General features: G+C 59.4%; 37 protein-coding genes and 1 pseudogene. 11 read left to right on the top strand and 27 right to left on the bottom strand.

The window, feature by feature from the left end; genetic code table 11:
* Positions 1–305 precede the first annotated feature (305 nt).
* The 24 genes from PMI26_RS05020 to PMI26_RS04905 all read right to left on the bottom strand — a co-directional run bounded on the left by PMI26_RS05020 (position 306) and on the right by PMI26_RS04905 (position 29,254).
* Positions 306–869, bottom strand: coding sequence for an NUDIX hydrolase (locus PMI26_RS05020; protein WP_007978693.1), 564 nt, complete (start codon positions 867–869; stop codon positions 306–308).
* Position 870: 1 nt separating this feature from the next.
* Complete coding sequence (locus PMI26_RS05015; protein WP_007978695.1) at positions 871–1,623, bottom strand: GntR family transcriptional regulator; 753 nt, start codon at positions 1,621–1,623, stop codon at positions 871–873.
* Between the two features lie 88 nt (positions 1,624–1,711).
* Positions 1,712–2,101, bottom strand: a complete 390-nt coding sequence (locus PMI26_RS05010; protein WP_007978697.1) for a carboxymuconolactone decarboxylase family protein — start codon at positions 2,099–2,101, stop codon at positions 1,712–1,714.
* Between the two features lie 19 nt (positions 2,102–2,120).
* A complete protein-coding gene (locus PMI26_RS05005) occupies positions 2,121–3,572 on the bottom strand; it encodes an NAD-dependent succinate-semialdehyde dehydrogenase (RefSeq protein ID WP_007978699.1) in 1,452 nt (483 codons plus the stop codon).
* Positions 3,573–3,735: 163 nt separating this feature from the next.
* Positions 3,736–4,221, bottom strand: coding sequence for a flavin reductase family protein (locus PMI26_RS05000; RefSeq protein WP_007978701.1), 486 nt, complete (start codon positions 4,219–4,221; stop codon positions 3,736–3,738).
* Positions 4,222–4,233: 12 nt separating this feature from the next.
* Complete coding sequence (locus PMI26_RS04995) at positions 4,234–5,715, bottom strand: aldehyde dehydrogenase (RefSeq protein WP_007978703.1); 1,482 nt, start codon at positions 5,713–5,715, stop codon at positions 4,234–4,236.
* Entirely contained in the window at positions 5,712–6,545 is an 834-nt protein-coding gene (locus PMI26_RS04990; protein WP_007978706.1) for an alpha/beta fold hydrolase, read from the bottom strand. Before PMI26_RS04990 ends, PMI26_RS04995 begins: the two co-directional genes overlap by 4 nt.
* A gap of 44 nt (positions 6,546–6,589) precedes the next feature.
* A complete protein-coding gene (locus PMI26_RS04985) occupies positions 6,590–7,180 on the bottom strand; it encodes an amino acid synthesis family protein (protein ID WP_007978708.1) in 591 nt (196 codons plus the stop codon).
* Positions 7,181–7,537: 357 nt separating this feature from the next.
* Entirely contained in the window at positions 7,538–8,635 is a 1,098-nt protein-coding gene (tssA, locus tag PMI26_RS04980; RefSeq protein ID WP_007978711.1) for a type VI secretion system protein TssA, read from the bottom strand.
* 94 nt (positions 8,636–8,729) lie between these two features.
* On the bottom strand, positions 8,730–9,248 hold the full coding sequence (locus PMI26_RS04975; RefSeq protein ID WP_007978712.1) for an Hcp family type VI secretion system effector: 519 nt from the start codon (positions 9,246–9,248) through the stop codon (positions 8,730–8,732).
* A gap of 163 nt (positions 9,249–9,411) precedes the next feature.
* Positions 9,412–11,886: a type VI secretion system membrane subunit TssM gene (gene tssM / locus PMI26_RS04970; RefSeq protein ID WP_007978714.1), complete on the bottom strand. Its 2,475-nt coding sequence runs from the start codon at positions 11,884–11,886 to the stop codon at positions 9,412–9,414.
* Positions 11,883–12,809, bottom strand: coding sequence for a type VI secretion system-associated protein TagF (gene tagF / locus PMI26_RS04965; protein ID WP_007978716.1), 927 nt, complete (start codon positions 12,807–12,809; stop codon positions 11,883–11,885). The genes tssM and tagF overlap by 4 nt, the downstream gene beginning before the upstream one ends.
* Before the next feature lie 31 nt (positions 12,810–12,840).
* The gene (locus PMI26_RS04960; protein ID WP_007978718.1) at positions 12,841–16,728 is read right to left on the bottom strand and encodes a type VI secretion protein IcmF/TssM N-terminal domain-containing protein; all 3,888 of its coding nucleotides are present in this window, start codon (positions 16,726–16,728) and stop codon (positions 12,841–12,843) included.
* A gap of 30 nt (positions 16,729–16,758) precedes the next feature.
* Positions 16,759–17,472 carry a type IVB secretion system protein IcmH/DotU gene (gene icmH, locus PMI26_RS04955; protein WP_007978720.1) on the bottom strand — a complete coding sequence of 238 codons (714 nt, stop codon included), beginning with the start codon at positions 17,470–17,472 and terminating at the stop codon, positions 16,759–16,761.
* Positions 17,469–18,812, bottom strand: a complete 1,344-nt coding sequence (gene tssK, locus PMI26_RS04950) for a type VI secretion system baseplate subunit TssK (RefSeq protein WP_007978722.1) — start codon at positions 18,810–18,812, stop codon at positions 17,469–17,471. The genes icmH and tssK overlap by 4 nt, the downstream gene beginning before the upstream one ends.
* Positions 18,809–19,555, bottom strand: coding sequence for a type VI secretion system lipoprotein TssJ (gene tssJ, locus PMI26_RS04945; protein WP_007978724.1), 747 nt, complete (start codon positions 19,553–19,555; stop codon positions 18,809–18,811). The genes tssK and tssJ overlap by 4 nt, the downstream gene beginning before the upstream one ends.
* 23 nt (positions 19,556–19,578) lie before the next feature.
* On the bottom strand, positions 19,579–22,182 hold the full coding sequence (gene tssH, locus PMI26_RS04940; RefSeq protein WP_007978726.1) for a type VI secretion system ATPase TssH: 2,604 nt from the start codon (positions 22,180–22,182) through the stop codon (positions 19,579–19,581).
* Positions 22,179–23,249: a type VI secretion system baseplate subunit TssG gene (tssG, locus tag PMI26_RS04935; protein WP_007978729.1), complete on the bottom strand. Its 1,071-nt coding sequence runs from the start codon at positions 23,247–23,249 to the stop codon at positions 22,179–22,181. Before tssG ends, tssH begins: the two co-directional genes overlap by 4 nt.
* Positions 23,213–25,045: a type VI secretion system baseplate subunit TssF gene (gene tssF / locus PMI26_RS04930; protein ID WP_007978731.1), complete on the bottom strand. Its 1,833-nt coding sequence runs from the start codon at positions 25,043–25,045 to the stop codon at positions 23,213–23,215. The genes tssG and tssF overlap by 37 nt, the downstream gene beginning before the upstream one ends.
* Positions 25,045–25,527, bottom strand: a complete 483-nt coding sequence (gene tssE, locus PMI26_RS04925) for a type VI secretion system baseplate subunit TssE (protein WP_007978733.1) — start codon at positions 25,525–25,527, stop codon at positions 25,045–25,047. The genes tssF and tssE overlap by 1 nt, the downstream gene beginning before the upstream one ends.
* A gap of 25 nt (positions 25,528–25,552) precedes the next feature.
* Positions 25,553–27,055: a type VI secretion system contractile sheath large subunit gene (gene tssC / locus PMI26_RS04920; RefSeq protein WP_007978737.1), complete on the bottom strand. Its 1,503-nt coding sequence runs from the start codon at positions 27,053–27,055 to the stop codon at positions 25,553–25,555.
* Positions 27,056–27,065: 10 nt separating this feature from the next.
* On the bottom strand, positions 27,066–27,599 hold the full coding sequence (gene tssB, locus PMI26_RS04915) for a type VI secretion system contractile sheath small subunit (protein ID WP_007978739.1): 534 nt from the start codon (positions 27,597–27,599) through the stop codon (positions 27,066–27,068).
* Positions 27,600–27,667: 68 nt separating this feature from the next.
* Positions 27,668–28,420, bottom strand: coding sequence for a hypothetical protein (locus PMI26_RS04910; protein ID WP_007978741.1), 753 nt, complete (start codon positions 28,418–28,420; stop codon positions 27,668–27,670).
* A 516-nt stretch (positions 28,421–28,936) separates the two neighbouring features.
* Entirely contained in the window at positions 28,937–29,254 is a 318-nt protein-coding gene (locus PMI26_RS04905; protein WP_007978743.1) for a hypothetical protein, read from the bottom strand.
* Positions 29,255–29,805: 551 nt separating this feature from the next.
* Between PMI26_RS04905 and PMI26_RS04900 the strand changes: the two genes are divergently transcribed.
* The 11 genes from PMI26_RS04900 (at position 29,806) to PMI26_RS30925 (ending at position 42,011) form a co-directional block, all read left to right on the top strand.
* Entirely contained in the window at positions 29,806–30,816 is a 1,011-nt protein-coding gene (locus tag PMI26_RS04900; RefSeq protein WP_007978745.1) for a hypothetical protein, read from the top strand.
* 9 nt (positions 30,817–30,825) lie between these two features.
* A complete protein-coding gene (locus tag PMI26_RS04895) occupies positions 30,826–31,548 on the top strand; it encodes a hypothetical protein (RefSeq protein WP_007978747.1) in 723 nt (240 codons plus the stop codon).
* A 30-nt stretch (positions 31,549–31,578) separates the two neighbouring features.
* The gene (locus PMI26_RS04890; RefSeq protein WP_007978749.1) at positions 31,579–32,304 is read left to right on the top strand and encodes a hypothetical protein; all 726 of its coding nucleotides are present in this window, start codon (positions 31,579–31,581) and stop codon (positions 32,302–32,304) included.
* A 53-nt stretch (positions 32,305–32,357) separates the two neighbouring features.
* Positions 32,358–34,208 (top strand): type VI secretion system Vgr family protein, encoded by a 1,851-nt coding sequence (gene tssI / locus PMI26_RS04885; protein WP_007978750.1) that lies wholly within the window; start codon positions 32,358–32,360, stop codon positions 34,206–34,208.
* An 11-nt stretch (positions 34,209–34,219) separates the two neighbouring features.
* Positions 34,220–34,804: a hypothetical protein gene (locus PMI26_RS04880; RefSeq protein ID WP_007978753.1), complete on the top strand. Its 585-nt coding sequence runs from the start codon at positions 34,220–34,222 to the stop codon at positions 34,802–34,804.
* A 39-nt stretch (positions 34,805–34,843) separates the two neighbouring features.
* Entirely contained in the window at positions 34,844–35,311 is a 468-nt protein-coding gene (locus PMI26_RS04875; protein WP_007978755.1) for a DcrB-related protein, read from the top strand.
* Between the two features lie 3 nt (positions 35,312–35,314).
* Entirely contained in the window at positions 35,315–38,950 is a 3,636-nt protein-coding gene (locus PMI26_RS31725) for a DUF6531 domain-containing protein (protein ID WP_007978757.1), read from the top strand.
* On the top strand, positions 38,926–39,540 hold the full coding sequence (locus PMI26_RS32415) for an RHS repeat-associated core domain-containing protein (RefSeq protein ID WP_033048254.1): 615 nt from the start codon (positions 38,926–38,928) through the stop codon (positions 39,538–39,540). Before PMI26_RS31725 ends, PMI26_RS32415 begins: the two co-directional genes overlap by 25 nt.
* A 13-nt stretch (positions 39,541–39,553) precedes the next feature.
* A complete protein-coding gene (locus PMI26_RS04865; RefSeq protein WP_007978759.1) occupies positions 39,554–40,045 on the top strand; it encodes an SMI1/KNR4 family protein in 492 nt (163 codons plus the stop codon).
* A 150-nt stretch (positions 40,046–40,195) separates the two neighbouring features.
* Positions 40,196–41,083, top strand: a complete 888-nt coding sequence (locus PMI26_RS04860) for a hypothetical protein (protein WP_007978761.1) — start codon at positions 40,196–40,198, stop codon at positions 41,081–41,083.
* A gap of 418 nt (positions 41,084–41,501) precedes the next feature.
* Positions 41,502–42,011: a hypothetical protein gene (locus tag PMI26_RS30925; RefSeq protein WP_081501014.1), complete on the top strand. Its 510-nt coding sequence runs from the start codon at positions 41,502–41,504 to the stop codon at positions 42,009–42,011.
* Positions 42,012–42,120: 109 nt separating this feature from the next.
* Here the strand turns inward: PMI26_RS30925 and PMI26_RS04850 are convergent, their stop codons facing one another.
* The 3 genes and pseudogenes from PMI26_RS04850 to PMI26_RS32025 all read right to left on the bottom strand — a co-directional run.
* Entirely contained in the window at positions 42,121–42,711 is a 591-nt protein-coding gene (locus tag PMI26_RS04850) for a helix-turn-helix domain-containing protein (protein WP_162130295.1), read from the bottom strand.
* A 53-nt stretch (positions 42,712–42,764) separates the two neighbouring features.
* The gene (locus PMI26_RS31670; RefSeq protein ID WP_162831822.1) at positions 42,765–42,926 is read right to left on the bottom strand and encodes a hypothetical protein; all 162 of its coding nucleotides are present in this window, start codon (positions 42,924–42,926) and stop codon (positions 42,765–42,767) included.
* Positions 42,927–42,998: 72 nt separating this feature from the next.
* A pseudogene (locus PMI26_RS32025) lies at positions 42,999–43,206 on the bottom strand (hypothetical protein); the annotation flags it as partial.

Genomic DNA, 43,206 nt, shown 5'->3' on the forward strand with positions numbered 1-43,206 from the left:
CCCCGGATGAACACCTCCACTCGGCCTGCCGAGGGGGCGGGTGGATCAAGATCAAAAGCGGCAGGCGAGCTAACGCTCGGCCTGTTGAGTGGTGGGGTTGTACGCCGACCCACTGTGGGGGCGAACCTGCTCTTCGGCTAAACACATGCCCCCTGTAGGAGCGAGCCTGCTCGCGAAAAACCTGAGAGCACCGCGGGGTGTCAGGCTCCCCGCATCATCGTTGACCTCCATCGCGAGCAAGCTCGCTCCTACAGGCCGGGCGGCGTTCCGTTTTTCCAGGTACACAGTCAAAAGCCAAAGACGGATCAGCGAATAAAGTGAATCTTCCCGCTGTCATCATTGCCCATGTAAATGCCATACACCCCGGCCTGCCGCTCCTCGATATAACGCTCGAGAATCTGCCGGATCGCCGGATAGTAGATGCTGTCCCAGGGAATCTCCTCAGGCGCGAAGAACTTGTAGTCGAGGGTTTCCGGCCCGTATTGCCCGGTAATCTCCAGCGCGATAGCGCGGAAGATGATGTACACCTCGCTGATCTGCGGCACGCTGAAAATCGAGTAGGGCGAGACGATTTCCGCACGCACGCCACTTTCTTCCCAGACCTCGCGCAAGGCCGCCTGTTCGGTGGTCTCGCCGCTTTCCATGAATCCCGCGGGCAGGGTCCAGGTGCCGGGGCGCGGCGGGATGGCGCGCTGGCACAGGAGGTACTTGCCGTCCTGCTCGATGATGCAGCCGGCGATGATTTTCGGATTAATGTAGTGGATGTAGCCGCAACCGCGGCACATCAGGCGCTCGTGCGTATCGCCCGGCGGCACCTGCTGACCGAGATCAGCGCTGCCGCACTTGGGGCAAAAGCTCGGGCTGAACATCTCAGCGACCTATGCGCGGTTCTTTCAGCGCGATGGGCAGGGTGATCGCCGGCACGTCGCCGGTTTCTTCCTGCTTGCGCTTGAGGTAGTCCAGGGCCACGGCCGCAGCCGCGCGCACGTGGTCGACGCAAGCCTGGTGGGCGGCCAGCGGATCGCCGCCCTTGATCGCCTCGACCATGCGTTCCATTTCCTGGTTGCTGGCGCCGCGACGGTTTTCCTGGGACACCGAGGTCGCGCGCAGGTAGCTGATGCGTGCCTGCAACTGGCGTAACTGAGTGGCCGCGACATGGTTGCCCGAGCCTTCGAGCAGCACGTCGTAGAAACCCTGCACCGAATCGATGACCTGTTGCAGTTCGCCGTCCTTGAGCGCCTTGCGGTTTTCCTCGAGGGCTTTTTCCAGGGCCTTGATGTCCTTGGCCTTGGCGCGCAGGGTGAACAGTTGCACGATCAGCCCTTCGAGCACACAGCGCAGCTCGTAGATGTCCACGGCGTCGGCCAGGGTAATGATCGCGACACGCGGGCCCTTGGCATCGGCGAATTCCACCAGGCCTTCGGATTCCAGGTGACGCAAGGCTTCGCGCACGGAAGTACGGCTGACGCCCAGGCGATCGCACAGATCGCGTTCGACCAGACGGTCTCCCGGCAGGAGCTGGAAGTTCATGATGGCGCTTCGCAGTTTATCCAGCACGATTTCGCGCAGGGTGACGGGGTTGCGATTGACCTTGAAGCTGTCGTCGAGTGGCAGGCGTTTCATGGGGTCCGCTCTGATTGTGGCTGTCCATGCAAAAAGAGCACTTCGATTACGGGAATCCCGGTGCTCGGTCGGATCAAACAGCCAAGGGTTAACTGGAGGCCTCGGCATCGGCTTCGGCGAAGGCTTCACGGGCGAGCCGGAAACTGTCTACGGCAGCGGGGACACCGCAATAAATGCCGACCTGAAGCAATATTTCGCGTATTTGCTCACGACTCAGGCCGTTACGCAAGGCGCCGCGCACATGCAGCTTGAGTTCATGGGGCCGGTTGAGGGCCGAGATCATCGCCAGGTTGATCATGCTGCGCTCCTTCAGCGACAAACCCTCACGACCCCAGACATGACCCCAACAATACTCGGTGACCATCTCCTGCAACGGTCGGGTGAAGTCGTCGGCGTTCTCGATGGAGCGCTTGACGTAGGCTTCGCCCAATACCTGGGTGCGGATCTTCAGGCCTTTCTCGTATTTTTCGTTGCTCATTTGCGTAGCTCCCGTGGGCTCAAAGGCCGCCCATCAAGGTGTATTTGAGTTCCAGATAATCCTCGATGCCGTACTTCGAGCCTTCACGACCCAGCCCCGAGGACTTGATGCCGCCGAAGGGTGCGACTTCGGTGGAAATCAGCCCTTCGTTGATCCCGACCATGCCGTACTCCAGCGCCTCGCTCATGCGCCAGGCGCGGCCCAGGTCGCGGGTGTAGCAGTAGGCGGCGAGGCCGAATTCGGTGTCGTTGGCCATCTCGATGGCCTGGGCCTCGGTGTCGAAACGGAACACCGCGGCCAGCGGACCGAAGGTTTCATCGCGGGCGACTTTCATCTGTGGGGTGACGCCTGTGACCACGGTCGGCTGGAAGAAACCATTGCCCAGCGCATGGCGTTCGCCGCCGCACAGCAGTCGTGCACCCTGGGCCAGGGCGTCTTGCACGTGCTCTTCAACCTTGGCCACGGCACGCTCGTTGATCAGCGGGCCCTGGGTCACACCTTCTTCGAAACCGCTGCCGACCTTGAGCTGCGAAACCCGTTCGGCAAGGCGTGCGACAAAGGCGTCGTGGATGCCGGCCTGCACCAGGAAGCGATTGACGCAGACGCAGGTCTGCCCGGCGTTGCGGAATTTGGCGATCAGCGCACCGTCGACGGCGCGTTCCAGATCGGCGTCGTCGAAGACAATGAACGGCGCGTTGCCGCCCAGTTCCAGCGAGACTTTTTTCAGCGTCGGCGCGCACTGGGCCATCAGCAGTTTGCCGATGGCAGTGGAACCGGTGAACGACAGTTTGCGCACCAGAGGGCTGCTGGTCAGCTCGCCACCGATGGCGATGGCGTCGCCGGTGATCACGTTGAAAATACCCGCTGGAATGCCGGCCTGTTCCGCCAGCGCAGCCATGGCCAGTGCCGAGAACGGTGTTTCCGGAGCCGGTTTGACGATGCACGGACAGCCGGCGGCCAACGCCGGGCCGGCCTTGCGGGTGATCATCGCTGCCGGGAAATTCCACGGCGTGATGGCCGCGACCACACCAATCGGCTCCTTGCTGACCACGATGCGCGCATCGCCCTTGTGGCTGGGAATGGTGTCGCCGTAGATGCGCTTGGCTTCCTCGGCGAACCACTCGATGAAGCTCGCGGCGTAGAGGATTTCGCCCTTGGCTTCGGCCAGGGGCTTGCCTTGTTCGAGGGTGAGAATTTGTGCCAGGGCGTCGGCATTTTCCAGCATCAGGGCATGCCAGCGCTTGAGCGTATTGCTGCGCTCTTTGGCGGTCAGCGCGCGCCAGGCCGGCCAGGCCTTGTTGGCGGCGTCGATGGCCTGGCGTGCATGCTCGGCGCCGAGGTTCGGCACCTGGCCGATCAACTCGCCGGTGGCCGGGTTGAAGATGTCCTGTTGCGCACCATCGGGCGCATCCAGCCATTGGCCATTGATGTAGGCCTGCTGGCGGAACAGTAACGAGGCTGCTGGGCTCATGCCGGCTCCTGAATAAATAAAGAAAGTGGCTGCTCTGCTTTACCTGTAGGAGCGAGCCTGCTCGCGAAAAACCCGAAAACGCCAAGGGCTGTCAGGCAGCACGCGTTATCGTTCACGACCATCGCGAGCAGGCTCGCTCCTACAGGGGGATTGTGGTGAATCATCAAGCCAGGGCGGGCAGCGGGCCCAGCTTGCCTTTGTGGTAGATCATCGGCGTCACCGGTTGCTCGGGCAGGATCAGGTTCTTCACCGCGCCGACGATGATCGCGTGGTCACCGCCGTCGTATTCGCGCCACAGTTCGCACTCGATGATCGCCGTCGCCTTGGCCAGGATCGGGTTGCCCCGTTCGCTCAGGTGCCACTCGATGCCTTTGGCCTTGTCCTTGCCTTTACCGGCGAAGGCATAGGCTTCGGCGGTCTGCTCGGCGGACAGCAAATGAATCGCGAACTGCTTGCTGTCGCGCAGCACCGGGTAGGTGTCGGAGCCGTAGTTGGGGCAGAACAGCACCAGTGCCGGGTCGATCGACAGCGCACTGAAGGCGCTGGCAGTGATGCCGACGATGCCGCCGTCCGGGTCCAGGGTGGTGACCACCGTGACCCCGGAGGGGAACGAGCTCATCACGTCTTTGTAAATGCCGGGTTCGATCATTTTCCAGGACTCCTAGCGCATCACGAAGGGATCAGGCATCGGTGCCTGGGACAGGTTGATCCACACCGTTTTCAGCTCGGTGTAGGCCAGCACCGAATCGATGCCGCTTTCGCGTCCATAGCCGCTGTTCTTGAAACCGCCGATCGGCGCCATGGCCGAGACCGCGCGGTAGGTGTTGACCCAGATGATCCCCGAACGCACGTCCCGGGCCAGGCGGTGGGCACGGCCCAGGTCGCGGGTCCAGATGCCGGCGGCGAGGCCGAACTGCGAGTCGTTGGCGATCGCCAGGGCTTCGGCTTCGTCCTTGAAACGGATGACCGAAGCCACCGGACCAAAGACTTCTTCCTGCATGATCTTCATCGAGTTGCGGTCGCACTCGAACAGCGTCGGTTCGTAGAACCAGCCGTCGCCCAGATTCTGCGGACGCTTGCCACCCAGGCGCAGACGCGCACCTTCGGCAATGGCATCGGCCACCAGGCCTTCGACCACGGCCAGTTGCTGCGCGGTGGCCATCGGGCCCATTTCGCTGCTGTCTTCCTGGGGGTTGCCGATGCGAATGCGCTGGGCGCGTTCCACCAGACGACCGACGAACTCGTCGTAGATTTCGTCCTGCACCAGCAGGCGCGAACCGGAGACGCAGCTCTGCCCGGAGGCGGCGTAGATCCCGGCGATGGCACCGTTGATCGCGCTGTCGAGGTCGGCGTCGGCGAAGATGATGTTCGGCGATTTGCCGCCCAGTTCCAGCGACAACTTGGCGAAGTTCTCCGCGCTGCTGCGCACCACATGCCGCGCCGTGGCCGCGCCGCCGGTGAAGGCGATCTTGCGGATCAGCGGATGGCGGGTGAGGGCGGCGCCGGTGCTTGGGCCATAACCGGTGACGACGTTGACCACCCCCGGCGGAATCCCGGCTTCCAGGGCCAGGCGCGCCAGTTCGAGGATAGTCGCCGAGGCGTGCTCCGACGGCTTGATCACGATGGTGTTGCCTGCGGCGAGGGCCGGAGCGAGTTTGATCGCGGTCAGGTACAGCGGGCTGTTCCACGGGATGATCGCGGCAACCACGCCCATGGCTTCGTGCACGGTGTAGGCAAACAGGTCCGGCTTGTCCAGCGGCAGGGTGCCGCCTTCGAGCTTGTCCGCCAGGCCTGCGGTGTAGTGGAAGAACTCCGGCAGATAACCGACCTGGCCACGGGTTTCGCGGATCAGCTTGCCGTTGTCGCGGCTTTCCAGCTGCGCCAGTTGTTCCTTGTTTTCGGCGATCAGGTCGCCCAGGCGTCGCAGCAATTTGCCGCGCGCGGTGGCGGTCAAGCCGCGCCAGGCCAGGCTGTCGAAAGCGGTTTGCGCGGCTTGTACGGCGCGCTCGACATCGGCTTCGTCGGCATCGGGCAATTCAGCCCAAGGTTCGGCCAGCGCCGGGTTGAGGCTTTCGAAGGTCTTGCCGGACAGGGCATCGACCCATTCACCGCCGATGCACATCTGGAAGCGTGCGAGTGTCATGCAACGATCCCCTTGATCTGGTTTTGTTGGGAGTGCGCGGCCTGCAGAAACTCCAGCAACAGCTGGTTGACCAGGCGCGGCGATTCTACGGGCATCATATGCCGTTGCTCGGCGAGCACGGCAACGGTCGCGCCGGGAATGCGTTCGGCCAGTTGCCGGGCCATTTCCGGGGTCGAGCCGGGGTCCAGTTCGCCGGTGGCGATCAGCGTCGGCACCCGGATGCTGCCCAGGTCGTCGGCGCGGTACATGTCCTGGGTGGCGAACAGTTCATAAGTAGTCAGGTAACCCTGCGGGTCATTGCCGGCCAGGGTCTGGCGAATCGCGGCGATCTGCGCCGGGTTCGCGGCCTGGTATTCGCGGCTGAACCAGCGCGACAGCGCCGCTTCGGCATTGGCGTCCGGCCCGTGTTCGGCAGCCTGGCTGGTACGGGCGATGACCCCCGCGCGCTGTTCGGCGCTGCGGTTGAACACACTGTTGAGCACCACCAGGCCTTCCAGGCGTTGCGCGTAGTGCAGGGCAAACGCCCGCGCCACCAGCCCGCCCATGGAAAAACCGATCACCGTTGCCTTGGGCAATTGCAGGTGGTCGAGCAGCTCCAGCAACTGGTCGGCATAGCCGAGCAGCGGCGTGCCGCTCTCCGGGCGCGGACTGGCGCCATGGCCGAGCATGTCGTAGGCGATGACGCGGTACTTCGTGGCCAGGCCAACGATCTGGCCGCCCCACATTTCTTTGTTCAGGCCCACGCCGTGGATCAAGACCACGGGCTGGCCTTGGCCGGTCGCCAGGTAACTGGTGCCAGCCGGGGTGAGTTCAGCGGTGAGCCGAATCATGGAGCGCTCCTGCAATGCCTTCTTGTTGTCGTTCTACCGGCCGGTTACTGGGCTTTTTCGGCGGCCAGTTCTTCCAGGTCGATATAGCGGTTGCCGATGCGCGGGTGCAGGCGGCCGCCGTCGGCGCAACCCAGGACCACGACGATTTCATCGGCACGCGGGGCGTCTTCGATCTGCATTTCCAGGGTGATGTAGTGCGAACGCAGGCCTTCGTCGTCCTTGTGCATCATCGGGATCTGGATCGAAGTGCCCGGGCCGCCGCGCTTGTTGGTGAAGCTCAGGTAGCTCTTGGCCTTGACCGCTTCGCGGTAGTGGTTGCCGAAGCGCAGGGTGTGGATCACCGCCGAAGCGTGCTCGATTTCGCCATCGGCACCGACCACCGCAGCCTTGCCGTAAGCCTCGATCTTCTCGGCGCCGCCGATGATGCCCACCAGGCGCTCGACCATCAGTGCGCCGAGGTCGGAGCAGTTGGCGCGGATCTGTGGTTTCAGGTCTTCGACGAAACCGTTGCCCAGCCAGGGGTTTTTCATCACCACGGCCAGACCGACCATGGTCACGGGCTTATCGGTGGCTTTGCCGCCTTCAATAAAGGTTTCTTCGACATAGCTGACGATCTTGCGGATTTCGAAACTCATGAGCTGCTCCGTAGAGGTTTTGGGTGTCTGTGCGTCTGATGGTATACCATAATACCGATAGCACAAGTCCCCGAGCGGAGTTTCTGGCTGGATGGCGTGCAAAAGTGTGTGCCACTGGTCGCAGCGGACAAACGGCAGGCACGGGTTTACGTCGGGTGGGGGGAATGTTGTTCAGGAAGGGATGAACACTTTATCTGTGGCGAGGGAGCTTGCTCCCGCGGGGCGCTCCAGTGCGAAGCTGCCAAAAAAAAGGACTGCTGCGCAGTCCGACGGGAGCAAGCTCCCTCGCCACAGGTTATCTATTGATCTTTAAAGGGGGAGCTGGAAGGAGGAGGGGATGGCGTTCCCTGATGGTCGTCAGGACTTCGCTTCCTTGGTCCCCAGCACATCACGGATGTTGTCCACCACATTGCTGTCCTTGATCACATCATTCAGCCAGCCCTCGAGCGGCATGTTGCCCCATTTGATCGCGCGTTCAATCAGGTAGGGGACAGGGCTCTGGGGTTCGGTCTGCTTGAAGAATTGCGCGATACCCGCCAGCAGGGTGAACGCCTCGTCGCGGCTCTGTGGCGTGGTGCGCAGCGGCGTGACTGGAAGGTCTTGCTGGGTCTGGGTCATTGCAGCACCTGTGGGTTGCGCGCCAGCGCTTTCGGAGACGGCCGGGGTGGGGGCGGCAGGGGCCGGGTTCAGTTCGATGCCGCGATCCTTGAGCAGTTTCTCGGCCAGTTGGCCGGCGCGGGACAACACGTCGTGGAGCCCGGCAAAACTCGGCGCGTCATGGCCGAACAGCCTGTCGGCGGTGTTCTGCAGCCGTTGGCATGCGTTGAGGCTGGCGGCTATTTCGCCGGCCTTGAGGCGCAGGTGATCGGAGTCGGTCAGCACCACCGAACGCTGGAACACCTCGGCGTTGATCTTGCCTTCGTCGAGGGCGGCACGCATGGCCTGGGGGTTCTGCAACCCAAGGTTTTCCACGTGCCTGGATTCGTCATAGCGCAGCAGGCCGTACTGTTGGCCCTGGGTGATGGGCAGTCCGCCCACCACCTCCGTCAGCGACGTTTTCATCCACGCCAGGCGGGCAGCGCGTTCATCGACCCCATCCTCGAGGGACGGGAAGAGGTCGGTCCAGAAATTGTCCAGTATGCGTTCGGCCAGGGTCAGGCCGAAGGTGATACCGGTGAAATGGTGCTTGTGCGCCAGGGCTTCGCTGAGCCAGGCGACGAGCATCAGGTCCTTGCTCTGGCGAGCCAGGCCTTGGGCAGCCAGGGTGAGGGTCAGGTCCCAGTCGGATGACTTCAGGTCAGTTTGCCAGTCACCCTGGGTCAGGTAGTCGGGGTCTGCTCGCCGTGCTTCTTTCACCTGATCGAACAAGGTGGAAAAGCTCAGGTCTTCGCCGCTCCCCTCGTTGATGGGCGCTGTCAGTTCGGCCAGCGAAAGGTCGTTGAGAAATTCAGACATGGGAAACTCTGATCAGGCTAAAAGAACACCGTGCCCGCCGGGCAGGCACGGTGCTGAAAACGAGCCGCTTGCGCGGCCCGTCGTTACCACGGTGTTATGCGAAAACCTTGTTCGCGGTGCGGTCCCAGCCACCGGTGACGTTACCGCCGCCCTGGCCATCTGCACGGCTCTGCTGGGTGTAGGTGGTCTTGATGCGAGCGAAGTTGAAGCTGATTTCTTCGATCGGCAGATCGCCAACGGCTTTGTCTTCACCGTTCTGGCTGCCGCCGGCGACCGCTTTCACGGAAGACACCACGACTTCTTCCAGGTTGATGGTCAGGTAGGTCACCTTGTCGCCACCGGCGCGGTTCACGTTCAGCTGGATCTTGGCGATGTGAGTGCCTTTGCAGCAGGCTTCGAACAGCTTGGCAGAAGCCTTGTCCACGGCTTTGCGGATGCTGAAGTCGCTCAACGCAACACGCTCCGACGAAGCACCGCCCGACGAGCTGGCCGTCGCGGAAGTCGCTTGGGTGGCGCCGTACTCGTAGCCCAGCACTTCGATCCAATCCTTGTGTTTGTCGTCCAGAACTTCACCTGGAATGCCGTCGATCTGGATGTATGCGTCAAATGCCATTTCTATTTTCTCCTTACCTTCATTTAAAGGGAGGCGACTTGCGAGCAAGTCACAGCCCTTCGCTTTAACCTCTTTGAAACGATCAAGAGAGGTGTCTTATGCCAGCCCGGGCCTCTCGTCGAGATGACCCGGATGCCGGTATTTCTTCACAAGGCGCGCCTGCTCAGTTGAGTGCCCGCACTTCGATTTCTACTCGCCGGTTAGGCTCCAGGCAGCGGATCAGCTGGGCCCTGGGTTGCTGCATGTCGCACTTGACCAGGGGCTTGGTGCTGCCTTCGCCGATCGCTTCCACCAGCTCGCCGGGTACGCCTTTGCCCACCAGGTAGGTCTTGATGGTTTGCGCCCGCTGTCTGGACACCTGCAGGTTGCCTTGGGGATCGCCGAGTTGATCGGCGTGCCCGGCGATGATGATTTTTCCGATGTTGGGGGTGCTGAGCAGCTTGCCGGCGATCGCACTCAGCTGGCTTTGCCCTTCAGTCTTCAGGCTCTGGAAGTCCGCACGGGCGAAGGCGAACAGGGTGTCCGACTCCAGCGTGATGGTTTCGATCGAGCGCAACGACTGGGTCAGCAGGCTGTTGATGTAGTTGCGCGAGCTGGAGATCAGGAACGCGTTGTCGAGGATCCGCGGCACGTCCGGCTCGTGGATCTGCTCGCTGTAGAAGTTGATCTGGCGGCTGGCGAACTCATAGTCCGAGGCGGCGACACTGGCGTTGCCGACCTGACGGGCAATCGCCGGGTACCAGTAATCCGGGATTTTCGCTTTCAGGAACCCGGGGTCGGCCTTTTCACGCTGGGCGCGCGACAGCATGACGTAGGTGTCCAGCGTCGCCTTGCCGAAACCGGCGATGGACTGCGCCCGGTTGTCATTGGGCAGCGCCTTGGGTTCGACGCTGTCCACGCCGGTCACTGGCATCAACTCTTTGGCGTTGCGCTGATAGACCTTGAGGGTGGTCAGCAAATACAGCGAACGGGTCAGGTTGTCGGCCGTGGGCTTGAGCATCACGCTTTCCAGACGTTCGAAATAGCGGCTGCGCACCAGTGGCTCGACCTTGTGGCCTTGATAGAGCCCCAGGCGCAGGCGCAGCGGCACGCCCTGGTCGTGGTGTTGCGCGTAGTAGTGCGCAGTCCAGAAGCGCAGGCGATCCAGGGTTTGCCAGGTGGTGTATTGCCCGATGGCCGAGTGATCGTCGACGGCGGCCTGGGTCAGTTCTGTGGAAAGGCTCTGCAGGGTGTTCTTGTTGTTGACGTACGACCAGCCCAACAGGCTGCACAGCAATGCAGCGATCAGTCCGGCACCGCCGATCCAGGCTGCCTTGCGCCGACGCTCGCGGTGGTTGGTGGTGTACAGCGCCACCAGGTGCTGGTCGGGAATGATGACCTTGCGGAACAGGCTGTTGATGAACAACGGGCGCGGCTGCGCATTGCCGTCGGCGATCTCCCGCTCACCTTCCAGCGAGAAACGCTCGGTCACCTGGCGTGCATGACCGCCCAGTTCCGGCTGGTCGGCATCGAGGGCACTGGTGAAATAGAAGCCGCGCAGCAATTCCGCACTTTGGTAAGGGTTGGCGCGCAGCAGGGCATCGACGAACAGTTGAAGCCGGGGCTTGAGGGCCGCCAGTTCCAGCGGGAACCGGTACACCGCCGAATCCTGCCGGGTGATCTGGATGTCCTGCGTGACCAGTTGCTGGCTCGCCACCTGTTGCCAATAGCTGACCAGTTCGTCCATCGCAACGCCGAAGCGCTGCCCCCAGTCGGCCTGCTCATAGCCTTTATGGGAAAAGGTCTTGCCCATCACTTCGCCACGGGCGGTCTCGTCCAGTTGGCGATAGAAGGGCGCAAAGCCAGGCACCAGGTCGCACTTGGTGAACACCAGGTAGACCGGCAGGCGCACTTCCAGCAAGGCATGGGTTTCCTGAATGCGTTCGCGCAGGCGCTTGGCAATGCGTTCCTGATCTTCGAGCGAGGCTTGCAGGATGTCGTGGATGCTGACCGTGACGATCAGGCCATTGAGTGGCCGGCGCTGGCGATGCTGACGCAGCAGTTGCAGGAACGCGCGCCATTTGCCGGCCTCTTCCTGGTTGTTCATGTAGCGCCCGGCGGTGTCCAGAAGCACGGCCTCGGAGCTGAAGAACCAGTCGCAATTGCGCGTGCCACCCAGACCGGCCACCCGCACGCCTTCGCGCTCGGCGTAAGGGAAATTGAGCCCCGACTGGTAAAGCATGGTGCTCTTGCCTGCCGCAGGCTGGCCGACCACCAGGTACCAGGGCAGGGCATACAGCGCATCCTTGGGGTTGCTGCCCCGTGGCTTGTTGCTGTGCAAGCGCTCGATGCTCTGCAACAGGCGCTCGCGCAACAGGCTGACTTCCTCGCGATCCGCCGGGCTCGCGTTCAACACGGCCTGGTCGGCATCCTCGCGCAGCAGTCCTTCGAGGTTGTGATGCCGGGACACGCCGCGATAAAGCAGCAGTACATAGCCGGCGGACAGACCCAGGAACACACCGATGCCGGTCAACAGGCTGTTGAGCGAACTGAAGCCGAACGCACGCCCGATGCCCCACACCACGAAGATCGTGAGGAAAAAGCACACCCCCAGGATGTAGGGCTGATAGCGCAAGAAGTAATACTTGATCTTGTTCATACGGACTTCGAATCCAGGGCATCGACAAAACGGTCGATAACGTCACCCAGAGGGCGGTCGATTTCGGGAAAGGCGTGTGTGCGGTGGTGCTCGTCAAACGAATCGAATGACGCCAGCACGTCATAGCTCTGCGAGTGGTCATGGATGCCGGTCAGCAGGCGATAGGCATCGCTGGTATTGCGTGAGGCAAAGCAGATCAGCCGGGGGCGCATGAAGTCGTCCGCCAGCAGGTTGATGTGCGGCACGGCGCGTTCGGGTGTCATTTGCGTCAGCCAGGTGACCCACAAATCGGCGGTCGGGTTTTTCAACCCCCGTTCCGCCGGCAAGGGCAGGGCGATGCCGATCGGCGTGGCCTGATCGAGGTGCCTTTTCAGGGCCTGGAGCCGGGTCAGCACGGCGTTGGTGACGAACTCCGGGTAGGTGCCCTGCAGCGCGCAGGCGATGTCGCCCAGGTTGAAGTTCACCAGGAACTTGTCATGCACACGACGGAACAACTCGAAGTCCTGTCCTTGCAACGGGCGCAGGGCTTTGATGCGCTCGAACAGCACCGAAGTGCTTTCGCCCTGGACCGCCATGTGCAGCAGCGGCCTGATCTGCCCGCTGAACAGTTCGCCCAGGGTGAACGGATTGACCAGCGGTTCGGCTTCGCTGGCCTTGAGCGTCTGGAAAATGAAAAACGGATAGCGTCGGCCACTCGAATCCCTCGAGCTGATCAACCCACCCAGCAACCAGTTGCCGCTGCGCGCGCGATAGCTGAAAAAGCACACCGGCAAAGCGTCGAACAACGCTCGCCAGTCTTCGCGATGCTGCAGGGCGGCCAGCGCCCCTTGCAGCCAGCTATCGAACTCGCAGACCTCGTCGCCCGCACCTTGCAGGCTGACGAAGTCCGGGCTTGCGGGGACCTTGCCGAAGCAGCCGATCATTGGCCGGTTCCCGGGTTCAAGGTGCGGCGGCTCACAGCGCTTGACCTTCTTTGGCGTTGAGCGCGCTCAAGGCCTTGACGTTGGCCAGGTCGGTCAACTTGACGCCGCCGTAGTTGCGCACGGCGAGGCTGACCGGGCCACTGTCGGTGTTCCAGCTGAAGCGCTGCTGGATGCCGTCCAGATCGCTGACCCGTGCGCTGTCGTTCATGCGCAGCAGGCCCCAGCGGCCCGGGTAGTCGAACACCGTGATGCGCTCGCCGGTCAGGGTCACCACATCCAGGCGTGCGCCCGGCGTGGTGGTGGTGCCCGGCCAGGAGAAGCGGCTCCAGCTGGTCTTGCCGTTGCGGTAGTGCTGCACCTGGCCATCGAGGGTGAAGATGATGTCGGTCAGGTTGGCGGAAGGTTCGAGCATGATCTCGAAGCCGTTGTCGCGGTCCGACAGGCTGGCGATCACCTGGCCCAACGAGCTGGCCTTGTCGATGCTGTTGACCATGTTCGGGTTGACCAGCGGCGTTGCCTTGCTGTTGCTGCTCATCCCCAGGCCTTCGCCTCCGGACAGGTTGCCGATTTCGTTGCGCTTGAAGTTCGGCAGCAGCCCGGACTCCGGGTCGACGAAACGCTGCAGGTCCTTGACCGAAGCTTCATTGCGGCTGCCTGGCGCAATCGGGTAACGGTGCGCCATGACTTGCTCCCACGGCTTGGCGATCTGCTGTGCCCAGGCCTTGGCAATCTGCTGGCCGGCCGGGTCGCGCAGGGTTTCCCAGGCAAACTGGATCGGCAGGCTGAACAGGCCCTGCAAGGATTCAGACAGGCGACCCTGGCTGGTGTCGACGGTGGTCTCGACATAGTTGCGCACGCTGGTCACTTCGCTTGGCAGCCCTTCGAGGGTTTCGCTGATCAGTTGCTTGCTGCTCTTGCCCACGTCCTGGGAGCGCTGGATGTTGTTCATCCGCACCTTGAGCTTGCGCAAGGCCGCGAGGTAGCGGTCCATGATCGTGCTGTCGGCGCCTTCGGCGTTTTGCACGGCGAACACCCGCGACACAGGCTCGAAGCGCTTCGCCAGGCTGCCGTCGTCGACCGCCGGCAAAGGCGAAATCAGCGCGCTGGGCGAGGTGTTTTTGCCATCGAAAATCCCGCTGACGCTGCCCCAGAATCCGTCATCGGGCTTGACGCCCGCCGGCAGTGTTTCGCGGGGGGCCGGGACATCCCATTGGGTGTTGTCGTTGACCGCCGCCAGGAGGATTTTCACCGGCGAGTTCTGCACGTCGCTGAGCAGGGCCAGCTGTTGGGTGGCGTTGGCCATGTCGGTGAAATGGCGAACGCCGACGCTGTCGATCAGGGTGTACCAGGCCTGGGTGTAGTCGCGCTTGTAGCGCGTCATGAACTCGCGGATGAAATTGGCTTTCTGCACGATGCTGTCGCCGCCTTCGCCGTCGAGCACCCAGTCCGATTCGTTTTGCAGGTTGCCCGACACCAGCTTGATCAGCTCAGGCTTGACGAACTGTTCCCAACCCTGGCGGGTGAAAATCGCCGGCACCACCTCGGTGCCGTACAGCAACTGCCGGCCGGGCATCGGCACCAGGTCGCTCAAGCCCACGGCCGGGAACTGACGGCTGGATTCGAGTTGCAGGCGCAGGTATTCACGGTCCACCAGCGAGCTGGAAATCATGAAGGACTTCAGGCTGTTGCGGGTTTCGCTGATGAGTTGCTCGTTACGCGACAAGGACGGTGCCTGGCCATTCTTGAGCAATTGCACGTAGACCGGCGAGTTGTCCTGGATCACCGCGGTGCTGACAGGGTTGTCGGCACTGGCGGTATTGGCCCAGGCCACCGGCAACGCAGCGCCGACGAACTCCGGGTCCGGGTGGGTGCCGGGTTGCGTCAGCATCAGGTAGAGCTTCAGTGCGTTATACGACTCGATGATGGACGCGACTTGTCGCTCATCCAGCCGCCCGAGCATTTCTTCGGACAACGACAGCCCGCCGGTGGTCGCCGACAAATCCGCGGCATCGCTGGCCGTGGCCGGGTTACGCAGTGCTGCCAGCGCTTCGCCGCGTGCCTTGTTGGCAGCGCCCTTGGCCGCGCCGCTCAGGCGACTGGCCGCCTCACCGGTACTGCGCGGCAAGCCGTTCAGGCGGGTGGGCAGCTTCAGGCCTTGCGCACGGCCTTTGGCAGCGTCGGCCTTGGACGCCGCCGAGGCAAAGCTGTTCTGCGGGTCCATGGTTTTGGCGAACTCGTTGAAGGCGCGCATCTGCAATTGCAGTTGCAAGGTGACGGGTTCCAGCGCCTGGGTACGCAGTTGTTGCAAATAGGCGGCTTGCGCGACGCGGTAGATGTCGTCACCGCGATACAGGCCTGCGCCCAACTGCAACGGCACGCCTTTGGCACGGTTCTTCTCGATGGCCGAGAGCTGCTCGCGCAACAGCTCCAGGCCTTGGCCCGAGGCGAGCAACCCGGCACGCTCCGGGGACTGTTGCAGCTCGCTCAGTTGCTCGCGCAACGTGGCCAGCCACTGACGGTTGTTCTGGAACGACAGGGCTTGCCAGCCAATGAACGCGACACCGGCCAGTACCGCCAGACCCAGCAGGGCAGGGCTGACGGAGCTGTTCTTGCCAAGGCGCGACTGATAAAGGGTCAGGTCGCGGTCCGGGAAGATCACCCGGCGGAACGTATCGGTAATGAAATAGCTGCGGTCGCTGATTTTCTTGCCGGTGCCTGGCGACCCTTGCTCATGTTCCGGTTGCTCATGTTCCGGTTGCAGGGCGAACGACTCGGCCAGGTCGTCTTCATACACCTGGCCCAGCTGCTGGTCGGTCTGCAGGGCGCTGGTGAAATACAGCCCGCGCAGCAACAGCGGCGCACCGCTGCGACCGGTCTCGGCGAAGTGCTGGAGAAACTGCTCCAGCACCCCGGAAAGCTCGGCGAAATAGTTCGGGAAGTTCAGCAGTGCGCTGTTGGCATCGGCACCCAGCGCAATCATCTGGGCGTCGACGTGACGGCGAATATGGCTGTGCAGGTTGGCCAGCTTGGCATCCAGCACCGGGCGCAGGCCCTGGTTGCGGATCTCGGACAAACCGAAGGTCATACCCAGCGGTTGCTGGCGTTCGTTCAGGTCCAGGCCCTCGAACGCCTGGCTGAAGCCCGGCAGTTGATCGGTCTTGCTCAGCATCAGGTAGATCGGTGGGCTGGCGTCCAGGCAAGCGTTGTACTCCTCGATGCGCGACACCAGTTGCGCGGCGAGTTCGTTGCGCTCGGCGGCACTGCATGCCAGCAGTTCAGGCAGGCTCACCACCAGCACCAGACCGTTGACGGCGGCCTTGCTGCGTTGTTTTTTCAGCATGCGCAGGAAGGCGGCGAATTCGCTGGCCGACGGGTCGTCGCGCAGGTAACGGCCGGCCGTATCGATCATCACGGCCTCGGGGCTGAAATACCAATCGCAATGCTGGGTGCCGCTTTCGGTGTCGTTGGCGCTGCTGGCAATGCTTGCGGAAAGGCCCGAGCGGGTCAGCAAAGAGGTCTTGCCCGCCGCGGACATGCCGATGACCAGGTACCACGGCAAATCGTAAAGTGCCGACGAGCCGCCGCCACCGGCCGAGCGGTCGGTGCGCAGCATCGCGATGGCGTGCTTGAGGCGTTCGCGCAGCACCTGCTGATCGCGGAATTCACCGGCGGATTTGAGCGAACGATCGACTTCGATCTGCACCAGGTTTTCAAGGTTGTGCTCGGCCCGGATACGCTTGTACTGACGCAGCACAATGATCAGCAGGTAGAAGGCGCTGACGATCGCCATCGCCTCCGGCGCATAACCGCGCAGCCAGCTCACATGCGGCGCGACGAACCAGCAGACCGCCAGGCTCGCCAGCCACAGGGCGGGAACGAGGAACCAAAAGCTTTTCAACAAACGCAATAATGTCTTCATGTCTTCCTGACTCGGTTACCTGACCTGTGCTCAGGCACTGAACAGCTGGCTGATTTGTTCGGACAACGCGGCTACGTCCTTGGCCAGCAACCAGTCCAGCGTCAGGTAGACACCTGCGCAGACCAGCGCAATCAGCGCCAGGTAGAGCCAGAGGGGAACTTCATGGCGCAGCATTTGCGAGACTTGGTCGGGCAACGCCCAGTCAGGCGAGAGGGCCTTGGGCGTCTTGCGATAACGCGCGATGTCCTGGCCCAGGGTATTGGCCAGGTAACGCAGCTGATCCTTTTGCCCGAGGCTGAACTTGCCTTCGAAACCCAGGGCCAGGCACAGGTGGTAGACCTCGAGCACATCGAGGTGCTGTTTGACGTCGCCACGCAGGGCATCGATTTTTTCGAAGAAGCCTTCACCGGCCAGGTGCACGCCGAAATAGCGGAACTGCAACGGCTGCAATTCAAAGTGCCGGCGCAACTCGTTGTCCCCGGAGCGCAACACGCTTTCATCGAGGAACGCACACAGGGCGTACTGAGTGTCCTTCACTTGTTCGACGCTGTAGTTGGCGCTGCGGGCATCGCGCTCCAGTGCCTTGAAGAAGCTGTCGACGCTGGCCTCGAAGGCGCTGACCGACGTCACTTGCCGGCCCTTGCGCACGATCAGCGCCATGCTGATGAAGTCTTGCACCAGGTCTTTGAGCGTCGGTTTTTCACGGGCGGCCGCAACGGCGCCTTGCAGTACGGCTTCGGTCATTTGAGTACCGCCATCAGTTCAAGCTTGAGGTTGGTGAAGGCGCTGGGCGCGTAGAAAGAGATGGCCTGGGCGCTCATCATTCGTTCATACACCCGGCCATGGGGCTCGATGGAGAAGTAGTGATTGTCCAGTCGCACCGGAATCGCATTGGGCAGGCGGGTCGAATGATTGAGGGTGACGCCGGGCATGGCGCTGTTGACCACCACTTCGATGTCTTCCGGCGAGCCGACCTTGAACGCCCGTGGCACCAGCTCCAGCAGGCTTGCGCCCGGCATGTCGGCGTGCACGGAGATATAGAAGTCCGCCTCGGCCAGCCGTGGGTCGTGCAACTGCCCTTGCCAGTAAGAGGGTTTGGTCTGGGTCAGGTTGATCACCACACACTGGTTCGGCACGACGTTGTCGAGCAGCACGCGAATCATTTCGTCGAGCTTGACCAGCGAGGCCGCCGGGTCGTGGTGGTCGTATTCGGGGATGTCGTTGAGCTGCGTATCCAGCGAGAACGTCAGCAGGCCGCCGGCGAGTTCGGCCAGGAACAGATACAAGCGCTCGGGGTGCAGGCGCGGATGCGCGAGCAGGTGCGCCAGGCTCGGGTGGGCACGGTTCACCGTGTTCAACAGCCAGAACAGGGTGACGTCGCTGGAGCCAAATTCGGCAATTTGGTCCGCGCGCTCGCGACGCCGACCCGACAAGGCCTTGCTCTTGGATTGCAGGGCGCCGAGCAAACGCTTGCCCAGTCCGACCAGGGTGTCGTGGGTGCCCAGGTGCAGCGTCGGGTGCACGAAATGCCCGTCGAGGTTGAAGCCGCCGATGTTGTTGCGCGACAGCCGGGCAATCGGGCACCAGGTGTAGCCATCGAGGTTGTCGCCGTCGATCAGCATCACCACGTTCAGGCGCAGGCTGGTGATTTCGTTTTCCAGGTCGCCTTCGTTGAGGTCCGGCAAGGTGTCGAACTGCTTGCGAAAGCGTCGCCCGGTCTTCTGCTCCTGACCGTCTTCGACGTAATTGAGGCCGAATGGCTCGGGCAGTTTCAGCGCGGCGTAGACCTTCAGGTCGTTGCCCTTGAGCAGGTCCTTCAGGTCACGGGCCGCCGGCAGCGGGTCGTGCTGCGGTGCGTCGAACAGGCTGCCGTCGGGAAACACCAGCTTCAGGCGCTTGAGCTGCAGGGAGCCGGTGGCGAGGGCTTCCTCGTCCACTTCCAGCAGCTGCACGCCCCAGTGAAAAGGCGTGTTGCGCAGGGTCGCCTGCGCCAGCTGATGTTGGTGGAACTCATCCTGATACTGGAAATGTTGTGGCAAAAGGAACATGCCTTCGGACCACATCACCCGGCTTTGCTTACTCATTGAGCGCTTTCCAATAATGAATTCAATTTCGACTCCACGGCTTTTTGCGCGGAGGCACTCGCCTGGTCCTGGGCTTTTTGCACCACGGCGTCCTGCACGCGCTCGGTCAGCGTGGGTTCGGCCGGTTGCTCAGCGGCTTTGGCCAGTTGTTCCTGGGTCTTGGGTTTATCGAGGACATCGACACCACTGACGGCAGACACCGTGTTGTTGTCCACCAGCACACGCAAGCCGTCGGAGGAGAACCAGATGCCGTCCTTGCGCAGGGAGTTGGCGTCGAACGCGACCTTCCAGCGGCTGTTCTCGTCGTTGCGGAAAAAAGCCGCGACGCCGACATAGCCCGCTGCCTTGTTCAGCGGCCACTTGTCGACTTGCCCCATGCCCGGCAACAAGGTGATTTCGCGGTTTTCGATCAGGGTATTGCCGAGGGCTTTTTGCGGGTCGTCCCACAGCGAGTCGGCATCCACCGACGCAAAGCGCTCCAGCGATGTCAGCTGGTACACCCGCAGCACCACCGAAAGCGGCTTGCCGGACGCGTCGGGGTTGAGCTGATTGCCGCCGTCGGACGTCAGGATGACTTTCTCGTTATCCTCGAACAGCATGTCGCCGGCCCAGGTATTGTCGACCCGCTTGCCGACCCGGTCGGTGACGCCGCAGGCGCTGAGTACCGTCATCATCGCCACCGCCGTCAGGCATTTGGCCAACGTCGTCCTTTCGGGACGCTTCCCTGAATATCTCTTGTCCATGACCACTACCTGTTAATGCCCGATCAGTTCAGGCGATAGGCGAAATCGCCGTCGCTGCCCAACTCGATGTTCAAACTCTGAATCGGTTTGTCCTGCGCCATGCGCTCCAGGACCCGCTGGGCCAGTTCCGGCATCAGGGTCTGGGACAAAATGTTGTCGATGTTGCGGGCGCCGCTGTCGACCTCGGTGCAGCGCGAGGCAATCGCCTTGACCAGTGCTTCGTCGTAGCTCAACTGCGCTTGATGATTGCGCTCGAAGCGCTGGCGGATGCGCGCAAGCTTGAGCGCGACGATGCGCTCGAGAATCGCGTCCTTGACCGGGTAGTAGGGGACGATGGTCAGGCGGCCGAGGAAGGCGGGCTTGAACACCTGGTTCAACTCGTCACGCAGCCCTTCGACGATGTCCTGCGGCGTCGGTTGTGGCTGAGCATTGAGGCACCACTGCATGATGCGGTCGGTGCCGGTGTTGGACGTGAGGATGATCACGGTATTGCGGAAGTTGATCTCGCGACCTTCGCCGTCATCCAGCACGCCTTTGTCGAACACCTGGAAAAACAGTTCGAGCACGTCCGGGTGGGCTTTCTCCACTTCATCGAGCAGCACCACGCTGTACGGCTTGCGTCGCACCGCCTCGGTCAGCACGCCGCCCTCGCCATAGCCGACGTAGCCCGGTGGCGAACCCTTGAGGCTGGAGACAGTGTGGGCTTCCTGGTACTCGGACATGTTGATGGTGATGACGTTGCGCTCGCCGCCGTACAGGGTGTCGGCCAGCGCCAGTGCGGTTTCGGTCTTGCCGACGCCGCTCGGGCCGAGCAGCAGGAACACGCCGATCGGTTTGTTCGGGTCTTCCATGCGCGCGCGGGAAATCTTGATGCGCTTGCCGATTTCGTGCAGTGCGTGGTCCTGGCCGAGCACCCGTTCGCCCAGCAACGCCGGCAGGCGCTGCACGGTTTCGATTTCATCGCGCAGCATCTTGCCCAATGGAATGCCGGTCCAGCCGGAAATCACTTCGCCGATGGTCCCGCCATCCACCAGGGCATGCACCAGCGGTTGCTCACCCTGGACGCTGGCCAGTTCGGCGCGCACCGCGGCAATCTCCTGGGCATCCGGCGTCTGATTCTCCGGGTGGCTGAGGGCGCCGAGTTTTTCCACCAGTTGCAGTTCGCGTTGCCACTGTTGTTCGAGGACGTCGCGGGTCTGCTGTGCGCTTTGCAGTTCGGTATTGAGGGCAGTCAGGCGTCGGGCGTGGTCGCTGCCTTTGGCGGCTTCCTGCTGCAGTACCGCGATTTCCGCTTGCAGGTTGTCGATCTGGCGTTTGCAGTCTTCCAGCGGTCCCGGCTGCGCCGATTGACCGAGGGCCACCCGGGCGCAGGCGGTGTCCAGCACGCTGACGGCCTTGTCCGGCAACTGGCGGCCGGTGATGTAGCGATTGGACAGGCGCACGGCCTGCACCAGCGCTTCGTCCATCACCGTGACCTTGTGGTGCTCCTGCATCTTGGCCAGCAGGCCGCGCAGCATGTGGATCGCCTTGTCTTCGTCCGGCTCTTCGACCTTCACCACCTGGAAGCGCCGCGCCAGTGCGGCATCTTTCTCGAAGTACTTCTTGTACTCGGCCCAGGTGGTCGCGGCGATGGTGCGCAGTTCGCCCCGGGCCAGGGCTGGCTTGAGCAGGTTGGCGGCATCGTTCTGCCCGGCCTGGCCACCCGAGCCGATCAGGGTGTGCGCTTCGTCGATGAACAGAATGATCGGATGCAGGCTGCGCTTGGTTTCTTCAATCACCGACTTGAGACGGTTTTCGAATTCGCCCTTCACGCCGGCACCGGCCTGCAACAGGCCCAGGTCCAGGGTGTGGATGGCGACGCCCTTGAGCACCGACGGCACGTCACCCTGGATGATGCGCAGGGCCAGGCCTTCGACCACGGCGGTTTTGCCGACGCCGGCCTCACCGGTGAGGATCGGGTTGTTCTGGCGGCGGCGGGTGAGGATGTCGACCATCTGCCGCACCTCGAACTCCCGGCCCAGCACCGGGTCGATCCGGCCTTCGCGAGCGCTTTGCGTGAGGTTGATGGTGTATTGATCGAGGGCCGGGGTCTTGCCGTTGCCTTTTACCGTGCCGGCGCTGGCGACGTCGGACGTGCCCAGCGGTTTGGCCTGTTTCGACTCGGCGCTGCTTTCCACCAGCGCGCCGAGGTTGACGCGCAAGTCGTCGGCGTTGATTTTCTCAAGCTCGGCGGCGCTGGCGACCACCACGCGGCGCAGTTCGTCGTCATCGAGCAAGGCTTGCAACAGATGACCGGTGCGGATCTGCGCCTGGCCGAACTCGATGGACGCCAGGACCCACGCCTGTTCGATCATGCGGGTCAGGTGCGGCGACAGTGCCGGCGTGCGCGTATTGCCTTTCTTGAACGTCCCCAGTGCCGTCACCAGCTGCGCCTGCAAGCGTTCGGGCACCACGTCGTAATGACGCAGGATGGCCGGCAGGTCGTTGTCGTGGCTGTCGAGCAACTGCAACAACAGGTGCTCGATTTCGACATCGTAATGGTGTTCCGACAGGCACAAGGCGGCGGCGCTTTCAGTGGCGGCGCGGCTGGTGTCGTTGAGCTTGGCAAACAGGGACTTCAGGTTCACAGGGAGACCCCATCAAAAGGAATGTGGAAGAGGGCACAACGGGATGGCTCGACGTCGGAGTCCGGGCGCTTGAGCCAGCCGAGCCAGCCCAGCGAAACATTGCCTTGGTGCCCCAGGCGAGCAACGGGCACGGCCTGGGGTTTGAGCTTGGGCGCCAACTGGAAGTCGAGTTCGGCGCCGACATAGAAACGCACCAGTTCCACCAGTTTCCGGTAGTCCTCGGTGCCTGGCTGGAAGCGTTGATAGTCGGCCAGCTCCAGTGGACCCATCTCGATGCGCACGCACGACTGGTAGTCCCAGACCCGGTTGCCGGCGACGGCGCTTTGCCCGAGCACGGCGTTCTTGCGCCCCAGTTGCGTGCACTGGCCGGCGTCGAGTTTCAGCCAGCGACCGGCAAACGGCTTGACCTTGAATGGCAGCGAAAAATAAAAAGACAGCATCGCTTCCAGGTTCAACGCGTTGCGCGGTTTCTGCGCAAACAGCCCGGAGAAATAGCTGAACAGTTCACGGCGCAGGGGCGAGCCTTGCCGGTCGAATTTCTGCTTCTGCGCCTCGGGACCGAAACCCACCAGGTTGAGCAGGTAGCGATCGAAGTCCGAAGTACCGTTGCGTTCGTACTCGATGTAGAACTTGTACTTTTGCCAGGCCTCGTAGAACAGCGTGGTCATGCGGTGCGAAAAGATGTCGAGGAAGGCATGGGCCGCGTCATCGCGGTACTGGACGTGCCGCTCGATCAGCAGCTCGGTGTACGGGCGCGGCAACACACCCGAGGGCCCGACCAGGCCCATGAAGGTGACTTGCATCTCGGACAGCGGCAGGCCGGCCACGGACACCTTGCCTTCACGCTCGAACTGCAGGTCGCTGACTTCACTGGCCGGGAAGTTGAGCGACAGCTGCGAGCGAAAACGCAGAGGGTCTTCGTGCGGTCGGGTTTCCAGGTCCATGCGCCCGGTTCTGCTGTAATGCAGGCGAAGCAGGCGCACCAATTGGAAAAACTCGAATCGGTGCGGCTCAGCCCTTGCCTGGTCGATCAGACCAGGGGTTGATCGCCGGTTCGCGGTGGCCATTGGACGACTCTCTTTTCGCGCTGCAAGGTGCGAAGGGTTAATTGGGTAAAACTGTTCATGGTGCAGTACTGACCAAAGAAGTGATCGAGCACCATGCCGAACAGGAACACACCGCTGCCGGTGTATTGGCTTTCATCGAAATTGAGGGTGATGCCGACGCCGCGCACGAAGTTCGGCCGCGGGTGGCCGATGCGCGCCACTACCGGCTCGCTGCTCACCGAGACGATGCCGTTGATCTGTTTGCGCAGTGCCGACAGGTTGCGGTAGTTGTAGAGCGACAACAGCTCCAGCAGCACTTCGCGACCGCGGGACACCAGCGACATATGGTTCAGCGACAGGTGCGAAATCAGCCGCCAGATCACGCCGTTGCCCAGCGGCACGCGAGCGGTGGCGGTGGGCTTGCGCAGGCAACGGATGTCCTTGATCACCGAGTTGCCCGGGATAGTGAAATCGCCGCGCTCGCCACCGAAAGGCAACATCAGCGGCAGGTCGCGGTTGCTGCAGGTCAGGCGGATGCTCAACGTATCGTTGTTGGCTTCCATCAGCCCCAGTTCTCGATCGACCACCCGGATAAACACGTTCGAGCCATCGCGCTGGCCGGTCTGTACGGCTCGACGCCGGGCAATCCAGAAGCTCTGGCCCGGACCCTGATCGCCACGGGGCTCGAAAAACGGATGGCAAGTGCCCACCTGGTCGATGCTGCCCACTTTGCGCACGCGTCGGACGCGGTCGATGGACACCACTTCGGCCGAGCTTTGCAGACGCACATCCGGCGTCACCGCGTACTCGTGCTGGGCGTGGGTCAACTTGATCGGCTCGGCCTGCTGGCGGAACAGGTTGATGATCGGCGTGCAGTTGAGCTTGAAGTTGTTGCGCCCGATGTTCTGCGTCAGGCGCGCCAGACGGTCGCTCAGGTCGTAGTCGGAGAAGTAGAAATTGACCTCGACTTTCTCGACGTCTTTGCCCGCCAGAATTCGTGCAAAGCCCGACAGGTCGAAGAACATGAACTTGTCGGGGAAGGTGAAGTACTCGTGGAGCAGGCGGTAGCCGAGGAACGAGCGCTCGGAGTAATCCACCAGGCCTTCGTCCAGGCCATAACCGACGGTTTTCAGTGCGTTGGCCGGCAAGGCGACTTCGCGGGTGCGGCCCTGATCTTCGAAGGTCAGCGTGGCCTTGGCCAGGTTGTTGAACAGCAGTTCGTACAGTTGCAGTATCAACGTGCTTTCGCCGTCGAGGAAGAACCGCAGGCGGTCCAGTTCCAGCTTGCCGAACATCACGTCGCCGGTCGCCACCAGGCCGATGCGCAAGCGCGCGACCAGGTCAGCGCTTTGGCCGTTGAACGCCGAACGCTCCATCTCGATGAACGATGCCTGTTGCACCGCCACCGGCCACAGCTCGACCGGGTAGCAGGTGCGGAATTTACACACCACGCCATCGATCGGGTTGGCACTGATTTCGGTATGCCGGGGCACACGGAAGGCTTCGGTGACTTTTTCCTGCTTGCCCAGGTTGAACTCGACGATCGACATCGACGGGGTAGGGCGCAGGTAGTGCGGGTACAGCACTTCGAGAAACGACTCGACGATTTCCGGCAGCTCGTCGTCGAGTTTTTTGTGTACCCGTGCAGACAGGAACGAGAAGGCTTCGATCAAGCGCTCGGTATGCGGGTCTTCGCAGTTATCGCCCTCGATGAGCAACCGCGAAGCGATTTTCGGATACTGGCTCGCAAACTCCTGGCCCAAAAAGCGCAGGTGCGACAGTTCCTTTTCGTAATAGGGCAGCAGATCGTCGAGCATCAGTTGAGGTTCTGCACTTTGTATTCCTGGGTGTTGACCTGCAGCACCGCGTCGAAGGACACCTGACGGGTGACGTCCTGCAGGCGCAGGACCGCGTCCACGCGAAAGGTCAGCATGCGTTGGCCGGTCTGTTGGGCAAGCAGTTGGACCTTGACGCTGCGAAAGCGCCGGTCGCCGACCGAGATCGCCTTCTCCAGCTGCCGCTGGATCAACAGGCGATCCTTGGGGTCAAGCACGCTGCGACTGGTGAAATCCGGCATGCCGTAGTCGAGGATGGTGCCGCCCAGATTGACGAAACCATCCAGCTCGTTGGCGACCAGGGACTGGCGGGTATTGACCAGGATCTCCAGGTCGCGAACGATGCTGGCCTTGTAATCGGCCAGCGAACACAAGCGCTGCGATGACGCTTCGATGGACTGGTGCGGACGATCGTCCAGCAACCGGTCCAGCAGTGATGGCAACAGCTTGTGTTGACTACTCATATTGCCTCCCTGGCAATGTGCATGATCAGCCGCGGGTCGATTGCGGCAATTCAGCGACCAGGCGCAACGAAGCGGTGAGCTCGTCCAGTTGGTAGTGCGGGCGCAGGTAGGTCACGGCCTTGTACACCCCCGGCTTGCCCGGCACTTCGAACACCTCGGCGCGGGCTTCGCGCAACGGGAACTTGGCCTTGGCTTCCTGGCTCGCGGTGTCGTCCAGCAACACGTAGCTCGACAGCCACTTGTTGAGGAACAGCTCGACATCCTTGCGCGAGGCGAAGCTGCCGATCTTGTCGCGCATGATCGCCTTCATGTAGTGGGCGATGCGCGAGGTGGCGAAGATGTACTGCAACTGCGCGGAAAGCCGGGCGTTGGCGTTGGCGATGTCGGTGTTGTACTGCTTCTGCTTCTGCGCCGACTGGGTGCCGAAGAACGCGGCGTAGTCCGTGCCCTTGCAGTGCACCAGCGGAATGAAGCCGAGGTCCGACAGCTCTTTTTCACGGCGGTCGGTGATCGCGATTTCGGTCGGGCACTTGAGGGCGATTTCACCGTCATCGGTCTTGAACGTGTGGGTCGGCAGGCCTTCCACCAGGCCACCACCCTCGACGCCACGAATCGCCACGCACCAGCCGTAACGGGAAAACGCATCGGTGACCCGGGTGCCCAGCGCGTAGGCGGCGTTCATCCACAGGTACTTGTTGTGGTCGCGTCCGTCGACGCTTTCGACAAAGTTGAATTCCTCGACCGGCGTGGTATCCGGGCCGTAAGGCAGGCGACCGAGCACGTGGGGCAGGGTCAGGCCGACATAACGCGAGTCTTCCGAGGCACGGAAGGACTTCCACTTGGCGTATTCGACGGTGTCGAAAATCTTCGCCAGATCCCGTGGGCCGGACATGTCGGTGAACGAATCCCAGCCAAACAGCTCAGGCGAAGCCGCCGAGATGAACGGCGCATGGGCGGCCGCGGCGACGTGGGAGATCTCTTCGAGCAGGTACATGTCTTCCGGGCTGCGGTTGAACTCGTAGTCACCCAGCAGCATGCCGAACGGTGCACCGCCGAAGGTGCCGTATTCTTCTTCGTAGATCTTCTTGAACAGCGCGCTCTGGTCGAATTCGGAAGCGGCCTTGAGGTCGCGTACCAGGTCTTTCTTCGACGCGTTGAGCAAGTGGATCTTCAGCGTGGTGCTGGTCTCGGTCTGGTCCACCTGATACTTCAGGCCGCGCCAGGAGGCTTCCAGCTGCTGGAACTCACTGGCGTGCATGATTTCGTTCATCTGCTCGGAGAGCATCGCGTCGATCTCGGCGATGCGCGCATCGAGCACGGCGATCAGGTCCTTGCTCGGCGTCATTTCGCCTTCCAGGATCTGGTTGACCAGTTCGCCGATCAGGTCGCGGGTACGGGTGCGTTCAGTCTCGGAACGGGCCACGCGGCTTTCGGAAATGATGCTGTCGAGCAACGAGGATTGCGCGGTGAAGCTGTCCACTTCAACCAGCGTGCTGTCCTGTTGAGTCACGGTTTGCTTGTCGTTCATCGTCAGGCTCCTACGCTTTGCCGTCGGTGGCCGGAACGGCGGCTTCACGGCCGAATTCCTTGCCCAGGGTTTTCAACTTCTCGGTGTTCTGCAACACGTCCATCAGCAGCTCTTCGAGCTTGTCGTTGCCGCCCATCTTGTTGCGCAGGTCCGCCAGCTTGTTGCGCACTTCCAGCAGCTTGCGCAGCGGCTCGACCTGCTTGACCACGTTCTGCGGTTCGAAGTCTTCGAGAGCGTTGAAGTTGAGCTCGACACCCAGCTGCGTGCCGTTTTTCGCCAGGGTGTTGTCGACGCGGTAGGTCAGGCGCGGCTTGATGCCCTTGAGCACGCCGTTGAAGTTGTCGCGGTCGATGAAAATGAACTTGCGGTCCTTGAGCTTCGGCAGCGGCTCCAGCGGGTTGCCGGAGAAATCGCCCAGCACACCGACGACAAAGGGCAGCTCTTTCTTTTCCTGAGCGTCACCGATATCCACGTCGTAGGTGATATGGACCCGAGGCGCGCGGACGCGGTCGAGTTTGTGCTGGGTACTTTCCTTCTTCGCCATCGTGATCTCCTGTGCGAACAATTCGCTGCAAGTCGTTTGCGTGTCGGTTCAATGGGTGGCCGAGCGCGTTACATTCCTTCGATCGTCAGCAGCAGGCGCTGACGGATTTCATCGTTCATTTCCATGATGTTGGCGTGCCCCACCAGCTCTTCGAAGCTGGTGTTGCCGGCGATCTGGGTGCTGCTGCGGATCACGGCCTCGTCCGGCAACTGCGAGCGAACCGGCGAGCTGATGACGCAGAAGGGCAGGTCGCCGAACTCCTTCAAGCGTTCGAAACTGACGGGGAAACGCAGGCCTTCGAGCAGGCGGCTGATGCCGGGCGACTTGCTCAGGCAGTAGAACAGCACCAGGTAATGCACCACGAAGCGGTACAGCTCGGCGCTGCTGCGATTGGGGTCTTTGATGACGGTGCGAAAACGGGCCAGGTCGAACGAACTGAAGCCCACCACCCAGCGCACGGGGCTGGTGATGCGAATGGATTGACCGCTTTGGGACAGCACCTTGTCGTACTCCAGCGCAAACAATTGCGGGGTCGTACTGAGCAGGTTGAGGGGCACTTCGAGTTCATTGACCAGCTGGAACGGAGCGGCCGAGCCGATGCGGTCGAAGAGCTCCTTGAGTTCCTTGAAATGGTGCTGGGTCTCGCGCCCGCTGCTGCGTTGCGCGCCCTGCAGGTATTCACCGAAAAACGCTTGCGGACGAATCAGCAAAGCCAGGGTCGCCAGATAATCCGAGGCCTGCGCCTTGAGCGCATCGGAAATGGCCCGGGTCTGGCTTCGCAGCTGGATCAATGCTTCAACATCAAAAAACGTTTGAGTCATCGGTACATCGTCCTTGAGCACTTCGCACCTTCCTGGAATAAAACCGGAGAGCATGTCGAGTGACTTGATTCACAAGTGGACATCCGTCCACGAGAAGTGATTGCTGGTGTTCGTCATCAAAAAATCACACTGCCGGAAACAATCGGAAGTGTGATGCTGGCATATGGATATCGAGTTGCCAGTAACGTCGTGTATGGCAACACGTCGTATCGAAAGTTTCATTCGGGGACGGATTTTTTCTCGTTTTTGTTAGATGCTGCAATGATGTCCGCTTGCCACTATTTGTGGGATGTCTCTGTCGGATAGTTCCGAAAGCCAGTCAATTCAATGGTTTCAGAGGCGTGGTGGATCCAATTTTTAATTGAAAATAATTTGTAAAAGGTGAACCGGTTCACCCAGTTCCGGATTGATTGGCGATTTCAGAACTATTGCAGTGCAAGTGTCATATTAATCGGGAGGGGATGATGGCATTGGCGCGTGGCGGGAATATGGCAGGCGTTCTTTTCGCGGATTTTGTCAGGCTGTTCCGGACGGCGGAGCCATTCGGGCTTTCAGTCGGAGTAGCGTCGGGGATTCTCCGCCAGTCAGTTCGATTTTAAACTCCGCAAAAGCCAGTTCAAGTTCTGCGTATTGCTGCAAGCCGTGTTCAGTGAACAAGTAGCGTCCAGGGATATCTCGCCACTCCAAAGGCGTGCGGATTTGACCTCGTTCAGCCCGGTCCATCAGGGGCGACAGCTCTAGATCCAGTTGGGTTACAGCAGGGTCCTTTGCCTTCAATGCATCGATGGCGGACCGTAGCTTCAGGGTTTTTTCTTTCAGTTTTTCGATATTCATGGGGACGGACTTTTCTGTGTTTGATTACTGGTCACAATGATGTCTGCTTGCCACTACTTGTGGGATGTGTCTGTCAGGTAGTTCCGAAATCCAGCCAATTCAATGGTTTCGGCGAGGTGGTGGATCAAATATTTAATCAGTATCTATGTGAAGCCGGTCCAATATTGGACGCGGATAAGCGATTCGGAGGCGATGAATGATGTGCCAGCATTTCGACATATGATTTCCTGAACAAAAAATACCGGCTTGACACTTGGTGTTGCATAGGTGTTTCCTTTCGCACGTGCTCGGGGGACGATTAAAAAATGTGACGCAGTTCTATTTTTGTTGAAATCCTTCGGCACTTTTCCCGCAGGGTGGTTGTCGCACCCACGGGTCATTTTCCGCCGTTTGTGATTCAGGAAGACAATCGAAACAGCGGTTTTTTTCGTGATGGTTGATGGGGCAATGCTCTTTGAACGGAGTATGGCCCAAGAAAGATTGGTCAGTTATTGCACGGAGCAGGTTTTGCCGAAGATCTTTTCGGGAAGGCGGTATCAGGAGAAAGGAACATGGACGAAAGGTTTTTACCCTGCACAGTGGCGAACCCCCGTGGAACGCGTCAACAAGCCGGATTGATCGGTGGCGGCAATCTTTCATTTCCCAGCGAGATCGCCTCGCGGTCTTTCCCTGCGCCGCAAAATTTTGCCGGTTACTACGCGACGAGCGATTACAACGCGGCGATGTTTCTTGCCCATGAACTGGCCTCGCCCGAATTGGACATGTCGCCGAGTGAGGCGCAAGAGTCCTTGCAGTTACTGCGCTCGTTAATCAGGAATTTGTCTTCGGCGAAGGACGTTTCCGTCGAAGCGCTGAAAGAATTACAGAAAACCGCAGCGGCCATCCCGGAGGTAGGCCCTTTGTTGTTTTCTCCAGCCAACTTGCCTGGCACGTTGGTGAGTGCAGGCACCAGCGTAGCTGCATTTTCCAAGTCGAAGTCGGTTGTAGACTTGCTGGATCTCTCCGCGGCCGACAAGAAAAAACTGATCAAGTGGGCCAATAGTCGGGGCACAGCGAACTCGACATCCGCTAAAAAAGCCTTCAAAGGCAGGATAAAACTGATTCGGGTTGCAGGGCAGTTGCACTTTGAGGTGCCGATTACTGCTCAGGCACAAAGTTACAAGGTGCTCGGTCGGGTTGGAGGGCAAGTTGCTCATCTTCCGGCTTATGGAACCAGAGGGGCGCTTAATCAGCGTGCCATGGTTCATGCAAACGGAGCGACAGGCGGACTCAAGTTCATGACGGGTAATGTGGTGGGTTTTGCGTTAGCCGTTGGGCCGCAGGCTTATCTGGATTATACAAGTTCAACGTCGATGGGTGAGTTTTATAGGAAGTCTACCGAAAGTCAGCCTACTAACGTTGCCGCTTTTGCGGGGGGGATGATTTTTACAGCTATTGCTGGTGCGCTCGGAGCGCCGCTGGTTATAGTTTTAGCAGTTGGTTGGGTGGGTGGTACTGCCGTACAAGCGTATATGGGGAGCAGTGGGGCTGATAAAGAAATTGCGGACTACCTAAAAAAATGAGAGTGTTAGATGTTTAATCCAGATGCATATATGATAAAAAAACTCCCGTGGCTCATGTTTTTTGCGGTGGCATTTGTGGGGGGGTTCAAGGTGTCTGGATTTCCCTATTACTGGTATCTATATATATCGATTGTTTTTTTCATGCTGAACGCTACTTTGTATTTGGCTTATCGGTGTGAACGATATACAAGCTTCGTATTGATAATGCTTTGTGCTGGTTTGTATTCGTTTATTTATCTGTTATCCAGTTTAAGTTACTTGCTTTCGAAGAAGGATTTAGGGCTTGGTGTGGTCGGTGCGGTCATGGCTGGGGTAGGGCCTATGCTAATAGTGGTTGCATTGTTTTTTCTGATTTATTTTACGAAGTCTTCATTCTTTCCTTTTGAAATTGATGGTGGAAAAGTCGCTGCTCGTGAGTTCAAGGCAAAGGATTTTGGATTCGTTGGTGGGGTGTTTGTAGGAGTCTCCACTTTGATTGGTAGTCTGTTTGTTAAATCTGTAGGCTCGTTTAGTGGAGGGGCGGTTTCTATTTTATTAGGGACTTGTATGTGCGTATATTTGTTAATACGTCTCCGTCACATAATTCGCGGTATCCGTACTCTTCGCCTGCAAGAGCGTGGCATGCCTATCCCCTACACCTTCATGAGAATTGATGAGATTCGTGAAGCCCGTAACCGGTGGTGGATGGGTAGATTGTTGAAATGGTTAGGCTCCCTGCGCTCTTCGGCTTGATGTGGGCGGGCGGTTTTGAGTGAAATTTTCATGATTGACGCGAATAATATAAAAAAACATATTTTTTTAATGTTTTTTATGGCTGCTTTTTTTGGTGTTTTTGGGCCCTTGACCTTGGAGTGTTCTTGGTGGTGGTATTTGTTTCTTGTAGTTGTTGTTTTTTGTTTTAGTCTATATTTGATTTATTATTGTGAGAGGTTTGTTGTATTTTTTGCGGCTATATTGTCAGCTGCGATATTTACCTTTCCTTATATTTCCAGTAGTTTGGCGTACTTGATTGCTTCAGATTCTTTTGGCAAGGGAGATCCTAGGTCTGTAGTCATTGGGACAGCACCGATCACTATCGTGTTTCTGATGTTTTTGGTGATTTTTTATAGTAAATCCTCTTTTTTTCCTTTCGAATGCGTAGGCAATAGAGTTACAGCTCGACCTAAAAAAATTGTGAATTCCAAGAGTTATAACCTCGGATTGATTTCCGGTGTCTCGACACTCACAGGCAGTATGTTTCTGAAGTCGGTGGGTGCGGAAACGGGTGGCATGGTTGCGCTAGTCATCTGCGCGGGGTGTTCTGTAATTATTTTGTTTTACTTACGCCACAGCATCCGAGGCCTCCGCACCCTTCATATCCGTGAGCGCAAAATGCCAACCCCCTACACCTTCATGCAAATCGACGAAATACGCGAAGCCCGCAGCCGCTGGTGGCTGGGCCGGTTGTTTAAATGGATGGGTTCCCTTCGCCAGTCGACAGGTTCCTGACGACCAGAACGTTAATGCGGTGGTTGCCCGAACATTGATTCCAGGAGTTACACATGACAATGGACCTTTCATCCCTGTTTACCGCGCAGAACCGGCGCCTGTTCAAACTGACCATGCCGCTCAAAAGTGGCCAGGAGCTCTTGCTTGAGTCTTTCGTCGGACACGAAGGCCTGTCGATGGAGTTCGGTTTCCAGTTGGATCTGTTGTCCGATGATGCCGGCGTAAAACTCAAGAGTGCCATGGGGCAGTCGGCGACGATCGAGATCGAACTGGCTACGGGCGCAAGTCGTTACATCAACGGGCATGTATTGCGTTTCGGCAGCAATGGCAGTGATGGTGGGATGTGTCGTTATTCGGCGCTGATCGGCTCTTGGCTCAGTTTGCTTGAACAGCGCTTTGACTCGCAGATTTTCCAGGACCAAACGGTCGAACAAGTGATTACCAAAGTGTTCAGTCGTTATGAAGGGCTGGCCAAGTTCGAGTTTCGCATCAACCGTACGCTCAAACCCCATAGCTACATCACTCAGTATCGGGAAAGTGATCGGCATTTCGTGATGCGCCTGCTGGAGCACGAAGGGCTGTTCTTTTACTTCGAGCACACTGCCGATAGTCACACGTTGATCATCATGGATGATTCAACCCAGTTGCCTGCGCTGCCTGAGCAGCCTCAAGTACGTTTTCATACGGCATCCATTACTGAAACAGCGGACTCGATCACCCACTGGAATGCAGAGAGGGAGTTGCAGTCGAGCAAGATAGCGGTTCAGACCTTCGATTACCGCCAGCCTCAAAACCGCCTTCCAGTGATCATGAATAGTCTGAATCAGCAGGGTGATGTACCGGCCTACGAGATTTACGATTTCATGGGCCAGTACACCCATGGAACCTACGACGATGGCGAAGTGCTGGTGCGTAATCGCATCGAGGCACTGGAACTTAAAGGCAAGGCGTTTGCTGGTGCGAGCAACTGCCGGGCGATGCGCCCCGGCTACACGTTCGAACTCACGCAGCATTACGAGCACGATAATGGCTCAGTCGAAGATCGACAGTTTTTGCTGATGAGCATCCAGCACCGGGGCAGTAATAATTACCTGTCCGGCGGGCAGGCGGGTTATGCCAATGAGTTTTTTTGCGTACGCAAGAAAATCAAGTTCCGACCGCAGCTCGACACTCTAACGCCAACGATTTCCGGTCCGCAAACCGCCATTGTTGTCGGCCCACCTGGCGAGGAGATCTACACCGATGAACTGGGTCGGGTGAAAGTACAGTTTCACTGGGATCGTTACGGCGAGTTCAACGACAAGAGCTCCTGCTGGGTTCGTGTCGCGCAGTCCGGAGCCAGTGGCGGCTTCGGTAGTGTCTTGATCCCTCGCGTTGGCGACGAGGTGGTTGTGGCTTTCCTTGATGGTGATCCAGACCGCCCGCTGGTCATGGGTAGCCTCTACAACAGCCAGAACACCCCGCCCTGGTCGCTGCCGGCGAACAAGACCCAGAGTGGGTTTCTGACGCGGTCGATGAAAGGTGACGGCGGCACGGCGAACTTCTTCCGCTTCGAAGACAAGGCCGGTGCCGAGCAGATCATCATGCATGCCGAGCGCAACATGGACACCGAGATCGAGGTCGATGAAGTCCATACCGTCGGTAGCAATCGCACGATCAAGGTCGGTGGCACGCACACCGAAACGATCAAGAAAGACACGGTGATGAATGTCCAGGAAGGCTCGCTGACGATTCAGGTCGACAACCAGTTCATTCAGGTCAGTGCCAAGCAGCACATCATTCTTCAGGTGGGCGGCAGCAGTATCAAGCTGACCCCCGAAGGCATCGAAATAAAAGGCGACGCCATCGATATTCTTGGCAAGAACACCTATGTCCACGGTGACCGTGTCGATATCAACAAGTGAGAAATCAGACCATGGTCAGGACCAGTATCTACGATCGTATTTCCGAGAAACGGATCGCGGCCGAAACACTTGCGCGGCAGCAGTTGCAGGAGGCTGCCGAGGCTTCGCCCGCTGTCATCGAGCCTGAGCCGGTAGCGGTGGTACCGCTTCAATTGGCGCGCAATGAATTGAAAGTCGCGGGGCTGAATCTGGTAATGCCGCAAGGCTTCAACTTCCGCGACATCGATACAACGCTCGAAAAGCAGGGTCATCCCGTCACGTTCAGTGTCAAGCGTCGTCCTGCACCTGAAGGGCTGACATTGCAACGTTCGGTGCAGTTGTATGTGGAGAACCTGCGCAAAAACCACCCCGACGTCACCATCGTGCGGCAGAGCGATTGCCTGCTGGCAGGCAATCCGGCGATTACCCTGGATTATATCTTCACAGCGGGACAGGAGCGTCGCCACGGCAGAACGACCAGCGCAGTCATCCATCCCGACAATGGTAACGAGCGCCAATGGTTGAGCATGTCGACGATGATCAATCCCGCTCATGCAGAGCTTGCCGATTGGCTGATCGAATTCGAGACGATGCTCGAAAACATCAGCGCTGACTAAGCCTTTTCCTCTTTCACCTATTCACGGAACGCACGCCCAATGGACTATCAGCTTCAGGAAGGATCCATCACTCTGCCGGAAGGTTTTCAGGACCGCACGGTGAACATGTTTGTGCTCGGCAACAGCATTCCTGCGCCGCTGAACATCACACTGTCGCGCGACAACATGCTGCCGGCAGAGGATCTGAAGGCTTACATCGAGCGCCAGGTAAAACTCATTGCCGCCAAACTGCGCGGCTATACCTTGCTCAGCAAGAAGCCGGCAGCGCTGTCCGGAGAGCAACCGCTCTCCGGCATCCAGGTGGATGCTTACTACATGAACGATGGTCGACCGGTTTACCAACGGCAGGCAGCGTTCGAAATCGAACCCGGTCGCATCCTTGTGGTTTCCACGACCAGCCAGGCTGATTTCAGCGTTACACAAAACCAGAATTGGCTACAGCTGCTGGAAAGTTTCAAACCGCGCCAGGCCGATACGGTGTCCACCGACAGCGCCGAACAGGAGTAACCCATGTTCGAAGCTGCGCGTTGGGGCGATGAAATTGAACACACCAGTGCGCTCGGCGGTTTTCTTGCCGGCGCAGTGATCGGGCTTGCGATTGCGACGGCTGCCGCATTCATGATCTGCACGGCGGGGCTCGGCGGAATTCTGCTGGGAATTGCCGTAGGACTGGCTGCCAGTTTCGTCCCCATGATTGGCGAGAGCATCGGAGCGTCAATGAGTTCGCCCGCCGGGGGGATCAAGCTTGAAGGCTGCTCGACGGATGTGTTCATCAACAGCCGCAATGCCGCCCACGCAAAGTTGAGCATGGGCACGTGCGATAAACACCCTGCGCCGGTCATGGTTGCCGAAGGCTCTTCCAACGTTTTCATCAACAATGTGGCGGCTTCGCGCAAGGGTGACAAACTGACCTGTGGCGCGAAGATCTCCAGCGGCTCGAACAATGTGTTCATCGGCGGCGGGACAGAGCGCTATCTGGATGTCGACGAAGAAGTACCCGGCTGGCTTCGGGTCACCGTCGACGTGCTGATGATTGTCGCCTCGATGGGCCGCGCAGTAGGTCCGATCTTCAGATTGGGCATGACGCAAGGTCTGAAGGCTGCCGGGCCTTGCGCATTGAAGTTTGGAGCGACCGTGGCGGCCAGTTATCTGGCCGGGCGCTTTGTCATCGGTCCGGCCGTTGAGCGCGCAATCGGCGGTTTGAGCGGCAACCCCGTCGACCTTACCAGCGGGCGCAAGCTATTGCCCGAGTCCGGAGAAACCGACTTCGCGCTCCCGGGGCTCATGCCGATTGAATGGTCTCGCTTCTATGCCAGCGATCTGACCGTCGACAGCGTGCTCGGCAGAGGTTGGGTCTTGCCTTGGGAGCAGAGCCTGCGCAGAAGCGGCAGCTTCGTCTACCTCACGGATAACCAGGGGCGCAGCGTGCCCTTTGTGGATGTGGAGCCCGGTGATCGCATCTATAACCCCTATGAGCAGCTCCACCTGGTCCGCACCGAAGGCGGCCATTACCTGCTGCAAACCCTCGACAACCTGTTCTTCTACTTCGGCGAGGTGCCGGACGACAACAGCGATGTCCCGCTGCAACGCCTGGAAAATGCCCTCGGGCATTACCTGCATTTCACCCGCACGGCAGAAGGCCGGCTGACCGACATCAGCGCCACGGGTGGTGTTCGGGTGCACCTGCACTATGACAACCCGCTTGGGCGCCTGACCGACGTCAAGCGCGTCGTCGACAACCAGGCGGTTGAAACCCTGGTGCAGTACCGCTATGACGACAACGGCCAACTCATCGAAGTGATCAATCGCAACAGCGATTCGATGCGCCGCTTCAGCTACGCCGATGGTGTGATGGCCAGCCACAGCAACGCCCTGGGCTTGAGCTGTCATTACCGCTGGGAAACCATTGAAGGCCAGCTGCGTGTGGTGGAGCACTGGACCAGCGATGGCGAACACTTTCACTACCGCTACGACTTCAAGCAGCGCACCTCGTGGGCCACTGACGCACTGGGGCGCGAGCTCCAGGTCCACTACAACGAAGATCGCCGCGTGATTGCCAGTCGCGACTTCGGCGGTGAGCAGTACGCCATCGACCTCGACGAAGCGGGCAACATGACCGGTCTCAAGCTGCCGGATGGAAACCGGTTGGGGTTCAAGTACGACAATTTTTCGCGTTTGCTTGAAGAAACCGACCCGTTGGGCCGCCAGATCAAATACAAGTACCACCTCGGTACTACGCTGGTCACAGAAACCACCTTCCTGGACGGCAGCACCTGGCAAGCCCGCTACGACGCCAAGGGCAACCTTATCGCCGAAGTCGACGCCCTCGGTCACACCACCGAATACCTCAACGGCGACGATGGCCTGCCACACACCATCATCGACGCGACCCACAAGTCCAAATACCTGTGGTGGAACACCCTGGCCCAGGTCGAGCGCTTCCAGGATTGCTCGGGTAAAAACACCACGTATCGCTTCGACGAGCGCCAGCACTTGGTCGCCGTCACCGACGCGCTGGGCCAGACCACCACGCTGGAACGCAAACCCGACGGCGAAGTGCTGCGCATCCATCACCCGGACGGCAGCGCCGAATCGTTCACCTACAACGCCCTCGGCCAGGTACTGACGCACACCGATGGCAAAGGCCAGACCACGCGCCTGCTACGCACCGCCCGGGGCCTGCCGAGCAGCCGCCAGGACGCCAAGGGCCAACGCATTCGCTACGAGTACGACCCTGCGATTCGCCTGACGGCACTGATCAACGAAAACAACGCGGCGTACCAGTTCGCCTACGATGCGTCCGACCGGTTGATCGAAGAAAAACGCATCGACAACCTCACCCGGCGCTTCAGCTACAACCTCGGCGGGCATCTGACCCAGGTCGACGAAACCGGCTACGGCGAGCGCGGTGAACGGCCACAGCGCCGCACCGAATTCGAGCGCGATGGCATTGGCCGGCTGCTGGCCAAACTGAATGCCGATGCCCGTCAGGATTACGCGTACGACGACGCTGATCGCCTGCTGTCGATCCAGCGCCTGCCGACTGCGCAGGGCAAGCAACTCGGCGTCAGCGAAGAAACCCTCGAATTCTCCTACGACCTGCTTGGCCGCCTGATTCAGGAGACCACAGCGCAAGGCGCCTTGTCCTACGAATACGACCCACTGAGTAACCTCACCACGCTGACGTTGCCCACCGGCCAACACCTCAATCACCTGTACTACGGCAGCGGCCACCTGCACCAACTCAACCTCGACGGCCAACTGATCAGCGACATCGAGCGCGACGACCTGCACCGCGAAGTCCTGCGCACCCAAGGCACGCTCACCAGCTGCTTCGGCTATGACGCGATGGGCCGCAAGAGCTGGCAGTTCGCCTCGCGCCTGCCGGCGGAAAAACTCTCGCGCCTCCACAACCCCGGCATCCAGCCCGACCTGCTGGTCGAGCACGCCTACAACCCGATCCACCGCCGTCACCAGTACGACCCGGCCGGCGAACTGACCCGCACCCTCGACAAACTGCGCGGCGAGATCAAGTACGAATACGAAGCCAACGGCCAACTGCACAGCCGCGACACCGGCCAGTTGATCGACAGCGAAGAGTTCCGCTACGACGCCGCGGCGAACCGGCTGAACTTCAACACCAGCCAGTTCGACCACGTCAAGGACAACCGCCTCAAGCGCTGGCGGGATCAGGAGTATGCCTACGATGCGTGGGGCAACCTGATTGAAAAACGCAGCGGCATGGGCACGCTGCAGACGTTTGTTTATGACTGTGAGAATCGGCTGGTCCGGGCCGAGACGCTGGTCAACGGCAAATTGGAGAGTACCGGTTCGTATCGGTACGACAGCCTGGGGCGGCGGGTTGCCAAGGTTTCAGAGATCAAGGGTCGGACCGAGCAGAAGCACTTTTTGTGGCAAGGCTTGCGGATACTGCGGGAGGAAAGTCCGGGGCGGAGCAGTCTGTACCTCTATGAGCCGGGGAGTTATGCGCCTTTGGCGCGTGTCGACCAGGCAGAAGGTGAAGAGCAGCAGCTTTACTACTTCCATACCGACCAGATTGGTACGCCGCTGGAGATGACTGACGCGGACGGGAGCATTGTCTGGCAGGCGACGAACAAGGCTTGGGGGGGGCGGTTGAGAAGCTGACGGTCAATGAAGTTGAACAGAATCTGCGGTTTCAGGGGCAGTATTTCGATGATGAGACGGGGCTGCACTACAACACGTTTCGGTATTACGATCCGGGGGTGGGGCGGTTTGTTACGCAGGATCCGATTGGGTTGGATGGGGGACTCAACCTCTACCGTTACGCCCCTAATGCGAACGTATGGATTGACCCGTGGGGCTGGGCTTTCAAAGGGGTTGATTTTACGGGTTCTCCTGATTTGTTTCCTGTGACGGGCAATCAAAAAAATATCGTTTCAATCACAATGCAGGGTGCGAGAGGACGGGACTTCACTCAAGCATACAAAGAGGCAGGTATCAAAGCTTCGGCAGCCGATGATTATACTTGGCATCACGTTGATGACTTTGATCCGAAAACCGGTAAGACCACTATGCAGTTGGTAAAAACTTCAGCACATGAAGCGACATTCCCACATGGTGGCTCTGTTGCTCAGTTTGAAAAGCATTTTGGTCTACCTTCTGGGGCATATGGAAATACTGATGCTGTAGGTATTTCGCACTCTAAGGGTTGGCTGAAAGGGCGGGCTCCGAAGGCCGCCTCCACAACTTGTTAGAAAGGAGACAAAGATGGGTGTTTTGCAAATGTCCAAGTCCGATCCGAAAGTGAGTAGCTCTGATCTAGCGTTGCTGGAAGACGAAATCGGGCATGTGTTACCTGAAAGCTTTAAGGTTTTTTATTTGACTCATAATGGTGGAGTTGCAGACAGAGACTGGTGGGATAGTGGTGATGAATATGAGCCCGTTCGAGTGAAAAAATTTAAAGCGGTTGCGGCTAGTGGTGCTTTGGATGCTGCAGAGACAAAGTATTTAAACGGCTGTTACGCAGTGATGACCTCAAAGGGTGTGATACCTGAAACCCTATTGCCGTTTGCGATTGACGACGGTGGTAACTTTTTCTGTCTGGATTTGATCGATAGCAATGTGTGTTTTTACGCAACTGATTCCTTTGATTCGGATAGCAGTTATGCCACCAATCATGCAAAGGCCTATCGATGGCTTGCAAGTTCGTTTGACGCTTTTGTTGAGGGTTTAAAAGACGAGTCAGAGATCGACCTGTAAATTCGAATTTGAAAGCCAGGTTCGCTGTGACTGAGATCGCGATAGCCTGCACAGCGAGGCGGACAATGATTATCGTTTACCGCTTTTTCACCAACACACGTCTGGATTACGGTGTTTTTTACAGTCAACTACTAGGGAAGTACCCACCTCATGCAGCAATCACCCACACCCGCTTCAACGGTGACAGGTCAATTGATCTCCACCTTCCACCACGGCAAGGGCTTTCTGGTCTTCATGCTGTTGTTCGCAATTGTCTTGTTGGGCCTGGCAGGATTTGTGTTGTACCTGGGGACCATACTGCCGGCGGGCAGTTCCGGGGCGAACACCAGTCGTGGTTCCAGCCCGCAGTTGCTGATCTATTCCGTCAGTGGCTTGCTGGTCGTCATTTCGGCAGTCCTGTTCGGACTTTATGCGTGGCATAAAAAGTTGCGCGGGACCCATTATGAGGTTTACGAGCACGGGATTGTCGCTGTCAGTGGAAAGCAGCAGCAATTTACGGCGTTTGCTGAAGTAGAAGACCTGTATCTGTTCGGCTCGGGGCAAACGGCATTCACTGGCTTGATCACCAACCTGGCGTACCGGCGTAATGACCGCGAGCCCTTTCATCGGGTCATCGAGTCGCTGAAAGGCTTTCAGGACTTTCAGCAACTGGTGCGCGAGTTGCACGTCCGCGAGCGTCTGCCGGTTGTGATGAACAAACTTGAGTCTGGCGGGGCAGTGACCTTCAGGTATGTGCCGACCGGGCAGGTCTGGCGCAAGCGAATCGCAGGGGACTTCCTGAATGTCGTCACTCAAACAATTAGTGTGACACGCGAGTTTCTGGAAGTTGACGGACGTAAAGTCCCGGTGTCGAGCCTTGCTTCAGTCGATTTGAATGCCTGGAGCGAGAAGGTCACTCTGAAAGACGAGGCGGGGAATCAGGTTCTATCAACGGTGTGCACCGGCATCATGAGCCATGACCTGTTCCTCACGACGCTGGATGTGTTGCTGGATGCTCAACGGGCAAGCAGCGGGGAGACTGTCGAGAGCCTGGCCTGAGAATCCGGGACACCGTCAGGCTAACCATCTCATTAAACCGGCTGATCAGGCCGGTTTTTTGTGAGGCGGTGGTAGAGCTTCTGACAATCCGTGAAAAAATTGGGTTTTTTCCTGCGACCCAATCATTAACCTGGAGAGAAAGATTGTCACTCCGGTTAGAACGATTATTTCTTTCCGCTATTTATATAGATGCAATCTGCATATCCGTAACCGATTAATCCGCGTCATGGCTTTTACCTTGTCCGTGATCGAATCCGATTGTTCGTCATTGCAGAAACAATCGTCCTGTCTGCCTCGTTAAGCCTGCCCCGACATCGACTTTGGCTGTTCGATCGCCAGCTTGTTGCGCTCGGCCGATTCCCTAGAATCGGCCTCCATCAGCTTCGCCCAACTATCCAGTCCTTCAGGGAGCAACACCATGATGAATGCCATGCAGATGCAAATGCCGATGAACGCCACCATGCCAATGATGCCGACGATGGGCATGCCGATGATGATGGCGACCATGTCCTGCGACATGATGGACGACGGCATGATGTGCAAGATGATGCCGGCCGCTGGCATGGACATGGCCATGTTCAAGAACAGTGCTGAAATGATGCAGATGATGATGAACTGCGGCATGCCGATGATGATGCACTGCGGCAACATGAGCATGATGTGCATGTCCCAGGCGAGCATGGCCATGCCGATGATGAACATGATGATGCCAATGCCGATGATGGGCATGCCGATGCCGTCGATGAAGTGCGTGATGGAATGCACCATGATGGCTGACGGCATGATGTGCAAAATCATGCCGATGGCCGGCATGAACATGGACATGATGAAAAACTGCTGCGAGCTGATGATGAAAATGATGAACGACTGCGGCATGCCCATGATGATGAGTTGCAATGGCATGCCGTTGATGTGCTGCACCTGCTAAATCCTGCAACGTACCTGTAGGAGCGAGCTTGCTCGCGATGGACGTCAACGATGACGCGGGTTTTCTGAAAAAACGCGTCAGCCTTGAGCCCATCGCGAGCAAGGTCGTTTCAGTCCAGGCGTTCCGGGTAGGTCACTACAAGATAAGCCACCGCTTCACTGTCGGCGGGGTTGCGATAGCGGTGGGGCTGGTCGGCATAAAACAGGATCGAGTCCCCCGTGGATAGCAGGTAACGCTCGTCGTTGACGCTGATTTCCAGCACACCCTGCGCCACCACCAGGTTTTCCTGGACGCCTGGGCCATGGCCCTGCGAATGGTCTTCTCCCAACGGGCTCAGGCGCAGCTCGTAGAATTCCGATTGGCGCGCCACGTCAAAGGGGAACAGGGCGCGGCTGACAAAAGCGCCGTTGGCACTGACCAGGCGTTTGCTCTGGCTCGCCGACAGCACGGCCACACCTTCGAAGGCCCGATGCTCCAGAAACGCAGCCACCGATACCTTCAAGCCTTTGGCGATTTTGCACAGCACCTTGATGGACGGTACGCTGCGCCCCGATTCGATTTGCGCCAGCATGGCACGGCTCACGCCGCACTGTCGGGCCAGGGCGTCGAGGGACAGATGGCGCTTGCCCCGCAGACGCAGCAGGTTTTGTGCTACCCGTTCGCAGATCGGGTCCTCTTCAGGGGCATCCGGATTGTTCAGGTCCAGCACAGGCTCGCCCGCGCTTATCAGAAAGCGCGAGGGTTCGTGCGCGTTCACGCCTGACGTGTCTCGGCAGACCGAGACGCCTGAACCCACTGGAATGCCTGAAATCCGGCGTTGCGTGCGTACATCTCCCACATGGCCCGTGCCCGTTGCTGAGCTTGTTTGCGTTTGCGGTAGCTGGCGAAATCGATGAGGTTGTCAGTCGGATTCATGGGGCACTTCACTGTGGTGATCAATGACGGGATGACTGGAGAGTACGCTTCTATTTTTATAACGATAAATACTTAATTTTTATTTGTTAATTCCTTTTTGTTCTTTGTGTGGACGGTTTTTGGTGTCGATGAGGTGTCACTGCAATGCCTGTAGGGGCCGGGCTTGCTGGCGATGGACTCAAGCGTGCCGGGTTCATCCTGTTCACCCGCGTTATCGTTAACGACCATCGCTGGCAAGCCAGCTCCCACAGGGGGCCATGCCCACGCTGAAACTGTAGGA

The sequence above is a fragment of the Pseudomonas sp. GM33 genome (assembly GCF_000282295.1).
In the GTDB taxonomy this organism is placed as follows: domain Bacteria; phylum Pseudomonadota; class Gammaproteobacteria; order Pseudomonadales; family Pseudomonadaceae; genus Aquipseudomonas; species Aquipseudomonas laurylsulfatiphila.

Excerpts from the sequence above, each read along its gene's own strand:
- PMI26_RS04890 (WP_007978749.1), top strand. The coding sequence starts at position 31,579 with ATGATTGACGCGAATAATATAAAAAAACATATTTTTTTAATGTTTTTT.
- PMI26_RS04860 (WP_007978761.1), top strand. The coding sequence starts at position 40,196 with ATGCAGCAATCACCCACACCCGCTTCAACGGTGACAGGTCAATTGATC.
- tssB (WP_007978739.1), bottom strand. The coding sequence starts at position 27,599 with ATGGCGAAGAAGGAAAGTACCCAGCACAAACTCGACCGCGTCCGCGCG.
- tssI (WP_007978750.1), top strand. The coding sequence starts at position 32,358 with ATGACAATGGACCTTTCATCCCTGTTTACCGCGCAGAACCGGCGCCTG.
- tssF (WP_007978731.1), bottom strand. The coding sequence starts at position 25,045 with ATGCTCGACGATCTGCTGCCCTATTACGAAAAGGAACTGTCGCACCTG.
- PMI26_RS04990 (WP_007978706.1), bottom strand. The coding sequence starts at position 6,545 with ATGATTCGGCTCACCGCTGAACTCACCCCGGCTGGCACCAGTTACCTG.
- icmH (WP_007978720.1), bottom strand. The coding sequence starts at position 17,472 with ATGACCGAAGCCGTACTGCAAGGCGCCGTTGCGGCCGCCCGTGAAAAA.
- tssK (WP_007978722.1), bottom strand. The coding sequence starts at position 18,812 with ATGAGTAAGCAAAGCCGGGTGATGTGGTCCGAAGGCATGTTCCTTTTG.
- tssA (WP_007978711.1), bottom strand. The coding sequence starts at position 8,635 with ATGTCTGAATTTCTCAACGACCTTTCGCTGGCCGAACTGACAGCGCCC.
- PMI26_RS04865 (WP_007978759.1), top strand. The coding sequence starts at position 39,554 with ATGGGTGTTTTGCAAATGTCCAAGTCCGATCCGAAAGTGAGTAGCTCT.
- PMI26_RS04985 (WP_007978708.1), bottom strand. The coding sequence starts at position 7,180 with ATGAGTTTCGAAATCCGCAAGATCGTCAGCTATGTCGAAGAAACCTTT.
- PMI26_RS05010 (WP_007978697.1), bottom strand. The coding sequence starts at position 2,101 with ATGAGCAACGAAAAATACGAGAAAGGCCTGAAGATCCGCACCCAGGTA.
- PMI26_RS30925 (WP_081501014.1), top strand. The coding sequence starts at position 41,502 with ATGATGAATGCCATGCAGATGCAAATGCCGATGAACGCCACCATGCCA.
- PMI26_RS04905 (WP_007978743.1), bottom strand. The coding sequence starts at position 29,254 with ATGAATATCGAAAAACTGAAAGAAAAAACCCTGAAGCTACGGTCCGCC.
- PMI26_RS04895 (WP_007978747.1), top strand. The coding sequence starts at position 30,826 with ATGTTTAATCCAGATGCATATATGATAAAAAAACTCCCGTGGCTCATG.
- PMI26_RS31725 (WP_007978757.1), top strand. The coding sequence starts at position 35,315 with ATGTTCGAAGCTGCGCGTTGGGGCGATGAAATTGAACACACCAGTGCG.
- tagF (WP_007978716.1), bottom strand. The coding sequence starts at position 12,809 with ATGATCGGCTGCTTCGGCAAGGTCCCCGCAAGCCCGGACTTCGTCAGC.
- PMI26_RS05000 (WP_007978701.1), bottom strand. The coding sequence starts at position 4,221 with ATGATCGAACCCGGCATTTACAAAGACGTGATGAGCTCGTTCCCCTCC.
- tssE (WP_007978733.1), bottom strand. The coding sequence starts at position 25,527 with ATGAGTAGTCAACACAAGCTGTTGCCATCACTGCTGGACCGGTTGCTG.
- PMI26_RS05005 (WP_007978699.1), bottom strand. The coding sequence starts at position 3,572 with ATGAGCCCAGCAGCCTCGTTACTGTTCCGCCAGCAGGCCTACATCAAT.
- PMI26_RS04960 (WP_007978718.1), bottom strand. The coding sequence starts at position 16,728 with ATGAAGACATTATTGCGTTTGTTGAAAAGCTTTTGGTTCCTCGTTCCC.
- tssJ (WP_007978724.1), bottom strand. The coding sequence starts at position 19,555 with ATGGACAAGAGATATTCAGGGAAGCGTCCCGAAAGGACGACGTTGGCC.
- tssM (WP_007978714.1), bottom strand. The coding sequence starts at position 11,886 with ATGAACAAGATCAAGTATTACTTCTTGCGCTATCAGCCCTACATCCTG.
- PMI26_RS04975 (WP_007978712.1), bottom strand. The coding sequence starts at position 9,248 with ATGGCATTTGACGCATACATCCAGATCGACGGCATTCCAGGTGAAGTT.
- tssG (WP_007978729.1), bottom strand. The coding sequence starts at position 23,249 with ATGGCCACCGCGAACCGGCGATCAACCCCTGGTCTGATCGACCAGGCA.
- PMI26_RS05020 (WP_007978693.1), bottom strand. The coding sequence starts at position 869 with ATGTTCAGCCCGAGCTTTTGCCCCAAGTGCGGCAGCGCTGATCTCGGT.
- PMI26_RS04910 (WP_007978741.1), bottom strand. The coding sequence starts at position 28,420 with ATGACTCAAACGTTTTTTGATGTTGAAGCATTGATCCAGCTGCGAAGC.
- PMI26_RS04900 (WP_007978745.1), top strand. The coding sequence starts at position 29,806 with ATGGACGAAAGGTTTTTACCCTGCACAGTGGCGAACCCCCGTGGAACG.
- tssC (WP_007978737.1), bottom strand. The coding sequence starts at position 27,055 with ATGAACGACAAGCAAACCGTGACTCAACAGGACAGCACGCTGGTTGAA.
- PMI26_RS31670 (WP_162831822.1), bottom strand. The coding sequence starts at position 42,926 with ATGAATCCGACTGACAACCTCATCGATTTCGCCAGCTACCGCAAACGC.
- PMI26_RS04995 (WP_007978703.1), bottom strand. The coding sequence starts at position 5,715 with ATGACACTCGCACGCTTCCAGATGTGCATCGGCGGTGAATGGGTCGAT.
- PMI26_RS04880 (WP_007978753.1), top strand. The coding sequence starts at position 34,220 with ATGGTCAGGACCAGTATCTACGATCGTATTTCCGAGAAACGGATCGCG.
- PMI26_RS05015 (WP_007978695.1), bottom strand. The coding sequence starts at position 1,623 with ATGAAACGCCTGCCACTCGACGACAGCTTCAAGGTCAATCGCAACCCC.
- PMI26_RS04875 (WP_007978755.1), top strand. The coding sequence starts at position 34,844 with ATGGACTATCAGCTTCAGGAAGGATCCATCACTCTGCCGGAAGGTTTT.